Source organism: Actinomycetospora sp. CA-053990 (assembly GCF_050948445.1).
In the GTDB taxonomy this organism is placed as follows: domain Bacteria; phylum Actinomycetota; class Actinomycetes; order Mycobacteriales; family Pseudonocardiaceae; genus Actinomycetospora; species Actinomycetospora callitridis.
Map to the genome: position 1 here is coordinate 2573062 of NZ_CP192043.1, position 56944 is coordinate 2630005.

At 75.1% G+C, this 56944-nt stretch carries 47 protein-coding genes and 3 pseudogenes (2 of these 50 running past the window's edge); 29 read left to right on the forward strand and 21 right to left on the reverse strand.

Annotated elements, in window-relative coordinates:
* Positions 1 to 105: the 3' end of a RelA/SpoT family protein gene (locus tag ACQPYN_RS13175; protein WP_433037508.1), read on the forward strand. The gene continues 2394 nt to the left of window position 1, outside the view; only the last 105 of its 2499 coding nucleotides appear in the window; the start codon falls outside the window, past its left edge; it ends in the stop codon at positions 103 to 105.
* Between the two features lie 15 nt (positions 106 to 120).
* On the opposite strand, the gene ACQPYN_RS13180 is transcribed toward ACQPYN_RS13175, so the two are convergent.
* Complete coding sequence (locus ACQPYN_RS13180) at positions 121 to 1398, reverse strand: AI-2E family transporter (RefSeq protein ID WP_433037510.1); 1278 nt, start codon at positions 1396 to 1398, stop codon at positions 121 to 123.
* An 87-nt stretch (positions 1399 to 1485) separates the two neighbouring features.
* On the opposite strand from ACQPYN_RS13180, the gene pyk reads away from it, so the two are divergent.
* Positions 1486 to 2904 (forward strand): pyruvate kinase, encoded by a 1419-nt coding sequence (pyk, locus tag ACQPYN_RS13185; RefSeq protein ID WP_433037512.1) that lies wholly within the window; start codon positions 1486 to 1488, stop codon positions 2902 to 2904.
* Between the two features lie 25 nt (positions 2905 to 2929).
* Entirely contained in the window at positions 2930 to 4132 is a 1203-nt protein-coding gene (locus ACQPYN_RS13190) for a MalY/PatB family protein (RefSeq protein WP_433037514.1), read from the forward strand.
* Here ACQPYN_RS13190 and ACQPYN_RS13195 read toward each other — a convergent pair.
* Positions 4129 to 4428, reverse strand: a complete 300-nt coding sequence (locus ACQPYN_RS13195) for a hypothetical protein (protein WP_433037516.1) — start codon at positions 4426 to 4428, stop codon at positions 4129 to 4131. The genes ACQPYN_RS13190 and ACQPYN_RS13195 overlap by 4 nt on opposite strands.
* Before the next feature lie 56 nt (positions 4429 to 4484).
* Complete coding sequence (locus tag ACQPYN_RS13200) at positions 4485 to 7448, reverse strand: FAD-binding and (Fe-S)-binding domain-containing protein (protein WP_433037518.1); 2964 nt, start codon at positions 7446 to 7448, stop codon at positions 4485 to 4487.
* 110 nt (positions 7449 to 7558) lie between these two features.
* On the opposite strand from ACQPYN_RS13200, the gene ACQPYN_RS13205 reads away from it, so the two are divergent.
* The 3 genes from ACQPYN_RS13205 to ACQPYN_RS13215 are packed head-to-tail and all read left to right on the forward strand — an operon-like array spanning position 7559 to position 9148.
* A complete protein-coding gene (locus tag ACQPYN_RS13205; RefSeq protein ID WP_433037520.1) occupies positions 7559 to 7987 on the forward strand; it encodes a CoA-binding protein in 429 nt (142 codons plus the stop codon).
* A gap of 8 nt (positions 7988 to 7995) precedes the next feature.
* A complete protein-coding gene (locus ACQPYN_RS13210; RefSeq protein ID WP_433037522.1) occupies positions 7996 to 8493 on the forward strand; it encodes an STM3941 family protein in 498 nt (165 codons plus the stop codon).
* Positions 8494 to 8533: 40 nt separating this feature from the next.
* Positions 8534 to 9148, forward strand: coding sequence for a protein-L-isoaspartate(D-aspartate) O-methyltransferase (locus ACQPYN_RS13215; RefSeq protein ID WP_433037524.1), 615 nt, complete (start codon positions 8534 to 8536; stop codon positions 9146 to 9148).
* 41 nt (positions 9149 to 9189) lie between these two features.
* Here ACQPYN_RS13215 and treZ read toward each other — a convergent pair whose 3' ends face one another.
* Positions 9190 to 10914 carry a malto-oligosyltrehalose trehalohydrolase gene (treZ, locus tag ACQPYN_RS13220; protein ID WP_433037526.1) on the reverse strand — a complete coding sequence of 575 codons (1725 nt, stop codon included), beginning with the start codon at positions 10912 to 10914 and terminating at the stop codon, positions 9190 to 9192.
* Between the two features lie 641 nt (positions 10915 to 11555).
* On the opposite strand from treZ, the pseudogene ACQPYN_RS13225 reads away from it, so the two are divergent.
* Positions 11556 to 14099: pseudogene (locus ACQPYN_RS13225) on the forward strand (ATP-binding protein); the annotation flags it as partial.
* A gap of 518 nt (positions 14100 to 14617) precedes the next feature.
* Positions 14618 to 16126 carry a SpoIIE family protein phosphatase gene (locus ACQPYN_RS13230; protein WP_433037528.1) on the forward strand — a complete coding sequence of 503 codons (1509 nt, stop codon included), beginning with the start codon at positions 14618 to 14620 and terminating at the stop codon, positions 16124 to 16126.
* A gap of 24 nt (positions 16127 to 16150) precedes the next feature.
* Here ACQPYN_RS13230 and ACQPYN_RS13235 read toward each other — a convergent pair whose 3' ends face one another.
* Together ACQPYN_RS13235 and ACQPYN_RS13240 are read right to left on the reverse strand one after the other, a co-directional pair.
* Complete coding sequence (locus ACQPYN_RS13235; protein WP_433037531.1) at positions 16151 to 16795, reverse strand: response regulator; 645 nt, start codon at positions 16793 to 16795, stop codon at positions 16151 to 16153.
* Positions 16792 to 18888 carry a sensor histidine kinase gene (locus ACQPYN_RS13240; RefSeq protein WP_433037533.1) on the reverse strand — a complete coding sequence of 699 codons (2097 nt, stop codon included), beginning with the start codon at positions 18886 to 18888 and terminating at the stop codon, positions 16792 to 16794. Before ACQPYN_RS13240 ends, ACQPYN_RS13235 begins: the two co-directional genes overlap by 4 nt.
* A gap of 167 nt (positions 18889 to 19055) precedes the next feature.
* On the opposite strand from ACQPYN_RS13240, the gene ACQPYN_RS13245 reads away from it, so the two are divergent.
* From ACQPYN_RS13245 to ACQPYN_RS13270, 6 genes are all read left to right on the forward strand, one after another.
* Positions 19056 to 19799, forward strand: a complete 744-nt coding sequence (locus ACQPYN_RS13245) for a hypothetical protein (RefSeq protein WP_433037536.1) — start codon at positions 19056 to 19058, stop codon at positions 19797 to 19799.
* A 108-nt stretch (positions 19800 to 19907) separates the two neighbouring features.
* Entirely contained in the window at positions 19908 to 20948 is a 1041-nt protein-coding gene (locus tag ACQPYN_RS13250; protein ID WP_433037539.1) for an aldo/keto reductase, read from the forward strand.
* 117 nt (positions 20949 to 21065) lie between these two features.
* Positions 21066 to 23849 (forward strand): ATP-binding protein, encoded by a 2784-nt coding sequence (locus ACQPYN_RS13255; protein WP_433037541.1) that lies wholly within the window; start codon positions 21066 to 21068, stop codon positions 23847 to 23849.
* 93 nt (positions 23850 to 23942) lie between these two features.
* On the forward strand, positions 23943 to 24233 hold the full coding sequence (locus ACQPYN_RS13260) for a hypothetical protein (RefSeq protein WP_433037544.1): 291 nt from the start codon (positions 23943 to 23945) through the stop codon (positions 24231 to 24233).
* 67 nt (positions 24234 to 24300) lie between these two features.
* Complete coding sequence (locus tag ACQPYN_RS13265; protein ID WP_274191793.1) at positions 24301 to 24483, forward strand: hypothetical protein; 183 nt, start codon at positions 24301 to 24303, stop codon at positions 24481 to 24483.
* Between the two features lie 10 nt (positions 24484 to 24493).
* Positions 24494 to 25258, forward strand: a complete 765-nt coding sequence (locus ACQPYN_RS13270) for a ferric reductase-like transmembrane domain-containing protein (protein ID WP_433037547.1) — start codon at positions 24494 to 24496, stop codon at positions 25256 to 25258.
* Positions 25259 to 25694: 436 nt separating this feature from the next.
* Here the strand turns inward: ACQPYN_RS13270 and treY are convergent.
* Together treY and glgX are read right to left on the reverse strand one after the other, a co-directional pair.
* Positions 25695 to 27749: pseudogene (treY, locus tag ACQPYN_RS13275) on the reverse strand (malto-oligosyltrehalose synthase); the annotation flags it as partial.
* Positions 27746 to 29959, reverse strand: coding sequence for a glycogen debranching protein GlgX (glgX, locus tag ACQPYN_RS13280; protein WP_433037550.1), 2214 nt, complete (start codon positions 29957 to 29959; stop codon positions 27746 to 27748). The gene glgX and the pseudogene treY, both read right to left, overlap by 4 nt.
* Before the next feature lie 130 nt (positions 29960 to 30089).
* On the opposite strand from glgX, the gene ACQPYN_RS13285 reads away from it, so the two are divergent.
* From ACQPYN_RS13285 to ACQPYN_RS13300, 4 genes and pseudogenes are all read left to right on the forward strand, one after another.
* A complete protein-coding gene (locus tag ACQPYN_RS13285; protein WP_433037552.1) occupies positions 30090 to 30518 on the forward strand; it encodes an HIT family protein in 429 nt (142 codons plus the stop codon).
* An 82-nt stretch (positions 30519 to 30600) separates the two neighbouring features.
* A pseudogene (locus ACQPYN_RS13290) lies at positions 30601 to 31140 on the forward strand (histidine phosphatase family protein); the annotation flags it as partial.
* Positions 31137 to 31820 carry a TMEM175 family protein gene (locus ACQPYN_RS13295; protein WP_433037555.1) on the forward strand — a complete coding sequence of 228 codons (684 nt, stop codon included), beginning with the start codon at positions 31137 to 31139 and terminating at the stop codon, positions 31818 to 31820. The pseudogene ACQPYN_RS13290 and the gene ACQPYN_RS13295, both read left to right, overlap by 4 nt.
* A gap of 73 nt (positions 31821 to 31893) precedes the next feature.
* Positions 31894 to 33447 (forward strand): amidase, encoded by a 1554-nt coding sequence (locus ACQPYN_RS13300; protein WP_433037557.1) that lies wholly within the window; start codon positions 31894 to 31896, stop codon positions 33445 to 33447.
* Positions 33448 to 33527: 80 nt separating this feature from the next.
* On the opposite strand, the gene ACQPYN_RS13305 is transcribed toward ACQPYN_RS13300, so the two are convergent.
* Both ACQPYN_RS13305 and ACQPYN_RS13310 read right to left on the reverse strand, forming a co-directional pair.
* Positions 33528 to 33752, reverse strand: a complete 225-nt coding sequence (locus ACQPYN_RS13305) for a DUF2630 family protein (RefSeq protein WP_433037560.1) — start codon at positions 33750 to 33752, stop codon at positions 33528 to 33530.
* Positions 33753 to 33766: 14 nt separating this feature from the next.
* Complete coding sequence (locus ACQPYN_RS13310; protein WP_433037562.1) at positions 33767 to 35944, reverse strand: bifunctional lysylphosphatidylglycerol flippase/synthetase MprF; 2178 nt, start codon at positions 35942 to 35944, stop codon at positions 33767 to 33769.
* A gap of 162 nt (positions 35945 to 36106) precedes the next feature.
* Between ACQPYN_RS13310 and ACQPYN_RS13315 the strand changes: the two genes are divergently transcribed.
* The 4 genes from ACQPYN_RS13315 to ACQPYN_RS13330 all read left to right on the forward strand — a co-directional run bounded on the left by ACQPYN_RS13315 (position 36107) and on the right by ACQPYN_RS13330 (position 38864).
* A complete protein-coding gene (locus tag ACQPYN_RS13315; protein ID WP_433037564.1) occupies positions 36107 to 37009 on the forward strand; it encodes a cation diffusion facilitator family transporter in 903 nt (300 codons plus the stop codon).
* On the forward strand, positions 36997 to 37572 hold the full coding sequence (locus ACQPYN_RS13320) for a hypothetical protein (protein WP_433037567.1): 576 nt from the start codon (positions 36997 to 36999) through the stop codon (positions 37570 to 37572). Before ACQPYN_RS13315 ends, ACQPYN_RS13320 begins: the two co-directional genes overlap by 13 nt.
* A gap of 114 nt (positions 37573 to 37686) precedes the next feature.
* Complete coding sequence (locus ACQPYN_RS13325) at positions 37687 to 38472, forward strand: helix-turn-helix domain-containing protein (protein WP_433037570.1); 786 nt, start codon at positions 37687 to 37689, stop codon at positions 38470 to 38472.
* An 80-nt stretch (positions 38473 to 38552) separates the two neighbouring features.
* Positions 38553 to 38864 carry a hypothetical protein gene (locus ACQPYN_RS13330; RefSeq protein ID WP_433037572.1) on the forward strand — a complete coding sequence of 104 codons (312 nt, stop codon included), beginning with the start codon at positions 38553 to 38555 and terminating at the stop codon, positions 38862 to 38864.
* Positions 38865 to 38872: 8 nt separating this feature from the next.
* On the opposite strand, the gene ACQPYN_RS13335 is transcribed toward ACQPYN_RS13330, so the two are convergent.
* The 3 genes from ACQPYN_RS13335 to ACQPYN_RS13345 are packed head-to-tail and all read right to left on the reverse strand — an operon-like array spanning position 38873 to position 41501.
* Positions 38873 to 40501, reverse strand: a complete 1629-nt coding sequence (locus ACQPYN_RS13335) for a Na+/H+ antiporter (RefSeq protein ID WP_433037575.1) — start codon at positions 40499 to 40501, stop codon at positions 38873 to 38875.
* Positions 40465 to 40854: a DUF1330 domain-containing protein gene (locus ACQPYN_RS13340; protein ID WP_433037577.1), complete on the reverse strand. Its 390-nt coding sequence runs from the start codon at positions 40852 to 40854 to the stop codon at positions 40465 to 40467. The genes ACQPYN_RS13335 and ACQPYN_RS13340 overlap by 37 nt, the downstream gene beginning before the upstream one ends.
* Positions 40854 to 41501 carry a class I SAM-dependent methyltransferase gene (locus ACQPYN_RS13345; protein WP_433037579.1) on the reverse strand — a complete coding sequence of 216 codons (648 nt, stop codon included), beginning with the start codon at positions 41499 to 41501 and terminating at the stop codon, positions 40854 to 40856. The genes ACQPYN_RS13340 and ACQPYN_RS13345 overlap by 1 nt, the downstream gene beginning before the upstream one ends.
* Positions 41502 to 41600: 99 nt before the next feature.
* On the opposite strand from ACQPYN_RS13345, the gene ACQPYN_RS13350 reads away from it, so the two are divergent.
* Together ACQPYN_RS13350 and ACQPYN_RS13355 are read left to right on the forward strand one after the other, a co-directional pair.
* Positions 41601 to 42560 carry a cation diffusion facilitator family transporter gene (locus ACQPYN_RS13350; protein WP_433037582.1) on the forward strand — a complete coding sequence of 320 codons (960 nt, stop codon included), beginning with the start codon at positions 41601 to 41603 and terminating at the stop codon, positions 42558 to 42560.
* Between the two features lie 18 nt (positions 42561 to 42578).
* Positions 42579 to 43064: a methylated-DNA--[protein]-cysteine S-methyltransferase gene (locus tag ACQPYN_RS13355; protein ID WP_433037584.1), complete on the forward strand. Its 486-nt coding sequence runs from the start codon at positions 42579 to 42581 to the stop codon at positions 43062 to 43064.
* A gap of 25 nt (positions 43065 to 43089) precedes the next feature.
* On the opposite strand, the gene ACQPYN_RS13360 is transcribed toward ACQPYN_RS13355, so the two are convergent.
* A complete protein-coding gene (locus ACQPYN_RS13360) occupies positions 43090 to 44502 on the reverse strand; it encodes a hypothetical protein (protein WP_433037587.1) in 1413 nt (470 codons plus the stop codon).
* Positions 44503 to 44610: 108 nt separating this feature from the next.
* Positions 44611 to 44916 (reverse strand): hypothetical protein, encoded by a 306-nt coding sequence (locus ACQPYN_RS13365; protein ID WP_433037590.1) that lies wholly within the window; start codon positions 44914 to 44916, stop codon positions 44611 to 44613.
* Between the two features lie 547 nt (positions 44917 to 45463).
* On the opposite strand from ACQPYN_RS13365, the gene ACQPYN_RS13370 reads away from it, so the two are divergent.
* On the forward strand, positions 45464 to 45727 hold the full coding sequence (locus ACQPYN_RS13370) for a (2Fe-2S)-binding protein (protein WP_433037592.1): 264 nt from the start codon (positions 45464 to 45466) through the stop codon (positions 45725 to 45727).
* A gap of 45 nt (positions 45728 to 45772) precedes the next feature.
* Here the strand turns inward: ACQPYN_RS13370 and ACQPYN_RS13375 are convergent, their stop codons facing one another.
* A complete protein-coding gene (locus ACQPYN_RS13375) occupies positions 45773 to 46522 on the reverse strand; it encodes a M50 family metallopeptidase (RefSeq protein WP_433037595.1) in 750 nt (249 codons plus the stop codon).
* A 101-nt stretch (positions 46523 to 46623) separates the two neighbouring features.
* Between ACQPYN_RS13375 and ACQPYN_RS13380 the strand changes: the two genes are divergently transcribed.
* Positions 46624 to 48096, forward strand: a complete 1473-nt coding sequence (locus ACQPYN_RS13380; RefSeq protein ID WP_433038869.1) for an MFS transporter — start codon at positions 46624 to 46626, stop codon at positions 48094 to 48096.
* A gap of 220 nt (positions 48097 to 48316) precedes the next feature.
* On the opposite strand, the gene ACQPYN_RS13385 is transcribed toward ACQPYN_RS13380, so the two are convergent.
* Complete coding sequence (locus tag ACQPYN_RS13385) at positions 48317 to 49327, reverse strand: aminotransferase class V-fold PLP-dependent enzyme (RefSeq protein WP_433037598.1); 1011 nt, start codon at positions 49325 to 49327, stop codon at positions 48317 to 48319.
* A 61-nt stretch (positions 49328 to 49388) separates the two neighbouring features.
* On the reverse strand, positions 49389 to 51689 hold the full coding sequence (locus ACQPYN_RS13390; RefSeq protein ID WP_433037600.1) for a heavy metal translocating P-type ATPase: 2301 nt from the start codon (positions 51687 to 51689) through the stop codon (positions 49389 to 49391).
* A 773-nt stretch (positions 51690 to 52462) separates the two neighbouring features.
* On the opposite strand from ACQPYN_RS13390, the gene ACQPYN_RS13395 reads away from it, so the two are divergent.
* Positions 52463 to 53329, forward strand: coding sequence for a serine hydrolase (locus tag ACQPYN_RS13395; protein ID WP_433037602.1), 867 nt, complete (start codon positions 52463 to 52465; stop codon positions 53327 to 53329).
* 33 nt (positions 53330 to 53362) lie between these two features.
* Complete coding sequence (locus ACQPYN_RS13400; protein WP_433037604.1) at positions 53363 to 53644, forward strand: metal-sensitive transcriptional regulator; 282 nt, start codon at positions 53363 to 53365, stop codon at positions 53642 to 53644.
* Between the two features lie 13 nt (positions 53645 to 53657).
* Here the strand turns inward: ACQPYN_RS13400 and ACQPYN_RS13405 are convergent, their stop codons facing one another.
* From ACQPYN_RS13405 to ACQPYN_RS13415, 3 genes are all read right to left on the reverse strand, one after another.
* Positions 53658 to 54026, reverse strand: coding sequence for a hypothetical protein (locus tag ACQPYN_RS13405; RefSeq protein ID WP_433037606.1), 369 nt, complete (start codon positions 54024 to 54026; stop codon positions 53658 to 53660).
* A 109-nt stretch (positions 54027 to 54135) separates the two neighbouring features.
* The gene (locus ACQPYN_RS13410; RefSeq protein ID WP_433037608.1) at positions 54136 to 54846 is read right to left on the reverse strand and encodes an acetyl-CoA hydrolase/transferase C-terminal domain-containing protein; all 711 of its coding nucleotides are present in this window, start codon (positions 54844 to 54846) and stop codon (positions 54136 to 54138) included.
* A 525-nt stretch (positions 54847 to 55371) separates the two neighbouring features.
* A complete protein-coding gene (locus ACQPYN_RS13415; RefSeq protein ID WP_433037610.1) occupies positions 55372 to 56529 on the reverse strand; it encodes an acyl-CoA dehydrogenase family protein in 1158 nt (385 codons plus the stop codon).
* Positions 56530 to 56606: 77 nt separating this feature from the next.
* Between ACQPYN_RS13415 and ACQPYN_RS13420 the strand changes: the two genes are divergently transcribed.
* Positions 56607 to 56944: the 5' portion of a carboxymuconolactone decarboxylase family protein gene (locus ACQPYN_RS13420; RefSeq protein WP_433037612.1), read on the forward strand. It continues 271 nt past the right edge of the window; the window shows 338 of its 609 coding nt (coding positions 1-338); its start codon is at positions 56607 to 56609; the stop codon falls past the right edge of the window.

Here is a 56944-nt window from a genome sequence, read left to right on the forward strand (position 1 = left end):
TTCTCGTTCGAGATGGGCGACCCCAAGCACCTCGGCCACGTGCTCAAGGCGGTCCGCAACGTCGAGGGCGTCTACGACGTCTACCGGGTGACCTCCGCGAGCTGAGGCTCCGTTCCGGGCTCAGGCCGACGACGACCGTGCGCGGAGGGCGTCGACGGCCCGGGCGACGAGGTTGCGCGGGGGTTGCTCGTCGGTGTGCCAGTCGGGACGGGCGGAACGGGGGTCGAGGGCGTCGACCGACTCCGGGTCGAGCCCGGGACCGTCGGAGGGGCGCATGAGGGAGCGGACCCCGGCGTCAATGACCGTGACGAGCGGGACCGCGAGCAGGGCACCGGCGATGCCGGCCAGCACGAGGCCGCAGGCGATCGGCAGCACGACGGCGAGCGGGTGGAGCTTGATCGACCGCCCGAGCAGCAGGGGCTGGAGGATGTAGCCCTCCAGGTTCTGCACCAGCACGAGCAGCAGGACGACGAGCAGGGCGTCGGTGATGCCGCCGCTGACCAGGCCGACGAGCACCGCGACGACGCCGGAGACGACGGCGCCGAGGGTGGGCACGAAGGCGCCGAAGAAGATGAGCGCGGCCAGCGGCACGGGCAGCGGGATGCCGATCAGCCACAGCCCGACGCCCGCGGTGATCGCGTCGGCGGCGGCGACGAGGATCGTCGCGCGGGTGTAGCCGACGAGCGAGGCGAACGCGCGGCGTCCGGCGATGTCGGCGCGGTCGCGGGCCTGGCGCGGGACCGCGCCGAGGACGAAGCGCCAGACGGTGCCGCCGTTGTAGACGAAGAAGATCAGCGTGAAGAGGGCCAGCAGGAGCTCGGTGAGGACCTCGCCCACGGTGCTCACCGCGCCGAGGGCGCTCTGCGCGAGCGTCGCCTGGCTGGACTGGAGGTAGGCGAAGAGCTGGTTGCCGACCTCGGTGAACTGCTCGTTGTTCAGCCCGAGCGGGCCGGTGCGCAGCCACTGCTGGATGCCCGCCACGCTGGCGAGCAGCTGTGACGACAGCTCCGGGAGGCCGGAGACGAAGGCCAGCCCGACGCCGTAGAACACGCCCCCGACGACGGCGACGCCGCTGACGATGACGATCGCGGTGGCCACCGCGTGCGGCAGCCACCGGATGCGCGACAGCGCGTGGGCCGACGGCGCGAGCAGGGAGGCCGCGATCAGCGCGAGGACGACGGGCACCACGACCGCCCCGAGCAGGCCCAGGACGTAGATGACGACCAGGATCGCCGCACCCAGGAGCAGCAGGCGCCAGGCGAGCGCGGTGGCGATCTCGAGGGCCGGCGGGACCTCCCAGCGCTTGCGTCCCTGGAGGAGGATGCCGCCCCCGGCAGCGGCCGCTCCGGTGTCGCCCGCGCCGTCCGGGGGATCCGCTCCGATCGTCGGCAGGGTCACCGCCTCACCGTAGTCGCGCGGGCCGCCGGACGTTCTCTGGCGCCCGGCCACTGCTGGATCGGTGCAGAGCGGGATACCATGAGGGCCGTGAGCCGACGAGCGAAGATCGTGTGCACGTTGGGGCCGTCGACGTCGACGCCCGAGGCCATCCGTGACCTCGTCCGCGCCGGCATGGACGTGGCCCGTCTCAACTTCAGCCACGGCGAGCACGCCGAGCACGAACGGATCTACCGCCTCGTGCGCGAGGCGGCCGACAGCGAGGGCCGCGCGGTCGGCATCCTGGCCGACCTGCAGGGCCCGAAGATCCGACTCGGACGCTTCGCCGACGGCCCGCAGATGTGGGCCACGGGCGAGACGGTGTCGATCACCACCGAGGACGTCGCGGGCACCCACGACCGCGTCGGCACCACGTACAAGGGCCTCGCCGACGACGCCCGTCCCGGCGAGTCGCTGCTGATCGACGACGGCAACGTCGCGCTCGAGGTCACCGCCGTCGAGGGCCGCGACGTCGTCTGCCGCGTGATCGAGGGCGGCCGGGTCTCCGACAACAAGGGCATCTCGCTGCCCCACACCGCGGTGTCGGTGCCGGCGATGAGCGACAAGGACGAGGCCGACCTGCGCTTCGCCCTCGGCCTGCGCGTCGACATGATCGCGCTGTCCTTCGTGCGCTCGCCCGCGGACGCCGAGCTGGTCCACAAGATCATGGACGAGTACGGCTCGCGCCTCCCGGTGATCGCGAAGATCGAGAAGCCCGAGGCCGTCGACGCGCTCGAGGCGATCGTCCTCGCCTTCGACTCGATCATGGTCGCCCGCGGCGACCTGGGCGTCGAGCTGGCGCTCGAGGACGTCCCGCTGGTGCAGAAGCGCGCGGTGCAGATCGCGCGCGAGAACGCCAAGCCGGTGATCGTGGCGACGCAGATGCTCGAGTCGATGATCCACAACTTCCGGCCGACCCGGGCCGAGGCCTCCGACGTGGCCAACGCCGTGCTCGACGGCGCCGACGCCGTGATGCTCTCCGGCGAGACCAGCGTCGGCGACTACCCCATCGAGACGGTCCAGACGATGTCCCGGATCGTCGCGGCGGTCGAGGTCGGCCCGGCCTCGGTGCCGCCGATCCAGCACGTCCCGCGCACCCAGCGCGGCGTGGTGACCACCGCCGCGCGCGACATCGGCGAGCGCCTCAACGCCCGCGCGCTGGTGGCGTTCACGCGCACCGGCGACACGGTCCGCCGGCTCGCCCGCCTGCACACCCGGCTGCCGGTGCTGGCGTTCTCGCCGATCCCCGAGGTCCGCAGCCAGCTCGCGCTGAGCTGGGGCGTCGAGACCTTCCTCGTGCCCTGGGCGGACACCACCGACGCGATGATCCGTCAGGTCGACGCGTCGCTGCTGGAGATCGGGCGCTTCGCCGCAGGCGAGCTCGTCGTGATCGTCTCCGGCTCGCCGCCCGGCACCGTCGGCAAGACCAACCTGCTGCGCGTCCACAAGATCGGGGAGGACGCGCGCTGAGCCGTCGATGGCATCATCGACGGGCGTGACCGCCGATCCGACCACGCTGTCCCACCGGTTCGACGCCCTCACCGCCGCGCACATGCGGGCGGGCGGCTCCTGGAAGTGGTCGACGCCCGGCTCGTGGCGACGTGGCGAGCGCGAGGGCCTGATCGGGGCGTTCGTCGCCGAGATGGACTACCCGGTCGCCGACGCCGTGGCCGACGCGGTCCGCGCCTCGGCCGACGGGTCGCGCTTCGGCTACCTGCCCGACGACTGGGTCGCCGACATGGCCGCGGCGACGTCGGCGTTCTGGGGCGAGCGACTCGGCTGGGCGCCCGACCCGGCCCGGGTGCGCCCCGTGCCCGACGTGCTCACCGCGTTCACCGCGACCGTCCGGCACTTCACCCGGCCCGGCAGCGCGATCGTGCTGCCGACCCCGGCCTACATGCCGTTCCTCACCGTGCCGGCGATGCTCGGCCGGGAGCTGGTCCAGGTGCCCATGGCCCGGGACGGCGCGCGGTTCGTGCTCGACCTCGACGCGATCGACCGCGCGTTCGCCGACGGCGCGGGCCTGCTGGTGCTGACCAACCCGCACAACCCGACGGGTCGCGTGTTCGACGTCGACGAGCTCGCCGCGGTGACCGAGGTGGTCGAGCGCCACGGCGGGCGGGTCTTCAGCGACGAGATCCACGCGCCGCTGACGTTCGACGCCCACCGCCACCGGCCCTACGCCGCGACGTCCGCGGCTGCCGCGGGGCACACCGTCACCGCGACCTCGGCGTCCAAGGCCTGGAACACCCCGGGGCTCAAGTGCGGGCAGGTGATCCTGTCGAACGACGCCGACGCCGCGCACTGGGAGGCCACCGGCTACCTCGCCGAGCACGGCACCGCGACGCCCGGGGTGCTGGCGACCACCGCGGCCTACCGCGACGCGCGGGCCTGGCTCGACGACGTCCTCGCCTACCTGGACGGCAACCGCGCCCTGCTCGCGTCCGCCGACCTGCCGGGGCTCGGGGTGACCGTCCCCGAGGGCACCTACCTCGCGTGGCTCGACGGCCGGGGTCTCGGGGCTGGTCTGGGCCTCGACGAGCCCCCGTCGGCGTTCTTCGTCCGCGAGGCGGGCGTGGTCATGACCGACGGCGCGGCGTGCGGGGAGGCCGGGCGCGGGGGCATGCGCCTCAACCTCGCCATGTCCCGCCCCGTCCTCACCGAGGCCCTCGAGCGCCTCGGGGCAGCTCTGTCCTAGCCGCGACGCTCCGCAGGCGCGATCAGGTAGTTGTGGACCTCGGACATCGCGACCTCGGGGCGCTCGATCCCGAGGTGCTCGAGGACCGGCGCGAGCCGTCCGCCGACGAACCGCTCGAACGCCTCGGCCGACTCCCACACGTCGACGCCACGAAACCCGTCGTCGGTCGGGATCGTGTAGTGGAACAGGCAGCCGGGCTCAGAGTCGCCGCCGCGCCGGAACTCGAGGCGCCGGAGCAGGTCGTCGTACTCGGCCAGCGTGACCCCGTGGAAGGTGGTCTCCACCGCGATCGCCATCGTCGGTCCCCCGTCTCCCGTGAGCGGACTTCGGGCCTGTGGGACCCCAGGATGGCTCACGAAGGCCAGGGGAGGAACTCCTCGTCGGGGAGGCCGGAGGCGAGGAGCGAGGCGAGGTGATCGCCCCGGCGCTCGGTGAGCTGGTCGATCTGGGTGCGGCAGGAGAAGCCGTCGGCGATCACCGCGGTGGCGGCGTCGGCGTCCCGCACCCGGGGCAGGAGCACCGCCTCCCCGCAGGCCACCGACACCTCGTAGTGCCCCTGCTCGAACCCGAAGTTGCCGGCGAGCCCGCAGCACCCGGAGTCGAGCACCTCCACCTCGGCGCCGGCGCGGTGCAGCAGGTCGGCCTCCGCGCCGTAGCCGCCGGTGGCGTGCTGGTGGCAGTGCTGCTGGACCATCACCTCGCGTCCGGCGAGCCCGGGCGGCGTCCAGTCCGGCGCGCGTTCGGCCAGCAGCCGTCCGAGGGTGGTCGTCGCCGCGGCGATCGCGTCGGCGCGGGGCCCGGGCAGCAGGTTCGGGGCGTCGTCGGTGAACACCGCGGTGCAGCTCGGCTCGAGCCCCACGATCGGCATGCCGTCGCCGACGGCCGGCGCGAGGGCGTCCAGCGTCCGTCCGAGGACCTTCGCGGCGACGTCGAGCTGGCCCGTCGTCACCCAGGTCAGGCCGCAGCACAGCTCCTGCTCCGGGACCCGCACCGTGAAGCCGGCGGCCTCGAGCACGCGGACGGCGTCGGCGCCGGCGCTGGGGTGGAGGAACTCGGTGAACGTGTCCGGCCAGAGCAGCACCTCGCCGCGCTCGCCGGAGCCGCGCGAGCCCCGCTCGCGGAACCAGTGGGTGAACCGCGGGGTGGCGAACGCGGGGATCGCGCGGCGCTCGTCGATGCCGCCGGCCCTCTTGAGCAGCCCCGCCACGCGGGACGAGGTGATCCGGTTGACCAGCGGCGCGAGCGGTGACGCGACGCGGGCGAGCGCCGGCAGCCAGCCCATCGACAGGTGCGAGCGCGGGCGGCGCCACTGCCGGCCCTCGTAGTGGTGGTGCAGGAACTCGGCCTTGTAGGTCGCCATGTCGACGTTGACCGGGCAGTCCGACAGGCAGCCCTTGCACGCCAGGCACAGGTCGAGGGCGTCGCGGACCTCGGTGGAGCGCCAGCCGTCGGTGATCGGCGAGTCCTCGTGCCCGCGCAGCATCTCCCAGAGCAGGCGTGCGCGGCCGCGGGTGGAGTGGTGCTCCTCGCCGGTGGCGCGGTACGAGGGGCACATGACCTCGCCCTCGGTGCGCCGGCACCGCCCGACCCCGATGCAGCGCTCCACCGCGCGGGTGAAGCGGCCGTCGTCGGACGGGTAGGAGAACGCCGAGGCGGGCTCGACGGGGTCGTAGTCGGGACCGATCTGCAGGTTCTCGTCCAGCCGGAAGGGGTGGACGACCTTGCCGGGGTTCATCCTGTTGTGGGGGTCGAAGAGCGCCTTGACCGACTCGAAGGCCGCCACGAGCTCGGGCCCGTACATCCGCTGGAGCAGCTCGCCGCGCGACTGCCCGTCGCCGTGCTCGCCCGAGAGCGACCCGCCGTACTTCACGCACAGGTCCGCCGAACGCTCCATGAACGAGCGGTAGGCCGCGACGCCCGCCGTCGAGCCGAGCTCGAACGGGATGCGGGTGTGGATGCAGCCGTGACCGAAGTGCCCGTAGATCGCCGTGCCCTCGCTGTACCCGTACTCCTCGAGCAGGGCGACCCACTCCGACAGGTAGTCCGCGAGGCGGTCGGTGGGCAGGGCCGCGTCCTCCCAGCCCTCGAAGTTGTCCTGCCCGGTGCGCGGGTCGCGTGCCGAGACGGGCAGGGCCGCCTCCCGGATGCCGAAGAGCTCGGCCTGCTCTCCCGGGTCGGTGACGGTGAGGACGGACGGGCCGTCGGGGAGGCGGGCCAGATCGTCGACCAGCGCCTGCGCGCGCTCGGTGACCCGTGCGGGGTCGTCGTCGCGGATCTGGGCCATCAGCCAGCTGTGTCCCTCGGGCATCGCGGCCATCGCACGCTGGTGGACGCCCTTGACGCGCTGGAACTCGACGATCACGCGGTCGATGCACTCCAGGAAGTGCGGCTCGTGCGGCAGGATCGCGTCGACGCAGCGCGCGGACGCGACGATGTCGCGGAACCCGAGCACCACCAGCGCGGTGTGCCGGGCCTCGACGACGAGGTCGAGCTCGGCATGCAGCACCGTCACGAGCGTCGACTCCGAGCCCACCAGCGCGCGAGCGAGGTCGAGGCCGGTGCCGTCGGTGTCGGGGCCCGGCAGGAGGTCGTCGAGGTTGTAGCCCGACACGCGGCGGGGGATGTCGGGGAAGCGCTCGGCCACCAGCCCGGCGTGGTCGGCGGCGATCGCCCGCAGCCCCCGGTAGATCTCCGCACGCCGCCCGCCGGCGGCCTGGATGGCGGCGTACTCCTCCTCGGACGTCGGCCCGACCCACATCCGCAGGCCGTCGTAGGTGAGCACCTCGAGGCGCCTGACGTTGTCGGCGACCTTGCCGAACGTCTGCGCGGTCGACCCGCAGGAGTTGTTGCCGATCATCCCGCCGAGCGTGCAGCTGACGTGCGTCGCGGGCTTCGGGCCGAAGATCAGGCGGCCGGGCAGGGCGGCGTTGAGGTCGTCGAGCTTGATGCCGGGCTCGACGACGCAGGTGCGCGCGTCCTCGTCGACCGACACGATGCGCGTGCAGTACTTCGACCAGTCGATCACCACGGCGGCGTTGCAGCACTGCCCGGCGAGGCTCGTGCCGCCACCGCGGGAGAGCACCGGGACGTCGTGCTCGCGGCACACGGCGAGCGCCTCGACGCCGGCGTCGATCGTCCGCGGGACGACCACGCCGATCGGGACCTGGCGGTAGTTCGAGGAGTCGACGGCGTACGTGGCGCGCGACCCGGCGTCGAAGCGCACCTCGCCGTCCACCCGGTCGGCCAGCGCGCGTTCGAGGTTCTCCTCGGCGGTCCGCGGGCGCGTGCGCGGAGGGACGAGATCGACCGTGGCCACCGGACGACTCTGGGCGCCGCCGCACGCCGCCGCAAGTTCTCCCGGTCGTGAGCACTATCCGCCCCCCTAGGGGCCGGAAGTGCTCACAGGGCTGCGGGAGGATGGACGACGTGACCACCGAAGCGCTGGACGACGCCGCCGTCGGCGCGCTCCTGACCGGCGTGCGCCGGGTGGCGCTGCTCGGGGTCTCCGACCGCTTCAACCGGCCCAGCTTCCGGCTCGGCGCCTATCTGCTCGACCGGACCGCGTGGGCCGTCGACCTCGTCAACCCCCACGTCGTCGAGACCCTCGGGCGGCTCTGCGCACCCACGCTCGCCGACGTCCCGACGCCTGATCTCGTCGTGGTCTGCCGCGGGCCGGCGGCCTGGGACGCCGTGATCGACGAGGTCGCGGGCGTCGGGGGGCGCGCCGTGTGGCTGCCGAGCGACGTCGCGGACGCGGACACCACGGCGCGCGCGTCCGACCGTGCCCGGGCGGCGGGCCTGGTGGCCGTGGCCGACCGCGACCTGCGCGCCGAGCACAAGCGATGGTGCGCATGAGTCCGGCCGTGACCCGCGAACCCGGCCGTCTCGAGGTCCGCGCGCCCCGCACCGCCCCCGCGCTGGCGCTGGCCACGGGCGTCGTCGGGCTCGCGGCCGGGATCTGGCTGGCGACCCTCGGGGGCACCGCGAGCCTCGTGCTCGGCCTCGTCCTGATCGTGTTCTTCGGGGTCGGCACCGTGCGCGCGGCGGTGCGCCTGCTGCGGGGCCGCCCCCTGCTCGTCGCCACGCCCGAGGGCATCGACGACGGCGGGTCGATCGTCACGGCCGGGTTCCTGCCCTGGTCGGAGGTCGGGTCGATCGACGTCCTGCCCGCCCGGGGCGGCGGGATGCTCGTCATCGGGGTGCGCGACCCCGAGGCCGTCCTCGCCCGCACCACCCCGGCCCGCGCCCGCGTCGGACGCACCCAGGCCGGGCGCCTCGGCAGCCCCGTCGTCCTGCCGCCCTCGGTGCTCCCCGTCCCGGCCGAGGAGCTCGCCGCCGACATCGAGGCGTTCCGTCCGTGAGCCGTTGACCGGCGCGTCGCCGGTGCGGAAGCGTTCCGGCGTGGCCAGCTACCGCGCGCGTCGTCGCCGGGCGATGGTCGCCGAGGTGCGCCGGCAGGGGGTCACCGACTCGCGGGTCCTGCGGGCGATGCTCGAGGTGCCGCGCCACCGGTTCGTGCCCGCGCACCGCGCGGACGAGGCCTACGGCCCGGGGCCGCTGCCGATCGCGTGCGGCCAGACGATCTCCGCGCCCGCGATGGTGGGGGCGATGGCCGCCCTGCTGGAGCTCACCGGGCGCGAGCGCGTGCTCGAGGTGGGCACCGGCAGCGGGTACGCCGCGGCGGTGCTCTCGCGGTGCGCGCGCGAGGTGATCAGCATCGAGTACCACCCCTCGCTCGCCGCCGGCGCCCGCGCGGCCCTCGCGGCCACCGGCCACCACGTCGAGGTCCGCCACGGCGACGGGCGCGCCGGCGCCCCCGACAAGGCGCCCTTCGACGCGATCTCCGTGGCCGCGATGGCCGAGGGCGAGGTGCCGGCGACGCTGCTCGGCCAGCTCACCGACCGCGGCGTCCTCGTCTGCCCCGTGGGCCACGGCCGTCGCGGCGACCTCGTCCGGATGCGCCGCGACGGCCACGTCGAGCGGTTCATGCCGGTGTCGTTCGTGCCGCTGCTGTAGGCCCCGTGAGCGAAGTTCCCGGCTATAGCCGGGAACTTCGCTCACGTACGGGTCAGGGCGAACGACTCCGCCGGGAGGGTCAGGGAGTCGGCGGCGGCAGTGTCGACGCCCGACGGGGCGCAGAGCACCTCGCGCGCCGCCACCGGCAGCGTCGCCGGGGCCCCGCCCAGGTTGACCGCCAGCCGCAGGTCACCGCGGTGCACCACGAGCGTGCGCGCGTCCGCGTCGGCGTCCACCCGCACCCGGTCGAGGTGGGGGTCGGTGAGCTCGGGGTGGGCACGGCGCAGGGCGATCAGCTCCCGGTGCACGCCGAGCAGCCAGGCGTGGGGTTCGCGGTCGATCTCCGACCAGTCGAGCCGTGAGTCCTCGAACGTCGAGAGCGCCGTCGGGTCGGGCACGTCGGAGGCGCCCCAGCCGTGCTCGGCGAACTCCCCGCGACGGCCTTCGCGCACGGCGTCCTGCAGGGCGGGGTCCTCGAAGCCGACGAAGAACGCCCACGGCGTCGACGCGCCCCACTCCTCGCCCATGAACAGCATCGGGGTGTACGGCGAGCAGAGCACCAGCGCCGCCCCGCAGGCCAGCAGGCCCGGCGACACGGTGGCCGACAGCCGATCACCGGCGGCGCGGTTGCCGATCTGGTCGTGGTCCTGGAGGTAGGCGAGGAAGCGGTGGCCGGGGGTCGTGAGCGTGTCGACGGGCCGGCCGTGGGTGCGCCCGCGGAAGCTCGACCAGGTGCCGGCGTGGTGGAACGGGTGGTGCAGGACGTCGGCGAGGACGGAGAACGCGCCGAAGTCGGCGTAGTAGCCCTGGGTCTCCCCGGTGAGCGCCGAGTGCAGGGCGTGGTGGATGTCGTCGCACCACTGCGCGTCCAGCCCGTACCCGCCGGCCTCGCGCGGCGTGATCAGCCGCGGGTCGTTGAGATCCGACTCGGCGATGAGGGTCAGCGGGCGGCGCAGGTGCGCCGACAGCGTCGCCACGTGCTGTGCCATCTCCTCGAGCAGGTGGGTCGCCCGGGCGTCGCGCAGGGCGTGGACGGCGTCGAGGCGCAGGGCGTCGACGCCGTAGTCGCGCAGCCACATCGTGACGTTGTCGAGGATGTAGCGGCGCACGGTGTCCGACCCCGGCCCGTCGAGGTTCAGCGACGGACCCCAGACGTTCTCGCCGAGGAAGTAGGGCCCGAAGCGGTCGAGGTAGGCCCCGGACGGTCCGAGGTGGTTGTAGACGACGTCGAGCACGACCCCGAGCCCCCGGGCGTGGCAGGCGTCGACGAACCGCCGGAACGCCACCGGCCCGCCGTAGTTCTCGGTGACCGCGTACCAGAGCACGCCGTCGTAGCCCCAGCCCCTCGTGCCGTCGAAGGCGTTGACCGGCAGGACCTCGACGAGGTCGACGCCGAGCTCGACGAGGTGGTCGAGCCGCTCCTCCGCGCTGGCGAACGTGCCGCCCTCGGTGAACGTGCCGACGTGCATCTCGTAGATCACCGACCCGGGGAGGGACCGGCCGGTCCAGGCCGCGTCGGCGGGGGAGGGCTCGACCTCGACGACCCGGGACGGGGCGTGCACCCCGTGCGGCTGCCATCGCGAGCGCGGGTCGGGGAGCGGTTCGCCGCCGTCGAGGGCGAACGCGTAGTCCGTCCCCGGACCGGCGTCCGGCACGGTGACCGACCACCAGCCGTCCGCTCCCGCCGTCATCGTCTCGATCCGGTCGTCCAGGACCAGTCCGACCGTCGTACGGTCGGGGGCCCACACCGCGAACTCCTGTGCCACGGGACCGATCGTTCCCGACGGGCCGACGTCGCATGCGTGGCGGGGAGCCGGGATGATGGACGCGCGGGCGGATGGGGTCCGGGCAGGACGGTGCACGGGGGTGGTCGATGGGCGGCGATGCTGACCCCGGCACGCGTGCCCTGCTCGCGGGTGGCGGGCGCGTCGGCGCCGACATGGCGTCGGTCGACTGGAGCGCCACGCCCCTCGGCGAGCCCGAGAGCTGGCCCACCCCGCTGCGCACCGTCGTGCAGATGCTCCTGACCACGCGATTCTCGATGTGGATGGCCTGGGGCCCCGAGCTCACGTGCTTCTACAACGACGCGTACTGGCGCGACACGCTGCAGTCGAAGCACCCCTGGGCGCTGGGCAAGCCCGCCCACGTCATGTGGTCGGAGATCTGGCCGGACATCGGGCCGCGCATCGCGTCGGTGCTGGAGACGGGCGTCGCGACCTGGGACGAGGACCTGCTCCTCTTCCTCGAACGCAGTGGTTATCCCGAGGAGACCTACCACACCTTCTCGTACAGCCCGCTCGCCGACACCGACGGCGCCATCCGCGGAATGCTCTGCGTGGTCACCGAGAACACCGACCGTGTCATCGGCGACCGGCAGATGGCGACCATGCGGGATCTCGCCACCGCGATGGGCAGCGCCCGCTCCGAGGACGAGGTGCTCCGCGCGGTCGAGCGCACGCTGGTCGACGCCGACCGCGACCTGCCGTTCGGCCTCGTCTACCTGTTCGACGACGACGCCGGGCCCGCGCGGCTGGCGGCGAGCGCGGGCGCGGCCCGCGGCTCCGCGATCGCGCCCGAGGTGATCGAGCCCGGCGCCGGTCCCTGGCCGCTGGACCGGGTGCGGGCGGGCGAGACGGTGCTCGTCGAGGGCCTGGGTGCGCGGATCGACGGCGACCTGCCCCACGGGGCGTGGGACCGGCCGGCCACGCAGGCGGTGCTCGTCCCGCTCGCGGCGGCGTCGGGCGCCGAGGGCGACGGGATCGCCGGGGTCCTCGTCGCGGGCGTCAACCCCCACCGCGAGTTCGACGAGCGCACCTCGAGCTTCCTGCAGCTGCTCGGTGGCCAGATCACGGCGGGCCTCGCCCACGCGGGCGGCTACGAGGCCGAACGGCGCCGCGCCGAGGCGCTCGCCGAGCTCGACCGCGCGAAGACCGACTTCTTCTCCAACGTCAGCCACGAGTTCCGCACCCCGCTGACCCTGATCATGGGCCCGGTCGCCGAGCTGCGCGCCGCCCCCGAGGTGGACCCCGAGCGCTGGCGCGCCGAGCTCGAGGTGGTGCACCGCAACGGGCAGCGCCTCGGGCGGATGGTCAACAGCCTGCTCGACTTCTCGCGGCTCGAGGCGGGCCGCCGCCAGACCCACCCCGTCCCCGTCGACCTCGGCTCGGCCACCGCCGAGCTCGCGGCGGTGTTCGCGTCCGCGATGGCGCGTGCGGGCCTCGACTACGTCGTCGACTGCCCGCCGGTGGGCCGACCGGTCCTGCTCGACCGGGACGCGTGGGAGAAGGTCGTGCTCAACCTGCTCTCCAACGCCCTGAAGTTCACCGCCTCCGGACGGGTCTCGGTGCGCGTGGACGCCACCGCCGACGCCGCGGTCCTGCACGTCGAGGACACCGGTGTCGGGGTGCCCGCCGACGAGCTGCCGCGCCTGTTCGAGCGCTTCCACCGTGTCGAGAGCCCCGGGGCGCGCTCCGGCGAGGGCAGCGGCATCGGCCTGGCGCTGGTGCGCGAGCTCGTCGGGCTGCACGACGGCGAGGTCCGCGCGACCAGCGAGCCCGGCGTGGGCACCACGATGACGGTGACGATCCCGTTCGGGCGGGCGCACCGGATGGAGATCGTGACGCCGACGGCGGGGGCCGAATCCACCGAGCTCACCACCACCGAGCCCCTGGAGCCCTCGCCGGACGCCGAGTCCTTCGTCGCCGAGGCGCTGCGCTGGCTGCCCGACGGCGCGGGGTCGACCGACGCCGAGCCGCCGACCCCCGAGCTGCCCGCGGGCCTCCCCGCGCCCGCGACCGAGAGCACCCGGGGCCGCGTCCTCGTGGCCGACGACAACGCCGACATGCGGGCCTACCTGCGCCGCCTGCTCGCCCCGCGCCACGACGTGCGCCTGACCGCGGACGGCGAGGAGGCGCTGCAGGCGGCACTCGCCGACCCGCCGGACCTCGTCGTCTCCGACGTGATGATGCCGCGCCGCGACGGCCTCGCCCTGCTCGCGGGCCTGCGCGCCGACGAGCGGACCGCGCGGGTGCCGGTCCTGCTGCTCTCGGCCCGCGCGGGGGAGGAGGAGGCCGTCCAGGGGCTGGCGGCCCAGGCCGACGACTACCTGGTCAAGCCCTTCACCGCCCCCGAGCTCCTCGCCCGCGTGGACGCGCACCTGCAGCTCGGCCGCGCGCGGCGCCGGGCGGAGGTCCGGTTCACCGCGATGGCCGACCTCGCGCCGGCGATGATCTGGGTGGCCGACCCCGACGGCGGGCGCACCTTCCACAACGCGGGCTGGCGCCGCTTCACCGGCCGCGACCCGGCCCAGGACCTCGGCGAGGGCTGGCGCGACGGCCTGCACCCCGACGACCGGGAGCAGTACCGCGCGGTCACCGCGGAGGCCACGGCGGCGGGCCTCGGCTGGGAGGTCGAGTACCGGCTGCGGCGCGCCGACGGCGTCTACCACCGTGTGGTGGAGCAGGCCGTCGCCCTGCCCGGCGAGGACGGGCCGTCGGGGTGGGTCGGCAGCTGCATCGACGTCAACGTCCGGGCGCTCGAGGCCGACCGCCAGCGTCTGCTCGCCCGGATCGGCGCGGAGCTCGACGGGGAGACCGAGGTCGTCGACCGGCTCGAGCTCCTCGTGCGCCTGCTCGTCGAGGTCCGGCTCGCCGCGCGCGCCTCGGCCCGTCCCGTGGACGACGAGGGCCAGCCCGGCGCCGCCCGCGTCGCCGTGCGCACCGAGGCACCCTCCGGCTCCCGCGTGGCCGAGCCGCTGTCGGCCGACTCGGTGGGCGACGGGGAGCGCGACGCGCTGGCGCGCCGCGCGGCGGTCGCGGCGGCCGGCGCGCTGCACCTCCCGCTGACGGTCCGAGACCGGGCCGTGGCGATCCTGTCCCTCGAGCGCTCGCCGGAGGGCCCGGACTGGACCGACGAGGACCGCGACCTCGTCGAGGAGATCGCCGGGCGCGCCGCCCTCGCGCTGGACAACGCCCTGCTGCTCGCCGAGGAGCGCGCGGTCGCCGAGCGCCTGTCGCTGCTGCAGCGGGCCACCAGCGAGCTCTCGGCCGCGGCGACCCCGATCGAGGTGGCCGACGTGACCGTCGAGCACCTCCGCGCGCTGTTCGGGGCCTCGGCCCGCGTCGCGGTCTTCGAGTACGAGCCCGACGCGCGCACGCTGACGCCGCTCGCGGCCCGCAACGTCGACCCGGCCGTGGTCACCGCGGGCCAGGAGCAGGCGACGATGGTCGGCACCGCGGTGCGCCGCGGGGAGGCGCTGTGGCTGGTCGGCGGCCCCGGCCATCCCTCGCCCGACCACGATGACCCCGCCCTCCACGCCCTCCTGCGCCGCGAGGGGTGCGCGGGGCGGTGGCCCTGCCCCTCGTGGCGGCGGGCACCACGGTCGGCGCGATCGGCGTCGGCCTGCCCGACCGCGCGCGCGTCCTGCGCACCGAGCGGATCACCCTCGAGGCGCTGGCCGAGCCCTGCGCGATGGCGCTGGACCGGGCCCGCCTGTACCGCGCCGAGCACCAGATCGCCGACACCCTCCAGCGCAGCCTGCTGCCCCAGGGCCTTCCCGAGCTCGACCGGCTCGGCCTCGCCGCGCGCTACCTGCCCGGCGCGACGGGCACGCAGGCCGGCGGTGACTGGTACGACGTCGTCGAGCTCGACGAGCACCGCGTCGCGATCGCCGTCGGCGACGTCGTCGGCCAGGGCACCGGCGCCGCGGCGGTCATGGGACAGCTCCGCACCGCGCTGTCGGGCTACCTGCTCGCCGGGCACGGCCCCGCGCGGTCCCTGGGCCTGCTCGACGGGCTGACCTCGCGCATCCCGGGCTCGCGGGCCTCGACGGCGATGTGCCTGACCCTCGACACGAGCACCGGCGAGCTGCGCTGGGCCCGTGCCGGTCACCTGCCCGCGCTGCTCGTCGGCGCCGACGGTGCCGCGGTGCGCTACCTCGACGACCCCGCGGGCCACGGGCCGTTGCTCGGCCTGCCCCCGGGGCACCGCGACCACGGCGAGGCCGTGACGACCCTCGACCCGGGCGCGGTCCTCGTGCTCTACACCGACGGCCTGGTCGAGCGGCGCGGTGAGGCCCTCGACGAGGGGTTCGCACGGCTCGCCGCGGCCGCCGAGCAGCACCGGGCGGCCGGCCCGGGCCCGATGGCGAGCGCGCTGCTGCGCGACCTCGACTCCCGCTCGGACGACGTCGCCCTCGTCGTCGCCCGGCTGGCGCCGCCGCCCCTGGAGCTGGACCTCCCGGCGCGACCCGATTCGCTGGCGCTCCTGCGGCGCCGGGTCACCCGGTGGTCGCGGGCGGCGGGGCTGCCCGAGATCACCTTCGAGGACCTCCAGCTCGCGCTGGGCGAGGCCGCGACGAACGCCGTGGAGCACGCGTACCGCGACGGCGACGGGTCCGGCCAGGTCGACGTCCGGCTGGCCCGCCGCGCCGACGGCGCCGTCGACGCCGTCGTCCGCGACCGGGGCACCTGGCGCCCCGCGCCGCTCGACCCCGGCTACCGCGGGCGCGGGTTGAAGATCGTCCGGGAGCTCACCGAGGACGCACAGGTGACGCCGCGGGCCGGCGGCGGCACCGAGGTCACCTTCCGCATGGTCGGCGCGGGCCCGGAGGAGCCGCCCGAGGTCCGCGCGCCGGACGGGGCGACCGACGACGCCGACGACGTCGTCGCCCCGCCGCCGGGCACCCCCGCGGCCGTCACCGTCGAGGACGACGGGGCGGTACGCCGCCTCGTGCTGACCGGCGACATGGACCTCGCCGCCGCGGCCGCCTGTCGCGACGCGATGCTCGGGCCCGTCGAGGGCCGCGGGCGCCTGGAGGTCGACCTGCGCGCCGTCGGCTACCTCGCGAGCGCCGGCGTCGGCCTCGTCCTGGAGGTGCTGCAGGCGGCGCGGCGCGCCGGGGCGGAGACCGCCGTGCTCACCGCCCCGGATAGCGCGCCGGCCCGCGTCCTCGCGATGGCGCTCCCGACCGAGGCCTGACGGCGGGGCCGCGTCCGGTCCCCCTCACGGGCCACGGCGTCCCAGCCCCGCCTCGCGGGCCCGGACGATGGCCTCGGCGCGGTCGGCGACGTGGAGCTTCGTGAAGATCGCCGAGACCACGTTGCGGACGGTCTTGGGGGACAGGAAGAGCGCCGACGCGATCTGCGGGTTGGCGCGGCCGGCGGCGATGAGGTCGAGCACCTCGCGCTCGCGGGCGGTGAGCTCGGGGAAGACGTCGACCGAGGCGGCCCGCGGGGCGAGGAACTCGCCGACGCGGCGGGCCAGCGCCGGGCCGAAGATCGCATCGCCCTCGGCCACGGCGGTCACCGCCCGCACGATCTCGGCCTTCGTGGCGCCCTTGAGCAGGTAGCCCCGGGCCCCGGCGCGCAGGGCGGCGAAGAGGGTCTCGTCCTCCTCGCTCATGGTCAGGACGACGATGCCGACGCCCGGGTCGGCGTCGACGATCCGCCGGGTCGCGGCGATCCCGTCGAGGACCGGCATGCGGACGTCCATGACCACGACGTCGGGCCGCAGAGAGGCCACGGTCTCCACCGCGGCGGCGCCGTCGGTCGCGGTGCCCACCACCTCGAGCCCGTCCACCGTCGCGAGCAACCCGGCGAGGCCGTCGAGGTAGACGGGGTGGTCGTCGGCCAGCACCACGCGGATCACGTGACCTCCAGGGGCAGCTCGGCGGTGACGACGGTGCCGCCGTCGGGCGGGCAGGACACGGTGGTGCGTCCGCCGAGCTCGGCGGCCCGTTCGCGCAGCGACAGGGTCCCGACGCCCGCCACGACGTCGGTGGCCATCCCGCGCCCGTCGTCGGTGACGGTGACGACGAGCCGGTCGGGGCGGCGGTCGAGCACCACGGCGGCGCGGGTCGCCGCCGCGTGCCGCACGACGTTGGTCAGGGCCTCGGAGGCGATCCGGAACGCGGCGACCTCGACCGCCGCGGACAGCGCCCCGGGATCGCCGTCGACGTCGATCTCCAGACGGTCGCCCGAGAGCCGGCGTGCCTGGGTGCGCAGCGCCCCGAGCAGGCCGAGCTCGTCGAGCGCCGGCGGGCGCAGATCGTGCACGAGGCGCCGGACGTCGGTGAGCAGCGTGCCGATGTCGCCGACGGCCTGCTCGAGCACGGCGTCGGCGCGCTCCGGGTCGCGGGGAGCGAGGCCGCGGGCGGTCTCGATGCGCAGGGTCACGGCGCCGAGGCCGGGGCCGAGGCTGTCGTGCAGGTCGCGGCGCAGGCGGCGGCGCTCCTCCTCGCGGGCGGTGACGAGGTCGGCGCGGGCCTGTTGCAGGGACGCGGACAGGGCTCCGGCACGCGCGGCGGCCGCGGCCTGGCGCAGCAGGTCGCCGAGCAGGCGCTGGTCGGACTCCGAGAGCCGCCGGCCCTCGGCCACCGCCACGCGCCCGATCGTCTCGTCGCGGTAGCGGATGGGGAGCTCGACGGTGCGGTCGGCGGTGAGCCGGTCGGTGTGCCCGTGCTCGACGACCGCCCGGGCGCCGTCGGCGCGGTCGATCTCGACGCGGACGTAGGGCAGCTTGAACGCCTCGGCCACCGAGCGCGCGAGCGCCCCGAGCTGCTCGCCGGGCGCCACGGCCGTCTCGAGCGACCCGGCGAGGGTCGAGACGGCGGCGTAGGGGTCGTCCCGGGACCCGCGCGTGAGCCGCCGGGCGGCGCGCCAGAGCCGGGAGCGCAGCGGGGTGTAGAGCACGGCGACGACGGCCACCGCGAGCAGCGCCGAGTCCCGCCCGCCGAACGCGGCCCCGGCGACGAGCAGCACCAGGGCGTCCACGGCGAGCACCAGGAGGCCCAGGGCGACGGCGACGACCGTCGTCGGCAGCAGCCGGTCGATGTCGTAGAGGCGCTCGCGCACCACGGCGACGACGACGGCCCCGCACGTCACCGTGATCGCCGCGATCAGGGCGAGCGTCGGGACGGGCTCGCCGAACAGCAGGCCCACCCCGATCGCGAGGACGTCGACCAGCCCGGCCCACACCAGCCACCGCAGCTGCAGCCGCCGCCGCCCGGTGGCCCGGCGGTACCGGACGGCGACCACGACGAACGGCACCACCATGCTCAGGGGCAGCAGGAAGAAGGCGACGTCCAGGACCGCGGGCCAGATCGGCAGCGGGATCGAGTGCGGGTCGAGGTCGAGGGTGGCCTCCTGCGGGGAGAGCACGCCGCCGGCGCGTTCCCGGGGCACCGAGGAGGGGACGACCAGCAGCGTGACGGGGAGCAGCGCGGTGCCCGCCAGGCTGGCCAGCGCCACCGGACGCCCGACCCGGCCGCGCGGCAGCCGGCCGTCCGGGAACAGGAGCAGGACGAGCGGCAGGGCGAGCAGCAGGAAGGCCCCGTAGCGCGCGCCGATCGCGTAGGCGAGGGACGCGCCGGGCAGGGACGGGCTCAGCGAGGAGGCCTCGGTGAGCCAGCCGGCGGCGAGCGCCGTCGCCAGCCAGCCCGCGCCCGCGAGCGAGAGGACCCACCCCACCGGCCGCCCTCGGCGGTCCGCGCCGCGCAGCACGAGCAGCCCCGAGAACAGCAGCACGAGGCCGGGAACGATGTCGCTGGCGCCGCCGCCCTCGGCGAAGGTCAGGACGACGTCGCGATGGCGCACCTGCAGGGCGAGGACCACCACGGCCGCTGCGAGACCGACGAGCGCGGCCAGCCCGAGGGCGACGTCGCGGCGCCGGTTCGTCGTCCGGGGCGCCGGCGGGGCGGGGTCCGCGACGGGGTGCGCGGTGTCCTCGGCCGTCGCTCGCACACCGGTGATCGTCCCAGGTGGGAGGGCCGGTTGTCCCCGGGTCGCGGTCCCGAGTGGTGTCCCGAGTGGGTCCCGAGTGGTGTCCCGACCGGCCGGGACATCGACGGGACCGGAGCGGGGCGCGCGGCCCTGCCGGACCGGGACGGCCGCCGCCCAGGGTTCTCCCCATGACCCCGGCCGACCGCCCCGCCGCCCCGACCGACCGCTTCTCCCGGGAGCCCGCCATGACGACCGTCCGCACCACCCCCGCCCGCGTCCGGACCGACGCCGCCCTCGCCGCTCACGCTGCTCCCGTTGTTGCCCCGACCGAGCCCCGTCCGGGTCCTGGGAGCCCGGAGGCCCGCGCGGGCACCGGCGCGATTCGGGCCCTGGGCGTCGGCCTGGCCGTCGGGGCCACCGCCTACGCGATCCCGTTCATGATCTTCGGCGGTCAGGAGACGGGCATCGGCCGCTTCATGATCGACCTGAGCGGGGTGTTCTTCCAGCTCGGCGTGTTCTGCCTGCTCGCCGCGATGTGGCGCACGCGGGCCACCGGCACGACGCGTCTCGCCCGCTCCATGATCGTCGTGGAGTCGGTGGTCCTCGGCGTGGCCACGGTCCAGTCGCTGCTGACCCTGCCCGCGATGGGCGGCGAGTGGAGCACCGCGGCGACCGTGCTCGACCCGTTCTGGCCGCTGTCGATGCTCGGCATGGCGGTCCTGGGCGTGAAGGTCGCCGTGGCCGGCCGCTGGCGCGGCGCGCTGCGGGCCTGGCCCGTCGTCGCCGAGACCTGGGTCTTCGTGGCGCTGCCCGCGATGGCGCTGCTCGGCCCGACGGTCGGCTCGGTCGTCGCCGGCGGGCACTTCATCGTCGGCTACGGCGTGCTCGGGGTGCTGCTGGCCGTGCGCCCCGACCTGACGACCCGCGGCTGAGCGTCTCCCCGTTCCGGCCGAAGGTGCCCTTCGCCCGCGTCGAGCGGGCGAGGGGCACCTTCGCGCGTGTCACGTTCCCGTCGGCGCCGGCGGGGGAATCCGGTGGCCATGGAGTACCGCACGCTCGGACGGTCGGGACTGAAGGTCTCGACGATGACCATGGGCACGATGACCTTCGGCGGCAAGGGCGGGTTCTCCAAGCTCGGCGCCACCGACGTCGAGGGCGCCACCCGCCAGATCGACCTGTGCGTCGACCACGGCGTCAACCTCGTCGACACCGCCGACATGTACTCGGCGGGCGTGTCCGAGGAGATCGTCGGCCAGGCCACCAAGAACCACCGCGACGACCTGTTCCTGGCGACCAAGTGCCGCTTCCCGATGGGTGACGGGCCCAACGACGCCGGCGCGTCGCGCCAGCACATCGTCAAGAGCGTCGAGGACAGCCTGCGCCGCCTCGACGTGCAGCACATCGACCTCTTCCAGCTGCACGGCTGGGACGGCGTGACCCCGCTCGAGGAGACCCTCGAGGCGCTGGACACCCTCGTGAGCAAGGGCAAGATCCGCTACATCGGCTGCTCGAACTACTCGGCCTGGCACATCATGAAGGCGCTCGGGGTCTCGGAGCGCCACGAGTTCCAGCGCTTCGTCTCCCAGCAGATCCACTACACGCTGCAGGCCCGCGAAGCCGAGAACGAGCTGGTCCCCGTCTCGATCGACCAGGGTCTCGGCATCCTCGTGTGGAGCCCGATCGCCGGCGGCCTGCTCTCGGGCAAGTTCCGCCGCGGCCAGGACGACCCCGAGACCTCGCGCCACCTCGGCGAGTGGTCCGAGCCGCCGGTGCACGACCGCGAGCGCCTCTACGACATCATCGAGGCGGCCGCCGAGGTCGGCGACGCCCACGGCGTCTCGGTCGCGCAGGTGGCCAACGCCTGGCTGCTGCGCAAGCCGGGCGTCACCTCGCTGGTCGTCGGTGCCCGCACCGAGGAGCAGCTCGCCGACAACCTCGCCGCGGCCGAACTCGCCCTGACCGACGACGAGGTCGCCCGCCTCGACGAGGTCAGCGCGACGCCGCTGCTCTACCCCTACTGGCACCAGAAGAACACGATCACCGACCGGCTCTCGCCGGCCGACGCCTCGCTGCTGGGCTGAGGTCGGCCTCCTGGTGCCACCTCCGCCCCGGCGCGACACTGGGGCGGAGGACCCACCGGGGGGAGCATCGTCGATGTCGCACCAGGTCACGCCGTCGTCGGTGCCCGGCAGCTGACGATGGGCGCCGCGAGCGGTGCGCTGGTCGGTCGGGCCCGTGAGCTGGAGCTCCTGGAGGGCTGGCTCGACGCGGCGCGCGCCGGCTCGGGGCGTCTCGTGCTCTGCGCGGGCGAGCCCGGGATCGGCAAGACCCGGCTGGCCCAGGAGCTCGCGGGCCGGGCCCTCGCGCGCGGCACGGCCGTCGCCTGGGCGCGCTGCGCGGAGGCGACGGGGGCGCCCGCGTTCTGGCCGTGGCGCCAGGTGCTGCGCAGCATCGGTGCGGACGTCGACGTGCTGGCGGGCGATGCGCCGTCGCCCGAGGACCGCTTCCGGGTCGTCGAGGACGTCGTCGCCGCCCTGCACGCGGCGGGGGAGCCCGACGGGCTCGTGGTCGTCGTCGACGACATCCACCGCAGCGACGAGGCCTCCCTGGACGTCCTGCGCCACGCCGCGACAGCGGTCACCGGGGCCCGCGTGCTGTTGGTCGCCGCCTACCGGGATGCCGAGCCGGGCAGCCTGCTCCCGCGGATGCTGCCGGACCTCGCCGGCGCCCCTGGCGCCGAGCGGCTCGACCTGCGCGGCTTCGACCTCGACGAGGTCCGCACCCAGCTCGGCGCCGGCACCGACGACGCGACCGACGACGCCACCGCGCGGACCGTCCTCGACGTCACGGGCGGGAACCCGCTGTTCGTCCGCGAGATCGCGCGGGCGATCGCCGACGGCTCGTGGCGATCCGACCGGCCCCCGCGCACCGTGCTCGACGTCGTCGCCGCCCGCCTCGACCGCCTCGGGCCCGACGGCCGCCGCCTCGTGCAGACCGCAGCGGTCGCCGGGCGGGACTTCACGCTCCCGCTCGTCGCCGCCGCGCTCGACGAGCCGGTGGCGGCGTGCCTCCCGTGGCTCGACGAGGTGCGGGCGCACGGGCTGGTCGACGAGGTCGGGACCGGCGAGTACCGCTTCGTCCACGCCCTGACCCGCGACGCCGTCGAGGCCTCGCTGACCACCGGCGAGCGGCTGACCCGGCACCGTGCGGTCGCCGAGGCCATCGAGGCCCGGCACGCCGGGGATCTCGCCGAGCACCTCGCCGACATCGCCCGGCACTGGCGCGAGCTGGCGCCCCACGGCGAGTCCGACCGCGCCCGCACGTGGACGGTCCGGGCGGCCGAGGACGCCGTCGCGCGCCTCGCTCCGGAGGAGGGCGCCCGGCTCTACGAGGCCGCGCTCGCGATCGCACCGGGCCCGTCGGAGGTCGTGCGGAGCGAGCTCCGGGCCGCGCTCGGGCGGGCGGCCCAGGCCGCCGGCGACCTGGGCACCGCGGTCGCCGCCGTCGAGGCCGCCGCGAGCGCAGCCCGGGCCGCCGGGCGGCCGGACCTGCTGGCCGAGGCCGCGCTCGTCCTCGACGCGGTCCCGGACCCGTCGGTCGACGCCGTCGCCGAGCAGCTCACGGAGGAGGCGCTGGCCGACAGCCCCGGGGGCCCGCTCCGCGCCCGCCTCCTCGCGCGACGCAGCCAGCTCGCGTTCTACGACGGCGACCAGGACCGCGTCGGTGCCCTGAGTACCGCCTCGCTCACGCTGGCCCGGGCCACCGGGGACGACGGCGCGCTGGCGGCGGCGCTCCGTGCCCGCCACGAGGCCTGCCCGGGACCGGCCGGCCGTGCCGAGCGCGCGGAGCTCGCCACCGAGATGATCGCGCTGGGCCGACGCACCGGGAGTGCCCGCACCGCCATGTGGGGCGAGCTGTGGAGGATCGACACGCTCGTCGAGAGCGGACGGCTGCGCGAGGCCGCCGACGAGCTCCCGGTCCTGGGGGGCGTGGTCGACCGGGTCGGCGGGCCCGTCCCGGCCTGGCACCTCCACCGGGTCGCCGCGTGTGTCGCGCAGGCGCAGGGTCGCTTCGAGGACGCCGCGGCCGCCGCCGCCCAGGGGTTCGCGCGGATGCGGCCGGTGGAGCCGGCCCCGGCGAGCGGCGCGTTCTTCGGGCTCCAGGTCGCCCTGGCCCGCCACGTGGGCGTGCGTCCGGAGGCCCAACGCTTCCTGGACCAGGACTTCGACCCGCCGCCGCGCTTCCGGACCCAGATGCGGATCGCGCGGGCGACCCTCCTGCTGGCCGCCGGTCGGCGGGACGAGGCGGCGGCCTCCTACCGGCGGGCGGGGGCGCTCGCGACCTGGTCGCTGCCCGTGTTCTTCGTGGTGTCGATGCAGGCCTCGGCGGCGGCGCTCTGCGGGGAGCTCGGCCTGGACGACGATCTGGCCGTCCTGCTCGAGGGCCTCGAGCGGTGGCGAGGCGGTTTCGCCGCGGGCACCGGGGTGTTCTTCCTCGGTCCCGTCGAGCTGACCCTCGGCCGTGGTGCCCTGGACCTCGGGCGGTTCGACGACGCGGTCGAGGACCTCGACGCCGCGGTGGCGACGGCCGACCGCGCCGGGGCGGCGGGGTTCGTCGCCGAGGCGCAGTACCACCTCGCGCTCGCGCTGCACGGGCGCGGCGCGCCGGGCGACCACGACCGCGCCGCCGTCACCGCGCGGGAGGCCGACCGGCTCGCCCGCGCCCTCGGCATGGCGGCCTGGGTCGACCGCACGACGGCACTGGCGGACCGGCTCCGGCCGGCGCGGCACCACGACCTGAGCCCGCGGGAGGCGGAGGTGGCCGCCCTGGTCGCCGAGGGCCTGACGAACCGCCAGATCGCGAGCCGTCTCGTCGTCTCCGAGCGGACGGTCGAGAGCCACGTGCAGCACGTCCTCGCCAAGCTCGGTGTCGCCTCCCGCAGCGGTGTGGCCGCCCGCGTGGTGCGTGACCGGACTCCGTAGCGGGCTCCGTGGTTCACCGGATGTCCGGTGTGCCCGGCGTCCCTAACGTCGTCCGCGCGGCCGACCCCGGCCGCCGGAGACGAGGAGGACCCCATGTCCTGGATGCTGATCGCGACCCCACCGCTGCGGAGCGTCGAGCAGTTCGACGCGGTCACCGCCGACGCCGGCACGCCCGACGGGATGGAGGGTCGGTGGTGCGGACGCACCGAGAACGGGGACCTGCGGGTCGTCACGCTGTGGACCTCGCGGGAGGACGCCGAGCGCTTCCTGTCCGAACGGCTCGGGCCCGCGTTCGCGCGCCTGCTCGGGCCGGAGCCGGCCGGACGGCCCGAGGTCCTGGGTCTCGAGGTGCTCCGGAGCTGGGTCCCGACACCCGTCGGCTGACCGGCCTCCTCCCCGACCACACTCCGCAATCGGTCATCCTGGTGGGAGTCGAGGCGGGAGGTGGCAGGTGGCGTCGGGTGGCCGGAGCGCGAAGCTCGCGCAGCACGAGCAGAACAAGCGCACGATCGTCGAGCTGACGGCCTGGATCACGGTCGCCGCCGCCATGCTGGTGGTCGGCCTGCACGCGGGGATCTCGGCGTCCTCCACCGCCGCCGACGTCCCGCGGGTCACGACGGCCGAGTACCGCTGAGCGCTCACCCGTGATCGAGCTCTGGAACGTCTCGCGCGCCCTCGGGCTCGTGTCCCTGCTGCTCATGGGCGTGGTGCTCGCGCTCGGCGCGCTGCACAACACGTCGATGAGCAGGGCCGCCGCGAAGGCCATGCCGCGCTTCGTGCTCGTGGCGCTACACCGGAACCTCGCGCTGATCACCGTGGTGTTCGTCGCGCTGCACGTCGTCGCCGTGCTCGTGACGCCGTACCTGCCGCTGCGCTGGTTCCACGTCGTCGTCCCGGGCACGGCGTCGTTCAACCCGTGGCCGGTGGGCCTCGGGGCCGTCGCGCTCGACCTGCTGCTCGCCGTCGTGATCTCGAGCTCGCTGCGCCGCTACCTGTCCAAGCGCGCGTGGCTCGTCGTGCACTGGACCTCGTACGTCTGCTTCCCGGTGGCCGTCGCGCACGCGGTGGTCAACGCGTCGTTCCGGGGCGGCACCTGGTGGACCCTCGTGGTCCCGCTCCTGGCGAGCGCGCTGGTCGTCGCGGGCCTGCTCTACCGGCGGGCCTCGCGACGCCGGGCCGCCGCCGACGTCCCGCTGGCCGACCGCGGCCGCACCGACCCCGCCGAGGCCCGGCGCGCGGCCGACCACGCCACCGGCGCCCAGCCCGTGGTGCGGGAGATGCGCGTGGTCCCCCGGGCGGCGCCCTCACCGGCCCCGGGGTCGCCCGCCGAGGACGAGGCGCGGACCGAGACGCTCGGCGGTCCGGAGGCCCCGACCGTCGCCCTGCCTCCGAGGCCGCGTCACCGCTGAGAGGAGCTCTCCATATCGATCTCTCGGGAGTGCCACCAGAGCTGTCCGTGACGCCGGCCCCGCCGGTCGCACTGACGACACTCCCGAGAGATCGAACTGGAGAGCCTCTGTCCGGTCGGGATGGCTTCGCCCGCCTCTGCTCCCCACCCTGACCTCGTGGACGCGGGTCAGGCCGGGCGGACCAGCAGCGCGACCGGGAAGCGGTCCAGGAGCGAACCCAGGGCGGGCGCGGAGCCGTCGACCGGCCGGCCGGTGACGACGTCGGTCCAGTCGTCCGCGGCGGCGGGCAGCGGCAGGACGGTGTCGCGCCACCCCCCGGACGCCTGCAGGCCGACCGGGAGACGGGTCGCGACGGCCACGAGCCGCTCGCGACCGGCCGGACCCCGCGGGCGAACGCGACGGCGTGCGACGCGGCCGGCCCGGAGGCGGGCAGCGGCGCGTAGCCGGTGAACAGCTCGGGGCGGAAGCGCCGCAGGCGCAGCGCCGCGGAGGTGACCGCGAGCTTCACCGCCGCGAGCTCGTCCGGGTCGTCGGCGTCGAGCGACGGCATCCAGCCGCCGTCGAGGCGCTCGAGCAGCCGGCGGCGCAGGTCGAAGTCGACGGGACGCCGGTTGTCGGGGTCGACGAGCGAGTACTCGAAGAGCTCGGTGCCCTGGTAGACGTCGGGGACTCCGGGCCCGGCGAGCTGCAGGAGCTTCTGGCCCAGCGCGTTCGACCGCCCGTGCCCGCCGATCGCGGCGACGAACGCCTCGATCTCCGCGACGGTCTCGGGGTCGCCGAGCACCTGCCCGGGCCACGCCGCGATCGCCTCGTCCACCTCGGGCACCGCGTCGACGTGCGAGGTGACGAGCTTCGCCTCCTTCGAGGCCTTCGTCAGGTAGCCCGCCAGGCGTTCCTCGGTGATCGGCCACGCCCCGAGCACCGACTGCCAGGCCAGCAGCTCCAGCGACGGCGAGGGGAGGGGATGGCGCGCCGAGGCCGTGCGCAGGAAGGCGCCCCACTCGGCGGTGAGCTCGCTGAGCACGGCGAGCCGCGCACGGACGTCCTCGGAGCGCTTGGTGTCGTGCGTCGAGAGCGTGGTCATGGTCGCCGGGGTCGCGGCGTCCCGGGCCGCGGCGCGGGCGTGGAACTCGCCGGCCGCGACGCCGAAGCGGTCGGGGGCCCCGCCGACCTCGTTGAGCGCGACGAACCGGTTCCAGCGGTAGAACGTGGTGTCCTCGACGCCCTTGGCGGTGACCATCCCGCTGGTCTGCTCGATGCGACGCGTCAGCGCGCCGTCGGGCTCGGCCAGCATGCCGGCGTGGATCGTGCGGACGATCCCGGCGAGCTCCGGGCGCGCCGTGGCCGCGGTGTCGGCCGCGCGGTCCAGCGACGACCGGCCCTCGGGCAGGTAGGAGCGGTAGACCGGGAACGAGCACAGGAGCTCCGCGACGGCGTCGCGCACCTTCTCGGGGTCGTCGTCGCCGGGCACCAGGGCCGCGATGCGCCGGACCTCGGCGACGAGGATCTCGTCGGTGACCAGGCGCCGCGCCGCGTGCTCGGTGGGGGAGAGGCCCTCGCGGACGCCCGTGTGCTCGGCGGTGACGGCGTCGACGAGCGCCTCGCCGCGCGGGTCGACGAACAGGCCGCCGATCTCGCGCAGCGCCTCGTAGCCCGTGGTGCCGTCGGCGGGCCAGGACAGGGGCAGCGTCTCGTCCGGACCGAGGATCTTCTCGACGAGCAACCAGGCTTCCTCGCCCAGGGCTGCGCGGAGGCGCCGCAGGTACGCGCCGGGCGCGGACAGGCCGTCGGGGTGGTCGATGCGCAGGCCGTCGAGCTGGCCGGCGGCACGCCAGCGCAGGACCTCGGCATGGGTGGCGTCGAAGACCGCCGGGTCGTCGACGCGGACCGCGGCGAGGTCGGAGACGTCGAAGAAGCGCCGGTAGGTCAGCTCGGCGTTGCCGCGCCGCCAGTGCACGAGCCGGTAGTGCTGGCGCTCGTGCACCTCCTGCGGAGAGCCGTCCCCGGTGCCGGGCGCCACCGGGTAGCGGTGCTCGTAGTACCGCAGCTCGCCGTCGACGAGCTCCAGCGCCGAGACGTCGTCGGGCGACCCGAGCACGGGGATCAGGAGCGGCTGCGAGAGGTCGGCGTCGTACCAGAACGCGTACTCCGAGTCGGGCCCGTCGCGCAGCAGCGACCACCACGACGGGTTGGCCTTGGGGACCGCGACGCCCATGTGGTTGGGCACGAGGTCGACGAGCACGCCGAGCCCCGCGGCCCGCAGGGTGGCGACGAGGTCGCGTCGCCCGGACTCGCCGCCCAGCTGGTCGTTGGCCCGCGTCGGGTCGACGACGTCGTAGCCGTGCGTCGACCCCGGCGCGGCCTGCAGGATCGGCGAGCAGTACAGGGCCCCGACGCCGAGGGACTCGAGGTAGTCGACGAGCCCCCGGGCGGCCGCGAAGTCCTGCGCGGGGGAGAGCTGCAGCCGGTAGGTGGACGACGGGATGCTCACGCCTGCTCCGTCAGATCGGTGCGCTGCATCAGCAGCATCGAACGCGCCGTGACCGTCAGGACGTCGCCCCCGATGTGCTCGGGGAGGTCCTCGGGCAGGCTCGGGGTCGCCCGGGTCTGGATCGTGCGGGCGGTGCCGACGACGACCTCGCCGCTCGTGGTGTCGAGCACGACGGCCCAGCGGTGCGGGAAGCCCTCGCCGGGCAGCGTGACGTCGACGTCCTCGTAGTGGGCGTTGAAGATCAGCATGAACGAGTCGTCGACGACGCGCTGGCCGCGGGCGTCGCTCTCGAGGATGCCGTCGCCGTTGAGGAACACCGTGAGCACGGCCGCCTCGCTCGACTCCCAGTCCTGGTCGGTCATCTCCTCGCCCGACGAGGTGTACCAGGCGATGTCGCGCTGGGCCTCGGTGTCCCCGGCGACCGGACGGATGGTGCGCCCGTTGAAGAAGCGACGGCGACGGAACACCGGGTGGGAGGCGCGCAGCTCGGAGACCCGGCCAGTGAAGTCCATCAGCTCCGAGTCGGACTTCTCCGGCGACCACTCCATCCAGGAGATCTCGGAGTCCTGGCAGTACCCGTTGTTGTTGCCGTACTGGGTGCGCCCGATCTCGTCGCCGTGCAGCACCATCGGCACGCCCTGGGACAGGAACAGCGTGGCCAGGAAGTTGCGGCGCTGGCGCTGCCGGAGCTCGCGGATCGCCTCGTCGTCGGTGGGGCCCTCGACGCCGTGGTTCCAGGAGTTGTTGTCGTCGGCGCCGTCCTGGCCGCCCTCGCCGTTGGCCTCGTTGTGCTTCTCGTTGTACGAGACGAGGTCGTTGAGGGTGAAGCCGTCGTGCGCGGTGACGAAGTTGATCGACGCGTACGGACGGCGACCGTCGTCCTGGTAGAGGTCCGACGAACCGGTGAGCCGGGCCGCGAACTCGCCCATGGTGCCCGGGGTCCCGCGCCAGAAGTCGCGGACGGTGTCGCGGTACTTGCCGTTCCACTCGGTCCAGCCGGGCGGGAAGTTGCCCACCTGGTAGCCGCCGGGGCCGACGTCCCAGGGCTCGGCGATGAGCTTGACCTGCGAGATCACCGGGTCCTGCTGGACGAGGTCGAAGAACGTCGAGAGCCGGTCGACGTCGTAGAACTCGCGGGCGAGGGTGGACGCGAGGTCGAAGCGGAAGCCGTCGACGTGCATCTCGGTGACCCAGTAGCGCAGCGAGTCCATGATCAGCTGCAGCGTGTGCGGGTGCCGGACGTTGAGCGAGTTGCCCGTGCCCGTGTAGTCCATGTAGTACCGCTCGTCGTCCTCGACGAGGCGGTAGTAGGCCTGGTTGTCGATGCCGCGCATCGACAGCGTGGGGCCCTGGTGGTTGCCCTCGGCGGTGTGGTTGTAGACGACGTCGAGGATCACCTCGATGCCCGCGGCGTGCAGGTCACGCACCATCGCCTTGAACTCCTGGACGTGCGCGCCCGGCGCCGGGCGCCCGGTGGCCGTCGGCGTCGCGTAGCCGTAGTGCGGGGCCAGGAAGGCGACGGTGTTGTAGCCCCAGTAGTTGCGCAGCCCGCGCTGGATCAACGCGTCGTCGTGGATGAACTGGTGCACCGGCATGAGCTCGATCGCCGTGATGCCGAGGCGCTGGAGGTGGGCGATCGTCGCCGGGTGGGCCACGCCGGAGTACGTGCCCCGCATCTCCTCGGGGACGTCCGGGTGCAGGTGCGTGAGCCCCTTGACGTGGGCCTCGTAGATCACGGTGTCGTGGTACGGCGTGTGCGGGGGGCGGTCGTCGTGCCAGTCGAAGAACGGGTTGATCACCACGGACTTGGGCACGTGGTGCGCCGAGTCGTCGTGGTTGACCTCGTCGGGGTCGTCGAAGTGGTACGAGAAGAGCGCCTCGTCCCACGCGTACGTGGTGCCGAGTGTGCCGTCGAGGGCCTTGGCGTACGGGTCGATGAGCAGCTTGTGGCTGTTGCAGCGCTGCCCCTGCTCCGGGTCGTACGGGCCCTCGACGCGGTAGCCGTAGCGCTGCCCCGGGACGATGCCCGGCAGGTAGCCGTGCCAGACGAACCCGTCCCGCTCCGGCAGGGCGACCCGGATCTCCTCGCCGGTCTCGTCGAACAGACACAGCGTGACGTGCTCGGCGACCTCGCTGAAGAGCGCGAAATTGGTGCCGGCCCCGTCGTAGGTCGCGCCCAGGGGGTAGGACGTGCCGGGCCAGGGCTGCATCAGGGCTTCCTCCGGGAGAACGGGGTGAGAGGGGAGACGCTGGACGGGGTGCCCGATGCGCAGGCCGAGAATACGGGGCACCCCCGACGGCGCCGACCGGCCGCGTGGACGCGCCGATACGATCCCGGGCGTGGCCACCGTCTTCACGAAGATCATCAACGGCGAGCTGCCGGGGCGTTTCGTCTGGTCGGACGACCGGGTGGTCGCCTTCCTCTCGATCAACCCCCTGGGGCCCGGACACGTGCTGGTGGTGCCGCGGGAGGAGGTCGACCAGTGGCTCGACGCCCCGGACGGCCTGCTCGAGCACGTCATGACGGTCGCGCGCGCCATCGGCTCCGTGATCCGGGACACCTGGTCGCCGCCGCGCGTGGCGCTCATGGTGGCGGGCTTCGAGGTCCCGCACCTGCACGTCCACGTGCACCCCGCCTGGGGCCTCGAGGCGTTCGACTTCAGCCAGGCCGAGAGCGACCCCGACCAGGGCGGGATGGACCGGGCCGCGGAGTCGATCCGCGCCGGGCTCCGCGCCGCAGGCCACGGATCCGCCGTGCCCGAGGCGTGACGCAGCTGGTGCTGGTCCGCCACGGCGAGCCGCTCGCGGCGACCGTCGAGCCCGGCGGGCCGGACGAGGGGTCGGCGCCGACCCCGGGCTCTCGGCCCAGGGCCGACGGCAGGCCGAGCGGTTCGCCGCGTGGCTCGCCGCGACGCCCGAGCGCGACGAGGTCACCGAGATCGTGACCTCGACGATGCGCCGGTCGCGCGAGACCGCGGACCCGGCGGTGCGCCTGCTCGGGGTCCCGGAGCCGGCGGCCGTCGAGGACCTCTGCGAGTTCGACCGCGGCCGGCCGACCTACCGCCCGGTGCACGAGCGCGACCCCGACGACGAGGACTGGAAGGCCATCCGGTCCGGCGTCTACCCGTCGTTCGTCGACGGGCCCGCCTTCACGTCGCGCGTGGTCGCGGCCCTCGACGCGATCGCCGCCCGCCAGGACCCGCGGGCCAGCGCCGTCGTCGTCTGCCACGCGGGCGTGATCAACACCTACCTCGCGATGATCCTCGGCCTGGAGCGCCCGCTGACGTTCCCGCTGCACCACACCTCGGTGTCCCGGGTGCTGGTCTCGCGCTCGGGGGCCCGCCGCGTCAGCTCGGTCAACGAGACCCAGCACGTCGAGGACCTGCGGTGACCGACGCCGAGCCGGCCCCCGACGTCGACCCCGACGTCGACCGGGACGTCGACCCGGACCGGCTCAGCCCCGAGCGGCTGCTGGCGTTCAGCGACGGCGTCGTCGCGATCGCGCTGACGCTGCTGGTGCTGCCGCTCGCCGAGCTCGTGCCCGAGGTCGAGGAGCCCACCGGCTCCGGGCTGGGCATCCTCACCGACAACCTCTCGCTGATCGGCAGCTTCGCCCTGAGCTTCGTCGTGATCGCGCGGTTCTGGGCCGCGCACCATCGGGTGTTCGACGGGGCGCGGCGGGTCGGCCCGGCGATCGTGTGGGTCAACACGGCCTGGCTGTTCACCATCGTCGTGCTGCCCTTCCCCACGGAGATGGTGGGGACCTTCCCCGCCGACCCGTTCACGCTGCGCTTCTACGTGCTCATGCTGTTCGTCAGCAGCGCGCTGCTGACGGTCATGACGGTGCTCATCGGGCGCACACGGGCCCCCGAGGAGCAGGCCCGGGCGCGGTACGCCGCGTCGGGGACCACGGCCGGCCTGCTGTTCGTGGTCCTCGTGGTGACGCTCGTGGCGCCGCAGTGGGGGTACTGGCCGCTGCTGCTGCTCTTCGCCACCGGACCCGTCGAGGGCGTCCTGCAGCGGGCGATCCAGCGCCGGCGGGCGTCGCGGAGCACCGTCACCCGCTCGTGACCCGCCGGTCGGTCCCCGTCCCTACGGTGGGGCTCCCGACCAGGTCCCGTCCCGGATCCCCCGAGGAGACGCCGTGCCCGTCACGCCCCCCACCCCGGAACAGCTGGCTGCGCTCGCCGCGCGCGACGGCCTCGGTCTCGACGAGGCCGGGCTCGCGGCCTTCGCGCCGCTGGTCGAAGGGTCGTTCGGCGCCTACGACCGCGTCGAGGAGCTCTGGGCCGCGCAGGCCCCGGCCACGCCGCAGCGGGAGTGGTCGTGGCCCGCCGAGGGCGAGAACCGGTGGGGCGCCTGGTACGCCCGCTGCCACATCGAGGGCGCCCCGGACGGCCCGCTGGCCGGTCGCACGCTCGCGGTCAAGGACAACACCGCCGTCGCCGGCGTGCCGATGGCCAACGGCTCGCGCCTGATCGACGGCTTCGTCCCGTCCCGGGACGCCACGGTCGTGACGCGCCTGCTCGACGCGGGCGTGACGGTGACGGGCAAGTCGGTCTGCGAGGACCTCTGCTTCTCCGGCGCCAGCCACACCTCGCACACCGGCCCGGTGCGCAACCCCTGGGACCCGAGCCGCATCACCGGCGGCTCCTCGAGCGGGAGCGCGGCGCTGCTCGCCGCCGGCGAGGTCGACCTCGCCACCGGGGGAGACCAGGGCGGTTCGGTCCGCATGCCCGCCGCCATGAGCGGGATCGTCGGCCACAAGCCCACCCACGGGCTCGTGCCCTACACGGGCGCCTTCCCCATCGAGGCGACGATCGATCACCTCGGCCCGATGACGCGCACCGTCGCGGACGCGGCGCTCGCCCTCGGGATCATGGCGGGACGGGACGGGCTCGACCCGCGCCAGCCCGACACGATCGCGCCGGTGGACTACCTGCGCGAGATCCAGCGGGGCGCCGAGGGCCTGCGGGTCGGGGTCGTCAGCGAGGGCTTCGGGCACGCGGGTCTGTCGGTGCCCGCGGTCGACGCCAGCGTGCGGGACGCGGTGGAGACCCTGACGCGGGCCGGCCTCACCGCCGAGGAGGTGTCGGTGCCGTGGCACCGGCACGCGTTCGACCTCTGGACCGTCGTCGCCACGGACGGCGTCGTCGCCCAGATGATCGAGGGCAACGGCTGGGGCATGAACTGGGAGGGCCTCTACGACCCGGACCTCATCGCGCACTACGGCCGGGCGCGCGCCGCGGGCGGGCACCTGTTCTCCGACACCGTGAAGATGGTGACCATGGCCGGCCGGCACGCCCTGGCCACCGAGCACGGCCGGCACTACGCGATGGCGCGCAACCTCCTGCCCGCCGCCCGCGCGGGCTACGACGCGGCGCTCGCGCAGTACGACGTGCTGGTGATGCCCACGGTGCCGATCCTCGCCACGCCCATCGTCGCCGACGACGCCCCGGTGGCCGAGGGCGTCGCCCGGGCCCTGGAGATGATCGTCAACACGGCCCCGACCGACGTCACCGGCCACCCGGCGACGTCGGTGCCCGCGGCCCCGGCCGACGGTCTGCCGGTCGGGCTGATGATCATCGGACGCCAGTTCGACGACGCCACCTGCCTGCGCGTCGCCCACGCCTTCGAGCAGGCGGTCGGCGGGTTCCCGTCGCCGCCGGTGGCCGCATCGGCGGTGCCCGCGGGCTGACCGGGGTCCGCGCGAAGGGCACCTTCGGCCGGATAGAGCGGCCAGGGGTGCCCTTCGCCCGGACGGGGACCGCGCCAGCCCTACTGCAGGTAGTCGTGCACCTGCTTCCCGGTCGCCGAGCCCGCGTCGCCCCCGTACTCGCTGCCCGCGCGGCGGCGGCGCAGCGCGTCCCACAGCTGGTCGAGCTGCTCCTCGATCTGGGCCAGGCGCGCCCGGTCGTCGGCGGTGATCGCCTCGCCGTGCGCCCGCAGGCGGTGCTCCTCGTCCACGAGCGCGTGGATCGTGTCCAGGGTGTCGTCGGCCATGCCGGCGAGCCTAGTCAGCTGCGCACGAGGGCGACGAGATCCCGCACCCGCGCGTGCGGGAGGTAGGCGCGCCCGATGCCCAGGCCGACGCGCGGGAGGTCCGCCTCGTCGCGGTAGACGAGGAACATCGGCTCGTAGCGCGGCTGGAACTTCGCCTTGAACGCGTGCAGCGAGCGGAAGCCGTAGTAGGGCTCGAGCAGCTCGCCCATGCGGTCGAGCACGCGGTCGAGGACGAGCTCGCCGTCCCCGGCGCCGTCCTCCTCGTCGCCGGCGCGGGCCAGCGGGGCGCCGGACAGGGAGATGAAGCGCGCGCCCTCGGCCTGGAAGGTCAGGCACGCCTGGGCGATGAGGTACTCGACGACCGCGCGGAACCCGTCCTGGCGTCGCCGCATCACGTCGAGGGTCCAGCCGACGACGGCGCCGTCGGGGCCGTACACCGGCAGCCACGAGGTGACCCCGTGGACGGTGCCCTCGGCGTCGACGGCGAGCCCGGTGCGCACCTCCGGATCGAGGGCCTCCTCGACCCCGCCGAGGGTGAAGCCCATCTCGGGCAGCCCCTTGTCGCCGACCCACTCCTCGGAGATCGCCCGGACCTGCGCCACGATCGCGCGCGGCTCCGTGGAGAGCGTGACCATGCGGTGCTCGATCCCCGCCTTGCCGGCCCGGTTGAACGAGCTGCGCACGTTCTGCCAGGCCTTGCCCTTGAACTCGAGCCCTTCGAGGTCGACGAGGGTGTCCTCGGCGACCTGCAGCGCGCGCCAGCCGGTGGCCCGGGCGTGCTCGGCGAGGGCCTCGGTGGTCGAGAACAGGCAGGGCACCCAGCCCGAGCGCTCGGCCGTGGCGCGGAACTCCTCGAGTGCGGTGGCGCGCTCGGCGGGCGCGACGATCGGGTCGCCGAGGGCCACCGCGACGCCGGCGTGCACCCGGTAGGCGGTGACCCCGCCCTCGGGGAGGTCCTCGTGGGCGAGGTACCGGTTCTCCGGCCAGGTCGTCATCCACGACAGGTTCGAGCCGCCGAGACGCTGCAGCGCCTCGCGGGCCACCTCCGGGCCCGACGCGCTGCCGCCCGACCGGCGCCGCAGACGGCGTCGCGAGGGGACGGCGAAGGCCGCGCGGCCGACGACGAGCCACACGAGCAGTGCGGCCCACAGCACCGCGTTGGGCACGAAGACCGCGAGGCCGACGAGCTCGAGCTGATCCATCTGGTCGGTGACCTGCGCGAACACGACGGCGCCGATCACGAAGAGCCCGACCAGCGTGTAGAAGGCCCCGAGGACCAGGCCGGCGATCCAGGCGATCCGGCGCCCGCGGCGCAGACCCTCGGCGAGCAGCAGCGAGATCACCACCGACACGACGGTCTCGATGACCGTGGAGTCCGACGCCGTGTCCCCGAGCGGGCCGACGACGGGCACCACGAGCGTCACCACGCGGATCGCGGCGATCGCGAGGAGGCCGACCGCGGCGACCTGCCGCCACTCCCGGCGTCCGTGCCCCCCGACGGAGGCGGACGAGTCGGCCGACGCCGACCCGGCGAGGCGGGAGCCCAGGGGCAGGCCCACGGCGAGGGCGAGGAAGTGCTCGACGTCGGCGAGGTGGCCCAGGAACAGCAGGCCGACGAACACCAGCAGGGCGAGCGCGAGCCGCAGCCGCAGCCGCCAGGGCGCGGGGACGGTGGCCGACGCGACGGCCACCACGGCGACGAGGCCGGCGGACAGGCCCGCGGTGAGCGACGTCGAGAGGTCGACCGCCCAGAGCCATCCCGTGGTGGCGAGGACGGCGACCAGCGCGAGGGTCACCAGCACCGCACCGATCTCGCCGGTGACGAGCACCGCGGCCGTGCGCCCGGACCCGAGGCGGCCCTCCGCCCAGAAGAGCGCCACCGCGGCGACCACCAGGAGCACGAGCGCGCTCACAGGGTGCAGCGCGACCAGGGGCGCGGTGAGGATCGTCCAGAAGTGACCGGCCTCCAGGGGCGGGAGGCCGGTGGCGACGGCGTCGGCCCACGTCCGGCCGGCCAGCGGGCTCCAGAACGCCCCCGTGGCGATGCCCGCGACGGCGAGCAGCAGCACGGTCGTCGCCGTCACCGGGCGGTGCCGCGTCCGGCGGGCGAGCTCGGTGGCACCGGCACGCGCACGGTCGGCGCGCGACGGGCCGGTCTCGGTCTCCGCCTCCGGCGGGGCCGTCACCGTCATGTGGGTCTCCTCGGGACGGTCACATTGAGCAACATGGTCGTCGCTCGTTGGGCTGAAGGGGTGAGTACTCCTCGCAGTGTCCGATGCGGACCGCCGTCTGACAATCCTCTGAGTGATCGAGACTCTCTCGACGCGGAGCGGTCGGACCGCCACGATCACCGCGTGGACCCCGACCGGCGTGATCGGCGCCTGCTCCTGCTCTCGGTGTGGGCGTCCGGGGCCTTCGCCCTCGTCTCCTCGGTGTGGGGCATCCTCAGCGGCTCGTCCATGATCGTCTTCGACGGCCTCTCGTCGTTCATCAGCATCGGGCTCTCGATCCTCGCGGTGATCGCGCTGCGCACCTCGCGGGCGGGCGCGGACGAGCGCTACCCCTGGGGTCGCGAGATCTGGGAGCCCGTCACCGTCGTCGTCAAGGCGATCGCGCTGGCCGGGCTGTGCGTCTACGCCGTGGTCGGCGGCATCTCCGACCTGATCGCCGGCGGCCGCGAGGTCTCCACGGGCTGGGCGCTGGCGTACGCGATCGTCGCCACCGTCAGCGGCGCCGTCGTCACCGTGCTGATGCGCCGGGGCGGGCGGTCCGACCTGGTGCGCGCCGAGGCCGCGGAGTGGTTCGGGGACACGCTGCTCTCGGTCGGGGTGCTCGTCGGGTTCGTCATCGCGATCGTGCTGGTCGGGATCGGGCGCCCCGACCTCGCGGCCTACGTCGACCCGGCGATGGTCGTCATCGTGTCCCTGCTGTTCCTGCGCATCCCGTTCCGGCTGGTCGGCGGCGGGATGCGCGAGATCCTCTCGATGTCCCCGCCCGAGGAGACCCGAGCCGCGCTGGACGAGGCGGTCGAGTCGGTCCGCGCGCGCTTCGGGATCGGGGAGGCGTTCCTGCGGGCGTCGAAGGTCGGCTCCCGCGTCGATGTGGAGGTGGACTTCGTGGTGGGGGAGGACTCGTCGGTGCGCACGGTGGCCGACGGCGACCTGGTGCGCCAGGCGCTGCACGACCGGCTCGCCGAGCTCGGGTACGAGCGCTCGGTGACCGTCGCGTTCACGACCGAGCGGCGGTGGGCGCTGTGACCGGCGTGCCGGTGGTGGTGCGCCTGCGCCGCCCCGAGGAGATGGTCACCGTCGACCCGGCGGGCCTGCTCGACGACGACGGGGACGACACGCGCACCGTGCCCGCGGTCGAGGAGATCCTCAGCGAGGTGCTCTCGCGCCGACGGGTCGGGCGCCGCGACCGGCTGGTGCTCGAGATGCCCGCGTCCGCCGCCGGCCCGGACGTCGCCGCGACGACGGCCCGCCTGGACAGGGCCCTGCGACGCTGGGCGCAGCGGCGCCTCGAGGGCGTCGAGCGCGAGGCGCACGTGCTCTACCGCCAGGGGCTCGCGTCGTTGCGGCCCGGCCTCCCGCTCTTCGTCATCGGCCTGCTGCTCTCGACCGACTTCCTCGCCCCGGACGTCCCGGAGTTCTTCCAGAACCTCCTGGGCAACGGCGTCTTCCTCGTCATCGCCTGGGTCGGGCTCTGGTACCCGCTCGACCTGCTGTTCTTCGCCCGGCTCCCGCTGCGACGGGAACGGCGGGCCCTCGACACCCTGCGCACGATGCCGGTCGAGATCCGGGTGCTCGCGCGATCGGGGTGAGTGCAGCGTCCGGGTGACGTCTGCGGCCGAACGGGGAGGGATGCTCGACCACGCAGCGTCGTCGGAGGATCCTTGCGGGCAGTTCATCACGGACCCCGGTGTCGAGGTCGGCCCATGCTCACCACACCGCACGACAACGCGTGGCTGGACCTCGTCGCGGACCTGGTCGCCCAGCCTCTGACGGCCTGGCCCGCCGAGGAGGTCGTCGAGCTCCTCGCCGGGACCTTCGACGCGCCGGCCGGGTCGTACTACGGCCAGGACGGCGACGTGATCGAGCAGCGGCCGTGGCCCGCGGACCTCGGCGGCGTCGACCGCGCGGAGATCGAGCGATGGACGATCGAGCAGGCGCCGCGGGAGCACCCGCTGCTGCGGTGGTACCTCGCGAGCGGGGACCCGCGGGCGATGCAGGTGGCCGACGTCCCCACGATGGTCGCGTCGGTCGGTCTGCAGGACCAGTGGCGGTCGCTGTGCGCCGAGTACCTCGGCGGGATGTCCTCCCAGATGGCCATGCCGCTGTGCCTGGGCCCGACGGCGAACCGCACGTTCCTGGTCGGGCGCGAGGACGACTACACCGTGCCGGAGGTGGCCCTCGCGCGCCGCATCCAGCGGCTGCTCACGGGCCTGGACCGCCAGATCGCGTGCTACGCCCGCTGGGTGCACCTGGTGGGTCCGTGTGCGCTGGAGGCGGCGAGCGCGGGCGGGCTGACGCCCCGGGAGTCCTCGGTGCTGGCCCTGCTCGCGTCGGGCCACACGGCGCGGGCGATCGCCCGCAGGCTCCACGTCGGCGAGCGCACCGTGCAGAAGCACCTCCAGCGCATCTACCGCAAGCTCGGGGCGGGCGACCGCCTCGTTGCCGTCCAGCGCGCGCAGCTGATCGGCCTGCTGCCGGCGCCGACGTAGGTCCTGGTACGTAGTTCCCGTCCCTTGGGCGGCCGCGGGGCGCGTGGGGTGATGGTGGTCCACCACACGGGGGAGGACCCATGCTCGCCACCACCGACATGCTGAGCCGGCTGACCGACGTGCGCGGCCGCATCGCGACGTGCCGCCGCGCGGTCGACGAGGACGCGGGCGCGTCGGTCGTCACCGCCGCCGTCGTCCGCGAGTTCGACACCAAGGCCGACAAGGCCATGGCGACCGCCGACGACGCCCGGCGCGACGCGATCATCGAGCTCGAGCAGGCCGCCGACAGCGCGCGGGTGGCGGCGAAGGCCGACCCCGACCTCGGCAGCGCGGCCCGCGACGCCGTGGAGGACGCCCACCTGGGGATCTGCATCCTCAAGACGGAGGTCTGAAGGGCTCGCTAGCGGTCGAGCATCGCCTCCTCGTAGTCGAGCTCGCGGAGCATCTCGCGCAGAACGCCCTCGTCGATGCGGCCCATGTCGCGGAAGCGCACGAAGGTGTCGCGCTCGGCGGTGAGCATCTCCCGGCGCAGGCGGGTGAACGCCACCGAGGGGGACTCGCCGATCTCCTCGTCGGAGCGCCCGAGGCGTTCCCACGCGCCGTTGGAGCGGTGCTGCGCCCAGGTGCGCAGCTGCTCGGTGACGTGCTGGGGGGTCGAGTCGTCGGAGAGGTCGTCCAGGCGGGACAGGGCGGCCTCGGCGGCGGCCTGCTTCACCGCGGCCTCGTCGAGCACGTCGCGCTGCCCGCCCTTGTCCTGCACGTGCAGGCGGCGGATGAGGGTGGGCAGCGTGAGGCCCTGCAGCAGCAGGGTGCCGACCGTGATGACGAACGCCACGAACACCACGACGTTGCGCCCCGGCATCCCGGGCGTCATCTCGTCGCCGACGGGGATCGCGAACGCCGCGGCCAGCGTCACCACGCCGCGCATGCCGGCCCAGGAGATGACGAACGGGCCCCGCCAGGGCAGCGCGGGTCCGGCCCGGCGCACCTTCGGCAGCACCCGTGGGAGGTAGATCGTCGGGAAGACCCAGACGAAACGGGCCAGGATCGTCACGACCAGCAGGGCGAGCGAGACGCCCAGGATGCGCCCGGCGTCCTCGCCCAGCCCGTCGACCACCACCCGCAGCTGCAGGCCGATCAGCGCGAAGACCAGCGCCTCGAGCAGCGTGTCGAGCGCCTTCCACACCGCCTGGTCCTGCAGGCGCGTCGCGTAGCCGGCTTCGGTGGCCTTGTGCCCGAGGTAGAGCCCGGCGACGACCACGGCGAGCACCCCGGAGGTGTGCAGCTCCTCGGCGAGCAGGTAGATCGCGAAGGGGACGAGCAGGCCGACCGAGCTCTCGAGCACGCCGTCGTGCAGGCGCATCCGGATGCGGTGCAGCACCCAGCCGAGCCCGGCGCCGAGGGCCACGCCACCGACCGCGGCCAGGGCGAACTCGCCGAGGCCCTCGAGGATCGTCACGCCGGTGCCGACCGTGGTCGTGGCGATCGCCACGGCGAGCATCACGCGGAAGAGCGTCAGCGCGGTGGCGTCGTTGAGCAGGCTCTCGCCCTCGAGGATCGTCATGAGCCGCCGCTGGAGGCCGAGCCGGCGGCCGATCGACGCCGCGGCGACCGCGTCGGGCGGGGCGACGACGGCGCCGAGCACGAGCGCGCTGGCCAGGGGCAGGTCGGGCACCAGCAGCCAGGCCGCGATCCCGACCACCGCGGTGCTGAACACGACGAGGCCGATCGCCAGCTGGCTGATCCGCTTCATGTTCTCGCGCAGGCGCAGCGTCGAGCTCTCCAGCGCCGCCGAGTACAGCAGCGGGGGCAGGACGAGGAAGAGCACGAGGTCCGGGTCGAGGGGCACCACCGGGATGCCGGGGACGAACGACATCGCGAGCCCCACCACCACGAGCAGCAGCGGCGCGGAGAGCGCGTAGCGGCGGGCGATCGCCGTGACGCCCAGGGCGATGACGAAGACGACGAGCAGCGCCCGGGGATCGGCCTCGGTCATGAGGCGTGCGGGCGCGGTTCCGGCGGGGTCCACGGGGCCGTGGCCTGCAGCACGGCCTCGGTCAGCGCCTCGGTGCGCAGGTGCGTCCCCTCCTGGTAGGCCGGATCCGCGACCATGTCGCTGAACGCCTGCCGGTCCGGGTAGCGCACCAGCAGCACGGCGTCCCAGGCCTGCCCGTCGTCGGCGACGAGCGCCGTGCCGCCGTCGCCCAGGTAGAGGATCTCGGCGCCGCGGTGCTCGGCGTGGGCGCGGAAGTGGGCGAGGTACGCGGCGTACGACTCGCGGCCACCCGGCCGGAACCGCAGCAGGTTGAGCATGACCACGGGACCACCCGGGTCGTCGGACAGGAACGTCTTGAGGTCACGTCCGCGCGGATCGACGGCCATCAGGGGTGTCCTTCCCGGGTGTGGACGCTGACCACGTAGCCCCCGCCGCGGTAGGGCTCCTCGCCCGCCCAGTCGGCGCTGCGGGCGGTCAGCTCGAGGCCGGCGGCCGCCGCGGCGGCGTCGTAGTCGGCCAGGGTGGGGAACCCGACGCCGTCGGGGAGGGTGAACGGCACGTGCTCGCCGTCGAGCCCGAAGCCGGCGACGAGCAGCCCGCCGGGCCGCAGGTGGCGTGCGAGCCCGGAGACGACCTCGGCGTGCGTGCCGGGGGTCAGCAGCGGCCACAGGTTGCCGGCGGCGACGACGGCGTCGACGGGGTGGTCGAGGTGCAGCGCTCCGGGCTCGCCGAGGTCGACCAGGCGCCAGTCGAGCTCGGGTGCGAGGGCGCGGGCCTCGTCGAGCATCGAGGCGTCGAGGTCGACGCCGACCACCCGGTGGCCGAGCCGGGCGAGCCGGATCGCGACGCGCCCGGTGCCGCAGCCGGCGTCGAGGACGTCGCCCGGCCGGCCGAGCTTCTCGCGGAGCAGGGCGTCGACGCGCCGGGCCTCCCCGTGCAGGTCCTGGCCCTCGCGCTCGAGCGCGGCGAACCGCGCGGCATAGCCCGGTCCGGCCGTGCCACCGGTGACGGCGAGCCAGGGATTGACGGGCACCGGCACACTCTAGGGCCGTCGGGGCCCTCCGATGCCCGGACGTGTGGCGTACGGCGCCGCCGCGCCCGTATGCGTATGTGTGCATGTATGGTCGGCGCCGTGGGGCACGGACATGGTCACGGACACGGCGCCGGTGCCGACGACCGGCGGCGGCTCGGTGTCGCGCTCGGCATCACCGCGCTGGTGCTCGTCGTCGGCGCCGTCGGCGCGGTCCTCACGGGGTCGCTGGCGCTGCTCGCCGACCTCGGGCACGTCGGCACCGACGTCGTCGCCCTCGGCACCGCCCTCGCCGCCTCCGCGCTCGCCGCCCGCCCGCCGAGCCGGCGCCGGACCTTCGGGCTCGGCCGCGCCGAGGTGCTGGGCGCGGCGCTGAACGCGGTGCTGCTGCTCGGGGTCACGGTGTGGGTCGCGATCGAGGCGGTCGAGCGCCTCGCCAGCCCCACCGAGGTGCCCGGCGGTGCGCTGCTGGTCTACGGCCTCGTCGGTCTGGTCGGCAACGTCGTCGCGCTCGCCGTCCTGCAGCGCGGCAGCGGCGGGATGAACGTCCGCGGCGCCGCGCTGCACGTGCTCGGCGACGCGCTGGGCTCGGTGGCCGTGCTCGCCGCGGCCGTGGTCACGATGACCACCGGATGGGCCTACGCCGACACGCTCGCCTCACTGGTGATCGTCGCGATCCTCCTCCCGCGCACCGTGGCCCTCCTGCGCGAGACCGGGCACGTGCTGCTCGAGGGCGCGCCCGCGGGTATCGACGTCGACGACGTGCACACCGCGCTCCTCGACGTCGAGGGCGTCGCGGAGGTCCACGACCTGCACGTCTGGGCGATCAACGACCGCAGCCCCGCCGTCTCTGCGCACCTCGTGATCTCCGACGAGGGCTGCGCCACCGCCGACTGCGGCGAGCACGGGGTGCTCGACCGCGCCACGATCGTCCTGCGCGAGCGCTTCGGGCTCGAGCACAGCACGCTGCAGATCGAGGGCGTCGAGCACGCCGGCCACGAGCAGGCCTGCGAGCCGCCCGTCGTCACCGCCGAGCGGGTGCGGGGCCTCGGGGCCCGCTGAGGGGCACACTGGGCCGCGATGGGCACCTCGCACACCGTCGTCGACAGCCCACTCGGGGCGCTGACCCTGCGCGCCGAGGACGGCGTCCTGTCCGGCCTCTACATGACCGACCACCGCCACGGTCCCGCGCCCGACGCGCTCGGGCCGCGCGCCGACGACGGGCTGGCGCCGGTGCGCGAGCAGCTCGCGGCCTACTTCGCGGGCGAGCTCACGGCCTTCGACCTCCCGCTCGCCCTGCACGGCACGGCGTTCCAGGAGCGGGTCTGGGCGGCGCTGCGCGACATCCCCTACGGCGGGACCACGACCTATGGCGAGCTCGCCGCCGCGCTCGGGTCGCCGACGGCCTCCCGGGCCGTGGGGCTCGCCAACGGCCGCAACCCGATCAGCATCGTCGTGCCCTGCCACCGCGTGGTCGGGGCGAACGGGTCGCTCACGGGCTACGGCGGCGGCGTCGCGCGGAAGCGGGCCCTGCTCGATCTGGAGTGCGGGGCGCTGACGCTCTGACGCGCGGGGCTCGCTGACCGGCTGGTCAGCGGCCCTCGGTCGAGCTCGCGTGGGGCGGCCCGGCCTGCTCGACGGGCTCGGCCTGGGCCGACTGCTCGGCGTGCTCGGCGGCACGGCGGGCCGCGTCGCCGTCGGGGTCGAACCACGGGTGCCCGCCGCGCGACGCCGGGGGCTCGGGGGACTGCGGGGGTGCCGCGGCCTGCGGGGTCTGAGGCGGTGCCGGGGTCTGCGGGCGCTGCGGGGTGCCGAGGTAGTGCCCGGGGGTCGGCGCGGCGGCCGAGGTCGCGGCGCCGGCGGGGACGGGATCGTCCGCCTGCTCGGTCGCCTCGTCTGTGCCGGTCGGGTCCTCCCGCGAGTCGTTCCCCGAGTCGTCCCGCGAGTCGTCGCCCGGACCGTCGCTCGGGTCCTCCGCGACAGGCTCGTCGGCGACCGCCTCATCGGCGGCCGGGTCCTGAGCCGGGTCCTCGTCCTCGGCCTGCTCCTCCACCGTGTCCTCGTCGGCGACGACGTCGTCCTCCGCGACCGACTCGGGCTCGGCGGGCTCGGCGGTCGCGAACACCGCGGTCTCCGGGACCTCCTGCTGCTCCGGCGCGATCGACCCGGTGTCCGAGGGCTCCTCGTCGGCGTCGAGGCCTTCGAGGTAGCCCGGGTACTCGGTGTCCTCCGCGGGCTGGTCCTCGCCGGTGGCGTCCGCCGGGGCGTCCTGCAGGGAGCCCGGGTAGCGCTCGTCGTCCTGGGCCGCGGGCTCGTCCTGCACGGGCGGGACCGGCCCGGCCGCGAAGGTCTCGGTGTCCGCGGGCTCCTCGCCGGGCGGGTCCTCGACGGGCGGAGGCCCGGGCATCGGTCGGCCGGGTCCGGGGTGGCCCATGGCGGGGTAGCCGCGGGCGGGGGTGCCGGGCCCCGGACGGCCCCCGCCGGGCACGGGCATCGAGGGCAGCGGCATCGAGGACGGGGGCATCGAGGACGGCTCGGCGCGAGGACCCCCGATCGGGAGGAAGGTCGTGCCCTCCTCGGCCACGACCTGGGCGCCCCGGTCGTCGAGCAGCGCGTGGCGGCCGGTGGGCGTGCGGTCCTGCTCCATCGCCGGCACGGGCGTCGGGGCCGACGTCGCCGGCTCCGTCGTCGAGGGCAGCCGCCGGAAGAGGGCGATGAGCAGCAGCGTCCAGGACAGCACCTGCAGCACGATCACGACGAAGCCGAGCGCGCTGGACAGCGGCAGGAGCGTCTCGGGCGTCAGACCGAAGGCCTGGAGCGAGGCCGCGGCCACGAGGAACGTCGTGATGATCACGACCACGAGCTGCAGCGCCAGCCCGAGGATGGCCGGGCCCGTGACGGTCGGCAGCGAGCGGCGGCGCATCACGGCGAGCACGAGACCGACGATCACCGGTACTCCCACCGGCAGGAAGGCGGCGGCGAGACGGACGCCGGAGTCGAGCATGGCGACGAACCTAACGGAACGGGACCGATCGGCGGAGCAGCGACCTCCCCGGTCTCGACGGGATGTGGCGGAGCGTGACCACCTCGGAGCAGGGGGTGACGGCGGGCGTCAGGGGAGGACCACCGGATCGGTGACGACGAGGTCGGGGAAGCCGAGCTGCCGGGCGACCGCGCGGGCCTCGTCGATGTCGATGGCGTCCCCCGAGCCGGTGTGCAACCACAGGAGCGAGTCCGGCTGGGTGCTGGCGTGCCAGCGCCCGTCGATCCCGAGCCGGGCGCCGCGCCGCACACCGCGTCCGCGCAGGTCGTAGCGCAGCAGAGTCGGACCGAGGGTGCCCGCGTGGTCGATCCAGAACGAGAAACGGGCCGGCCCGATCCGGCGCCCGTGACGTCCCCCCGTGCTCGAGAGGCTCATGTCCTCCAGCATGGGTCGCTGTGGGCGTCGAATCGACCGGCCGTCAGGGGAACCCGGCTGCCCCGATCGCCCCGATCGTCCGCGTCCGGGCGGTGCTCGCCGAGGCCGACGCGGTCGGCGGTTTCTTCGCGATCTCGACCCGCGACGAAGAGGCCGCGGACCCGTCGTGGCGGCCCCTCGCGTCGCTGTACGCCGTGCCCGACACCGGTCCCGATCCGGTCGGCGACCGTCTGGCCGCCGTCGCCGAGGGGCTGGACGCCGGGCGGCGGGTCGCGGCGTCGCTGCTCACGCAGTCGCTGGCGTCGCGCCCGGTGTCGATCCTGCTGTGCGCGGCGACCACCGGCGTGCTGCCCGACCTGTCGCCGCGGACGGTGCTGCACGCCCGCCCCTGGGCCGGCGGGCCGGTGCCGCTGTGGGCGGACCCCGAGCGGCTGACGGGCACGGAGCTGGGCGCTCCCGACGACCCGCTCACGGCGGCGGCGCTCGCCGAGGTGCTGGCGCGCGATCACCTCGCGCCGCTGGTCGCGGGCGTCCGGGCCCGGAGTCGGTGTCGGAGCAGGTGCTGTGGGGCAACGCGACGTCCGCGCTCGCCGGGGCGGTGCGGGTGCTCGGCGGCGAGCGCCCCGACCGCCACGACGCCGCGCTCGCGATCGTGCGGGGCGTGCTCGAGCACGAGCCCTTCGCGGGGTTCGGGCGCTTCGTCGCCGACCCCGGCCACCCGAGCGGCATCGGGTTCGCCCGCACCACATGCTGCCTCTACTACCGGGTGCCCGGCGGCGGGAAGTGCGCCGACTGCGTCCTTCGCCGGTGACGCCGTGAGCGAAGTTCCCGGCTATAGCCGGGAACTTCGCTCACGTCAGACGGGCGGCCAGACCACGAGCAGCCGGCCGGCGCCGATCAGCGCGAAGATGCCGACCAGGGCGAACAGGGCCACCCAGATGCCGCCCGGGACGCCGGTGAGGCGCTCGAGCTGGTCGGCGTCGGAGTCGGGCGCCCGGCGGCGGGTGCGCTTGCGCTGCACCTCGAGCACCGTGCGCAGCCCGCCGAGGATGAGGAACCAGGTCACGAAGCACGCGAACCCGTACTGCACGTTCGCCGAGCCGTAGGCCGCGACCACCACGAAGACCGCACCGGTGAGCGCCACCGACAGCACGCCGTAGGCGTTGCGGATGAGGATCAGCGTCGCGAGCAGCAGGACGACGGCGATCACGAGCATCGCCGAGATCGCGTCCGCGGCCACGAGCGCCGCGGCGCCGACCCCGAGGACCGGCGGGGTGGCGTAGCCGGCGGCGGCCGTCGCGACCATGCCCGGCCCGTCGCGGCGTCCCTTCGACACCGTGACGCCCGAGGTGTCGGAGTGCAGGAGGATCCGCGTCAGCGTGCGCCCCGAGCAGATCGCGACCAGGGCGTGCCCGCCCTCGTGGGCGATGGTCACGACGTTGCGGGCGAGGCGCCACGTGCCGTGGACGCCGACGACGAGCAGCGCGACGAGGCCCGCGAGGATCACCAGCGTGGCCTGCGTCTGGCCGCCGGTGAGCTCGTCGAGGGCGCCGTCGAGGGTGCTGCTGGAGGGCAGCTCGAACGGGAGCGAGAGGCCGGTCGTCACGATGGGTGCACGGTATCGGGGCGGCCGATCTCGTCACGTACGGGTGCGACGCGCATGCTGAGGCTGTGACCGACACCGCCGGCGGCGCCGACACCATCCGGATGGGCAGCGCCAGGGGCCGCTGGATCCTGCTGACGACCGTGCTCGGGTCGGGGCTGGCCCTGCTCGACTCGACAGTGGTCAACATCGCGCTCGAGCGCATCGGCGCCGAGTTCGACGCGAGCTTCGCGGCGCTGCAGTGGACGATCAACGGCTACACGCTCACCCTCGCCGGCCTGATCCTGCTCGGCGGCTCGCTCGGCGACCGCTTCGGCCGCCGCCGGGTCTTCGTCATCGGCGTCGTGTGGTTCGCGGTGGCCTCGGCGCTCTGCGGGCTCGCGCCGTCGGTGGAGTTCCTCATCGCCGGGCGCGCGCTGCAGGGGGTCGGTGGCGCGCTCCTGACCCCGGGGAGCCTGGCGCTGATCTCCGCGTCCTTCCACGGCAGCGACCGGGCCGCGGCCATCGGCGCGTGGTCGGGCCTGGGCGGCGTCGCCGGGGCGATCGGCCCGTTCCTCGGCGGCTTCCTCGTCGAGTGGACCTGGCGCGCGGTGTTCCTCATCAACATCCCGTTCGCCGTGGTGATCGTGGTCGTGGCGCTGCGGCACGTCCCGGAGTCACGCGACCCGCAGGCGAGCCACCACCTCGACGTGCCCGGCACGGTGCTCGCCGTCGCCGGCCTCGGGGCCCTGACCTGGGCGCTCACCGCCGCCGGGGAGGACGGGGGCACCCCCGCGGTGATCGTCACCGGGGTGGTGGGCGTGCTCGCCCTCCTCGCGTTCGTCCTCGTCGAGCGGCGCTCGCGAGCACCGCTCGTGCCCGGCGAGCTGTTCGCCAACCCGCGCTTCACGGCCGCCAACGTCATCACCCTGCTCGTCTACGGGGCGCTGGGCGTGAACTTCGTGCTCGTCGTCCTCCAGCTGCAGGTGGTCGCGGGGTTCAGCCCGCTCGCGGCCGGCACGGCGATGCTGCCGATCACCGTGATCATGCTGCTGCTCTCGGCCCGCTCGGGGCGTCTGGCGCAGCGCATCGGGCCGCGCTGGCCGATGACGGTCGGGCTCCTGCTCGCCGCAGGCGGGATGGTCCTGCTGGGCCGGATCGGGGCCGGCGCGTCGTACTTCGTGGACGTCCTGCCGGCGGTGGCGCTGTTCGGGCTGGGGCTCGCGGGCACGGTCGCCCCGCTCACCGCGACCGTCCTCGACGCCGCCGACGACCGCCACGTCGGCATCGCCTCGGGCGTCAACAACGCGATCGCCCGGGCCGCCGGCCTGCTCGCCGTCGCGCTGATCCCGGCCGTCGCGGGCATCTCCGGGCAGGACTACACCGACCCGCCCGCGTTCTCCGCGGGATTCGCGACGGCCATGACCATCTCCGCCGGGCTGCTCGTCGTCGGCGCCCTGCTCTCGGCGGTGCTGCTGCGGCCCCGGCGGGGTCCGGCCGCACCGGCCGAGCCCGAGGAACCGGCCCGCTTCCCCACCGAGTCCTGCACCTACTGCGCCGTCAACGCGCCCCAGCAGTACCCGCGCGACCCCGTCTGACGCCCGGGCAGGGCCCGGCCCGCGGGGTTCGGTGTCGGGTGCTCTCCAGGTCGATCTCCCGACAGTGCCGCCAGTGTCCTGGGGCACGACGACACTGGTGGCACTGTCGAGAGATCGACATGGAGAGGTCGCGCCTGCGCGAGGGGCACGTTCGGCAGGCGCCCGGGCGAGTCGATCCTGCGCAACGTGCCCGTCGCGCCCGCGAGGGCGGCGGACGGCGTCAGGCCAGCGCCTCGAGCACCGCGTCGACGTCGGCGTGGGTGTTGTGCAGGTGGAAGCCGAGGCGGGCGGCCCCGCCGCGCAGGGCCGCGCGGATGCCGGCGGCGGCGAGCCGGTCGGCGGCGCCCTCGTGGCGCAGGGCCACGATCGCCGACTCGGCCGATGGCAGGTCGAGCCCCGCACGCAGGCGGTTGGCGAGCCCGACCCCGTGGTCGTGCACCGCGGTGGCGTCGAGGCTCTCGAGCCAGGGCAGGGCGGTCGCGGCCCCGACGTGCGCGAGCCACGCGGGGGAGAGGTCGAAGCGGCGGGCGTCGGGGTGCAGGCGCAGGGGCAGCCCGTAGATCGCGTCCCAGCCCCCGGCGTACCAACCGGACTGGTGCGGGACGAGGCGCTCGGCGAGCCGGTCGGAGACCGCCATCCACGAGGCACCGCGCGGCGAGAGCAGCCACTTGTAGCCGCCGGCGACGACGACGTCGGCCCAGGAGAGGTCGGCGGGCAGCCAGCCCAGCGACTGGGTCGCGTCGAGGACGACGAGGGTGTCGGGACCGACCTCCGAGCGCAGGGCGTCGAGGTCGACCAGGGCGCCGTCGGCGGAGGCCACCACGCTCACGGCCACCACGTCGGCCGAGACCGTCCGTTCCGGCAGGTCCTCGAGGGGCACCTCGGTCACCTCGTGGCCGGCCGCCGCGAACGGGAAGGTGACGCTGGTGAACTCGCGGTCCGCGGTGAGCACCCGCGTCCCGGCCGGCAACGACGCCGCGACGAGCCCGAGTAGGCCCGACACCGCGCTGCCCAGCACCACCGACGCCGACGGCACCCCGACGAGCCGGGCGAACGACGCCCGCGCGGTGTCGACGGCGCCGTCGAACTGCGGCGGCGAGGACTCCGCCCGTCCCCACGCCGCGACCGCGTCGGAGACGGCGTCGACCACCGGCCGCGGCGGGACCCCGATGGACGGGGTGTTGAGGTAGATGCCCTCGACGTCGAACGTGGTCCCGAACGCATTCCGCACGTCGCCCAGGCTAGATCAGGACGTCAGTGCAGAGCGTGGACGACGGCGTGCCGGCGCCGGCTCATCCGGCACCACCGCGCGGCGTGAAGCGCCGGAGCCGGAGGCTGTTGCCGACCACGAAGACGCTCGAGAACGCCATCGCCGCGCCGGCGATCATGGGGTTGAGCAGGCCGAGCGCGGCCAGGGGGAGCGCGACCACGTTGTAGGCGAACGCCCAGAACAGGTTGCCCTTGATCGTCCCGAGCGTCCGCCGGGCCAGGCGCAGGGCGTCCGGCACGACCCGCAGGTCGCCGCGCACCAGGGTGAGATCGCCCGCCTCGATCGCCGCGTCCGACCCGGTGCCCATCGCGAGCCCGAGGTCCGCGCGCGCCAGGGCGGCGGCGTCGTTGACCCCGTCGCCGACCATGGCGACGACCGCGCCCCCGCGCTGCAGGCGGGCCACCTCGTCGGCCTTCTCCTCGGGCAGCACCCCGGCGATCACCGTGTCGATGCCGACCTGGTCGGCGACGGCGCGGGCCACGGTCTCGTGGTCGCCGGTGAGCAGGACGGTGCGCAGTCCCATGCCGTGCAGCGCGGCGACCGCGTCGGCGGAGGTCGGCCGGACGGTGTCGGCGACGGCGAGCACGCCGCGGGCGGTCAGCACACCGGCGTCGTCCGCCCACGCCACCGCGACGGGCGTGGCGCCACCGGCCTCGACGCGGGCGACGGCGTCGGCGAGCTCGGCGTCGACGGCGACGTCCTCGGCGTCGAGGAGCCGGGTGCGCCCGACGACCACGGTGCGGCCCTCGACGGTCCCGCGGACGCCCAGGCCGTCACGGGCCGCGACGTCGACGGCGGCGGGCAGGACTCCATCCAGCTCGGGGAGCCGCTCGCGGGCCGCGTCCGCGACGGCGCGGGCGACGGGGTGGGTGAGCGCGTCCTCGAGGGCGCCGGCGCGGCGCAGCAGCTCGTCCTCGTCGACCCCCGCGAGCGGGGTGACGTCGACCAGGGCCATCTCGCCGGTGGTGACGGTGCCGGTCTTGTCGAGCACGACGGTGTCGACCCGGCGGGTGGACTCGAGCACCTCGGGGCCGCGCAGCAGGATGCCCAGCTGGGCGCCGCGCCCGGTGCCGACCATCAGCGCGGTCGGCGTCGCCAGCCCCAGCGCGCAGGGGCAGGCGATGATGAGGACGGCGACGGCGGCGGTGAACGCCGCCGACGCCCCCGCCCCGAGGAGCAGCCACACCGCGAGCGTGCCGAGCGAGAGGGCGATGACGACCGGCACGAACACCCCGGACACGCGGTCGGCGAGGCGCTGCACCTCGGCCTTGCCGTTCTGGGCCTCCTCGACCCGCCGGGCGATCCGGGCCAGGCGGGTGTCGGCGCCGACGGCGGTCGCGCGCACCACGAGGCGCCCGCCGACCGCGACCGTCGCGCCGCTGACCCGGTCGCCCGGGCCCACGTCGACGGGCACCGACTCGCCGGTCATGGCGCTGGCGTCGATCGCCGAGCGGCCCTCGACGACGACGCCGTCGGTGGCCACGGTGTCGCCGGGGCGCACGACGAACTCGTCGCCGAGTACGAGCCGGTCGACCGGAATGCGCTCCTCGCGCCCGTCGCGGCGTACGGCGACGTCCTTCGCCCCGAGGTCGAGCAGGGCGCGCAGCGCGTCGCCGGCCCGGCGCTTGGCGCGCGCCTCGAACCAGCGCCCGGCCAGCACGAACGTGGTCACCGCCGACGCGGCCTCGAGGTAGATGGCGTCGGGCCCGCCGGCAGCGGTCAGCGAGAGCCCGTGGCTCATGCCCGGCATCCCGGCGCCGCCGAGGAACAGGGCGTAGAACGACCAGCCGAGCGCGGCGAGCGTGCCCACCGACACCAGGGTGTCCATGGTCGCGGCGCCGTGTCGCAGGTTGGTCCAGGCCGCGCGGTGGAAGTCCTGACCGCCCCAGACGACGACGGGCGCGGCGAGGATCGCGGAGAGCCACTGCCAGTACGTGAACTGCCAGGCGGGCACCATCGCGAGCACGACGACGGGCAGCGTCAGCGCCAGGCTGACGAGCAGGCGGGTGCGCAGGACGTCGGCGTCGCCCGGACCGGGGCGGTCGTCGTCGCCGGGGGTTCCCGCCGGGGTGGGCACGGTGGCCCCGTAGCCGAGCTTCTCGACGGTGGCGACGAGGTCGTCCACCCCCACCGACGCCGGGTGGTCGACCCGGGCGTTCTCGGTGGCGTAGTTGACGCTGGCGGTGACGCCGTCGAGGCGGTTGAGCTTGCGCTCGATGCGCGCGGCGCACGAGGCACACGTCATGCCGGTGATGGCCAGCTCGACGCGCCGGGCGTCGGCCCCGGTGGGCGCCGGGGCGGACGGCACGGACGGTGCACTCACCGCAGACCTCCCTCTCTCGACACCTCCTCAGTACCCCTGGGGGGTATGAGTGTCAAATCGCCGGCCCGAAAGTGGCCGGGTGGTCGTCGATCACGCGCGGCGAAGTGGTGTGATGGTTTCGTGACCTCTTACCGGCTGCCGCCGCAGCCGGGGCCGGACGGTTCCGCGGGACGCCCCCGCCCGTACGGCTCCGGCGGGCCCGTCGCCGCTCCGGCGCGCCACCGCGCGCCCGAGGGCTCGGGTGTCGCGGTGCTGACCGGACCCCGGCCGGTGGCCCCCTCCGCAGGTCACCGGGCACCCGCGCCGTTCGTGCCGCCCCCGGCGTACGGCGGGCCGCCGTCCCGGCACGCCCGGGTACCCGGTCCGCCTCCCGGCCACCACGCGCCGCCGCCGCGGCACGGGGGCGCGCCCGCTCCCCGCCCGGCACCCCAGCCCGCCGCACCCCAGCCCGCCGCGGCACGGCCCCCGGTACCCCCGGCTCCCCAGCCCCCGGCCCCGCAGCCCCCGGCCCGGCCGACCCGCGCGCCGCAGCCCGCTCCGTCGCCGGACGAGGCGGCGCGCAAGCCCCGTACCGCCCCGCAGCCGGCCGTCGCCCGCCGCGCGGAGACGCCGGCCGGGACGCCGGCACCCGCGACCCGCCGGAGCTCCTCGGTCCGCAGCGCGGACGCCCCGCGGCGGTCGGCACCTGCGGCGCCCCGACGATCGAGGAGCGCCCCCGGCGCCGCCGGACCACGGGCCTGCCGCTGGGCCTGGGCGCCGCGGTGGTCGGTGCGGTGGTGGCCGGCACGCTGGTCACCGTCGACAGCCTCAACGGGGGTTCGAGCACGCTGGCCGCGCTGGCGCTGCCGCCGGACGACACCACCGAGACGGTCGCGCCGCCCACCGCCCCGGACGCGCCCGAGGTCGACCTCGCCGGCGCCGCCACCGCCGGCGAGGAGGCGGGCGCGCGGGACGACTTCCGCGTCGCCGTCTCGGTCGCCGACACGGCCACCGGCGAGCTCGCGCCGGGGTCGAACGGCGAGGACACGTTCAACACCGCGTCGCTGGCGAAGCTCTTCCTCGTCGTCGACATGCTCGAGCGTCAGCGCGCCGGCGAGATCCAGCTCGGTGCCCGCGACCTGCGCCTCGTGCACGCCGCCCTGAGCTCCAGCAGCGACCCCGCGATGAACGCCCTGTGGACCGAGTACGACGGCCCCGCGGCGATCAGCCGGGTCGCGCGGTCGGTGGGCCTCGAGGACACGACCAGCCCGGACGACCCCTCCCAGTGGGGCGAGGTGCAGACCTCGGCGCGCGACATGGTGAAGCTCCTGCGGCACGTGCAGGTCGAGCTCCCGGCGCCCGACCGCGACCTGGTCCTGCGGTCGATGTCCGACGCGCCCCGCATCGCCGGCGACGGGTTCGACCAGGGTTACGGCTTCCTCGACGGGCGCTCGCCGGTCAAGCAGGGCTGGCTGTGCTGCCTGGGCTCGCGGGGCGACATGCACTCCGTGGCCGTCGTCGACGGGCGCTTCGTGGTCGCGGTGATGACCAACGAGCCGATGGTCGAGTCGCCCCGGGGCTACGACGCGGCGCGCGAGTCGGTCAACGCGGCCGCCGGCGCCGTGCGTCAGGCGCTCGGGCCGACCGTCGACGCCAGGTAATCTGGGCGCTGCACCACGGCGCCCAGGAGGGTCATGAACGGCTACGCGGGCCACAAGGACGACCACCTGCGGCGGCTGCGCCGCATCGAGGGTCAGGTCCGCGGCATCGCCAAGATGATCGAGGACGACAAGTACTGCATCGACGTCCTCACCCAGGTCTCCGCGGCGACCCACGCGCTCCAGAACGTCGCCCTCGGGCTGCTCGAGGAGCACATGGGCAGCTGCGTCGTCGACGCCGCGAAGGCGGGCGACGAGGAGGCCGCCGAGAAGGTCCAGGAGGCCTCCGCGGCGATCGCCCGTCTCGTCCGGTCCTGATCCGGCGCCGGAGTCAGCTCCGGGCGGGCAGCGCGCCGTCGAGCTTCGCGCGCAGCTCGGCCGCGAGGGCCTCGACGCCACCGAAGCGCCGGTCGATGACGACCTGCCCGACCACGCCCAGCAGGACGGCGGGCCACTCCATGAGCCCGGCGATCCCCGCGCCGAGGTAGAGCCCGTAGACGAGCAGGCTCGCCGGGTCCGGGCTGTGCGCGCGGAACCAGGCGCGGACGGCCTCCTCGTCCCCGGCGTCGAGGGCGGCGAGCAGGTCGGGGGCGTCGTACGGCTGCTGGGCCTCCTCGGACGGCAGGGCCGGCGTGCGCGTGGCGGCCTCGGCCGGCACGGCGGCGAGGTGCGGGCGGGGGGCGGTCGTGCCGTCGGCCATGGGGTGTCCTCTGGAGGTCGGCGAGGTGGACGGACGTCGTCCGGCTACCCACCCTAGGGCGGGGGAGTCGTCCCGCCGTGAACGATCTCGGCGGGCGGGCCCCGCGCACTCAGCCCGGGAAGACCGCGTCCAGGGCCCGGCGGCGCTCGGCGCGGTCCAGTCCGCGGAGGTCGGCGGGCCCGTGCTCGGTGACCACGACGTCGACGTCGTGCGCGGCGGTCGTCACGGGGCGGGACAGGTGCTCGACGCGCGTCGACCGGCCGCGGTGCTGCGACGCGACCGCGATCACCGAGAGCCCGCGCGTCGAGCGGGCGGCCGCCGCCGCGTAGTCGGGATGCCCGCCGATGCCCCCGACCAGGGCGTTCCGGGTGCCCTCGACGTTCACCTGACCGTCGAGGTCGACCTCCACCGCGGTGTTCACCGCGATGAGCGGCGGCTCGGCGGCGAGCCGCGAGGGCTCGTGGGTGTGCTCGATCCGGTGCACCACCGGGTGCCCGGCCCGCCCGCGGGCGTCCGCCCAGGCGTAGAGCGCGGGGGTGCCGACGAGGTAGGTGGCGACGGGGTCGGAGAGCAGCAGGCCCGCCTCGTCGAGGGTGACCACCCCGTCGCCGAGCAGGCCGGAGTCGGCATGCACCCGGACCCCGGCGGCGCGCACCCCGTCGACCACGGCCGCGCCGAGCGTCCCGGGCGCCCACTGCAGGCGCACCCCGTCGGTGAGCAGGCCGGCGACGTGGCGGCCGATGGCCTCGTGCTCGGCGCTCGGGGTGGCCGCCGGTGCCGGCGCGTGCGGGCCGCCGGGCGCCTCGCCGAGCACGAACACCTGCTCGTCGGGCAGCGGCGGCCCGGCGGCGGCGCGGGGAGCTCGGGGTCGAGGACGACGGCGAGCGGCACGCCGAGGTCGATCACCGCGCGGACCCAGGACACCTCGGCGCCCAGCACCGCCCCGACCGGCCCCGGCGCCGCGGCGACCACGAGCACGTCGGGGCGCAGCGGGCCCGCCAGCAGCGCGGGCATGGCCGCGAGCCGGGCGGGCACGGCGTGGATGTGCCCCGCCTCGGCGGCGGTCCGCAGGCCCCATCCCGGCATCACGGTGCGCGCGTCGGCGAAGGCGTCGAGCTCGAGCCCGTCGGCGGGGCCGGGCAGCCAGCCGGTGACGAGCCGCAGGTCCCCGCGTTCGCGCGCCAGGGCCGAGAGCAGCGGGTACGCCGCGCGCGGGCTGCCGCAGCCGTCCGCGAGGGCGATGCGTGCGCCGGGGCGGACCAGGCCGGCGAGGATGCCGCCGTCGAGCGCCATGATCGAAGCTTCGCACGTGCGTGATGTGGGTCGTCAGGACGACCCACGTCACTCACGTGCGCGCAGCGCTTCCCAGCACCCCGCGGGCGATGATGACCTGCTGGATCTGGCTCGTGCCCTCGTAGATCCGGAACAGGCGCACGTCGCGGTACATGCGCTCGACGGGCACGCCGCGCATGTAGCCCGAGCCGCCGTGGACCTGCACCGCCCGGTCGGCGATGCGCCCGACGGCCTCGGAGCAGAAGTACTTCGCCGTCGACGGCCCGAGGGTGGTGTCGGAGCCGTCGTCGTAGGCCTTGGCCGCCTCACGGACCAGCGCCCGCCCGGCGTGCCAGTCGGTCACCGAGTCGGCCACGAGGCCCTGCACGAGCTGGTAGGTCGCGATCGCGTGCCCGCCCTGCTCGCGCACCGTCGCGAACTCCGTCGTCTCGTGCACCAGCCGTGCGGCCATGCCCATGCACAGCGCGGCGATGTGCAGCCGCCCGTGGGCCAGGCAGCGCATGGCGGTGACGAAGCCGCGGTGCAGGCCCTCGTCGCCGCCGACGAGGTTCGCCGCCGGCACGCGGACGTCGTCGAGGTAGACCTCGCACGTCCACGACCCCCGCTGGCCCATCTTCGCGTCGTGCTCGGAGAACGAGACGCCGGCGGCGTCGGTGGGCACGAGGAAGGTCGAGATGCCCTTGGCCGGGGAGGCCTCCGCGTCGGTGCGCGCGAAGACCATGAGCACGTCGGCCAGCGGTGCGTTGGTGATCCAGCGCTTCTGACCGGTGATCACCCACTCGTCGCCGTCCCGCACGGCCTTGGTCGTGAGCGACGACGGGTCGGACCCGGCGTCGGGCTCGGTGAGCGCGAAGGACGCGACGACCTCGCCCGAGGCCAGGCGCGGCAGCCACTCCTGCTGCTGCTCGGCGGTGCCGCCGGTGAGCAGCACCTGCCCGGCGATGCCGTTGTTGGTGCCGAACAGCGAGCGCAGCGACGGCGTCGTCCAGCCGAGCTCCATCGCGAGCTCGACCTCCTCGCGCATCGAGAGCCCGATGCCCCCGAACTCCTCGGGGATCGCGAAGCCGTAGAGCCCCATCGCCTTGCACTGCTCGCGCAGCTTGGCGGGCACCTCGTCGGCGGCCTCGATCTCGTCCTCGCGCGGCACCACCTCCTCGCGCACGAACTCGCGCACCGAGGACAGGACGTCGGCGAAGTCATCGGCCTCCATGGCGCTCACGGTGTCACGTTCCGTGCGGCTGCGCCGTCCTTCCTCCGACAGCGCCCGATCACCCCCGGAGGCCCCCGATGTCCCGCATCCCGCTCGTCCCCGACCGCGACGCCGGCGTCCTCGGCCGCCTCGCCTACGCCTACGCCCGCCGGCGCTTCGGCGAGGTGCCGGAGCCGTTCCGGGCGCTGCGTCACCACCCCGGCCTGTTCCGGACGTCGGCGATCGCCGAGTCGCTCGCCGAGAGGGCCGCGACGGTCCTGCCGGCGCGGTTCCGTGACCTCGCCGTCTATCGCACGGCCACGCAGGTCGGCTGCTCGTGGTGCGTCGACTTCGGGGAGATGCTCTGGCTGCGCCAGGGTCTCGACGGCGACCACCTGCGTCGCGCCGCCGCCGACGGAGCCCCCGACGACCCGGA

Bases quoted from the DNA above. Each gene is read 5' to 3' on its own strand.
- ACQPYN_RS13195 (WP_433037516.1), bottom strand. From the start codon at position 4,428: ATGGCGATCGCGGTGGAGACCACCTTCCACGGGGTCACGCTGGCCGAG.
- ACQPYN_RS13230 (WP_433037528.1), top strand. From the start codon at position 14,618: ATGGCGCTGGACCGGGCCCGCCTGTACCGCGCCGAGCACCAGATCGCC.
- ACQPYN_RS13245 (WP_433037536.1), top strand. From the start codon at position 19,056: ATGACCCCGGCCGACCGCCCCGCCGCCCCGACCGACCGCTTCTCCCGG.
- ACQPYN_RS13250 (WP_433037539.1), top strand. From the start codon at position 19,908: ATGGAGTACCGCACGCTCGGACGGTCGGGACTGAAGGTCTCGACGATG.
- ACQPYN_RS13255 (WP_433037541.1), top strand. From the start codon at position 21,066: ATGGGCGCCGCGAGCGGTGCGCTGGTCGGTCGGGCCCGTGAGCTGGAG.
- ACQPYN_RS13260 (WP_433037544.1), top strand. From the start codon at position 23,943: ATGTCCTGGATGCTGATCGCGACCCCACCGCTGCGGAGCGTCGAGCAG.
- glgX (WP_433037550.1), bottom strand. From the start codon at position 29,959: ATGCAGCCCTGGCCCGGCACGTCCTACCCCCTGGGCGCGACCTACGAC.
- ACQPYN_RS13305 (WP_433037560.1), bottom strand. From the start codon at position 33,752: ATGGCCGACGACACCCTGGACACGATCCACGCGCTCGTGGACGAGGAG.
- ACQPYN_RS13310 (WP_433037562.1), bottom strand. From the start codon at position 35,944: ATGACGGTGACGGCCCCGCCGGAGGCGGAGACCGAGACCGGCCCGTCG.
- ACQPYN_RS13325 (WP_433037570.1), top strand. From the start codon at position 37,687: ATGCTCACCACACCGCACGACAACGCGTGGCTGGACCTCGTCGCGGAC.
- ACQPYN_RS13330 (WP_433037572.1), top strand. From the start codon at position 38,553: ATGCTCGCCACCACCGACATGCTGAGCCGGCTGACCGACGTGCGCGGC.
- ACQPYN_RS13340 (WP_433037577.1), bottom strand. From the start codon at position 40,854: ATGGCCGTCGATCCGCGCGGACGTGACCTCAAGACGTTCCTGTCCGAC.
- ACQPYN_RS13355 (WP_433037584.1), top strand. From the start codon at position 42,579: ATGGGCACCTCGCACACCGTCGTCGACAGCCCACTCGGGGCGCTGACC.
- ACQPYN_RS13360 (WP_433037587.1), bottom strand. From the start codon at position 44,502: ATGCTCGACTCCGGCGTCCGTCTCGCCGCCGCCTTCCTGCCGGTGGGA.
- ACQPYN_RS13365 (WP_433037590.1), bottom strand. From the start codon at position 44,916: ATGAGCCTCTCGAGCACGGGGGGACGTCACGGGCGCCGGATCGGGCCG.
- ACQPYN_RS13380 (WP_433038869.1), top strand. From the start codon at position 46,624: ATGGGCAGCGCCAGGGGCCGCTGGATCCTGCTGACGACCGTGCTCGGG.
- ACQPYN_RS13400 (WP_433037604.1), top strand. From the start codon at position 53,363: ATGAACGGCTACGCGGGCCACAAGGACGACCACCTGCGGCGGCTGCGC.
- ACQPYN_RS13405 (WP_433037606.1), bottom strand. From the start codon at position 54,026: ATGGCCGACGGCACGACCGCCCCCCGCCCGCACCTCGCCGCCGTGCCG.
- ACQPYN_RS13415 (WP_433037610.1), bottom strand. From the start codon at position 56,529: ATGGAGGCCGATGACTTCGCCGACGTCCTGTCCTCGGTGCGCGAGTTC.